The sequence below is a fragment of the Streptomyces amritsarensis genome (genome assembly GCF_001953875.1).
GTDB classification, from domain to species: domain Bacteria; phylum Actinomycetota; class Actinomycetes; order Streptomycetales; family Streptomycetaceae; genus Streptomyces; species Streptomyces amritsarensis.
In genome coordinates this window covers 1-57,011 of record NZ_MQUR01000042.1, presented here as the reverse complement: position 1 = coordinate 57,011, position 57,011 = coordinate 1, and the positions used below count along the sequence as shown (strand labels likewise).

49 protein-coding genes, 1 tRNA gene, 1 pseudogene and 1 riboswitch (1 of these 52 running past the window's edge) are annotated in these 57,011 nt (G+C 73.9%); of the genes and pseudogenes, 26 read left to right on the top strand and 25 right to left on the bottom strand.

The genetic code is table 11. The features are described 5' to 3' along the window. A protein-coding gene (locus AVW11_RS18890; protein WP_030855783.1) for a DUF5107 domain-containing protein crosses the window boundary here: on the top strand, positions 1-343 show its final stretch. 1,625 nt of this gene lie to the left of the window's left edge; the window shows 343 of its 1,968 coding nt (coding positions 1,626-1,968); its start codon lies off the left edge, out of view; its stop codon occupies positions 341-343. Between the two features lie 99 nt (positions 344-442). Here AVW11_RS18890 and AVW11_RS18885 read toward each other — a convergent pair whose 3' ends face one another. Then, entirely contained in the window at positions 443-1,273 is an 831-nt protein-coding gene (locus AVW11_RS18885; protein WP_076044847.1) for a methyltransferase domain-containing protein, read from the bottom strand. 190 nt (positions 1,274-1,463) lie between these two features. Here AVW11_RS18885 and AVW11_RS18880 point away from each other — a divergent pair, with 190 nt between their 5' ends. The 3 genes from AVW11_RS18880 (at position 1,464) to AVW11_RS18870 (ending at position 4,577) form a co-directional block, all read left to right on the top strand. After that, positions 1,464-2,036, top strand: a complete 573-nt coding sequence (locus tag AVW11_RS18880; RefSeq protein WP_060177736.1) for a TIGR03086 family metal-binding protein — start codon at positions 1,464-1,466, stop codon at positions 2,034-2,036. Positions 2,037-2,160: 124 nt separating this feature from the next. Continuing rightward, on the top strand, positions 2,161-3,381 hold the full coding sequence (locus AVW11_RS18875; RefSeq protein WP_076044845.1) for an aminotransferase class I/II-fold pyridoxal phosphate-dependent enzyme: 1,221 nt from the start codon (positions 2,161-2,163) through the stop codon (positions 3,379-3,381). Positions 3,382-3,473: 92 nt separating this feature from the next. After that, positions 3,474-4,577, top strand: a complete 1,104-nt coding sequence (locus tag AVW11_RS18870) for an MBL fold metallo-hydrolase (RefSeq protein WP_060177738.1) — start codon at positions 3,474-3,476, stop codon at positions 4,575-4,577. 144 nt (positions 4,578-4,721) lie between these two features. Here the strand turns inward: AVW11_RS18870 and AVW11_RS18865 are convergent, their stop codons facing one another. Both AVW11_RS18865 and AVW11_RS18860 read right to left on the bottom strand, forming a co-directional pair. Beyond that, positions 4,722-5,369, bottom strand: a complete 648-nt coding sequence (locus AVW11_RS18865) for a DedA family protein (RefSeq protein WP_076044843.1) — start codon at positions 5,367-5,369, stop codon at positions 4,722-4,724. Continuing rightward, positions 5,366-6,142 (bottom strand): MBL fold metallo-hydrolase, encoded by a 777-nt coding sequence (locus tag AVW11_RS18860; protein ID WP_060177739.1) that lies wholly within the window; start codon positions 6,140-6,142, stop codon positions 5,366-5,368. The genes AVW11_RS18865 and AVW11_RS18860 overlap by 4 nt, the downstream gene beginning before the upstream one ends. A 140-nt stretch (positions 6,143-6,282) precedes the next feature. On the opposite strand from AVW11_RS18860, the gene AVW11_RS18855 reads away from it, so the two are divergent. The 6 genes from AVW11_RS18855 to AVW11_RS18830 all read left to right on the top strand — a co-directional run bounded on the left by AVW11_RS18855 (position 6,283) and on the right by AVW11_RS18830 (position 14,103). After that, positions 6,283-6,687 carry a hypothetical protein gene (locus tag AVW11_RS18855; RefSeq protein WP_060177740.1) on the top strand — a complete coding sequence of 135 codons (405 nt, stop codon included), beginning with the start codon at positions 6,283-6,285 and terminating at the stop codon, positions 6,685-6,687. A gap of 214 nt (positions 6,688-6,901) precedes the next feature. Continuing rightward, positions 6,902-9,169, top strand: coding sequence for a phage holin family protein (locus AVW11_RS18850; protein WP_079250677.1), 2,268 nt, complete (start codon positions 6,902-6,904; stop codon positions 9,167-9,169). A 75-nt stretch (positions 9,170-9,244) separates the two neighbouring features. After that, complete coding sequence (locus tag AVW11_RS18845) at positions 9,245-10,636, top strand: amino acid permease (protein ID WP_060177741.1); 1,392 nt, start codon at positions 9,245-9,247, stop codon at positions 10,634-10,636. 54 nt (positions 10,637-10,690) lie between these two features. Continuing rightward, positions 10,691-11,125, top strand: a complete 435-nt coding sequence (locus AVW11_RS18840; RefSeq protein ID WP_060177742.1) for an SRPBCC family protein — start codon at positions 10,691-10,693, stop codon at positions 11,123-11,125. A 99-nt stretch (positions 11,126-11,224) separates the two neighbouring features. Beyond that, positions 11,225-12,286 (top strand): ATP-binding protein, encoded by a 1,062-nt coding sequence (locus AVW11_RS18835; protein ID WP_076044841.1) that lies wholly within the window; start codon positions 11,225-11,227, stop codon positions 12,284-12,286. Further along, positions 12,283-14,103, top strand: a complete 1,821-nt coding sequence (locus tag AVW11_RS18830) for a vWA domain-containing protein (RefSeq protein WP_076044839.1) — start codon at positions 12,283-12,285, stop codon at positions 14,101-14,103. The genes AVW11_RS18835 and AVW11_RS18830 overlap by 4 nt, the downstream gene beginning before the upstream one ends. Positions 14,104-14,168: 65 nt before the next feature. Here AVW11_RS18830 and AVW11_RS18825 read toward each other — a convergent pair whose 3' ends face one another. Both AVW11_RS18825 and AVW11_RS18820 read right to left on the bottom strand, forming a co-directional pair. Continuing rightward, positions 14,169-15,764, bottom strand: a complete 1,596-nt coding sequence (locus AVW11_RS18825) for an RNA polymerase sigma factor (protein WP_030847081.1) — start codon at positions 15,762-15,764, stop codon at positions 14,169-14,171. Positions 15,765-15,979: 215 nt separating this feature from the next. Next, entirely contained in the window at positions 15,980-16,741 is a 762-nt protein-coding gene (locus AVW11_RS18820) for a methyltransferase domain-containing protein (protein ID WP_060177744.1), read from the bottom strand. A 57-nt stretch (positions 16,742-16,798) separates the two neighbouring features. After that, positions 16,799-16,902: riboswitch (ZMP/ZTP riboswitch) on the top strand. Between the two features lie 89 nt (positions 16,903-16,991). Between AVW11_RS18820 and AVW11_RS18815 the strand changes: the two genes are divergently transcribed. Continuing rightward, on the top strand, positions 16,992-17,837 hold the full coding sequence (locus tag AVW11_RS18815) for a bifunctional 5,10-methylenetetrahydrofolate dehydrogenase/5,10-methenyltetrahydrofolate cyclohydrolase (RefSeq protein ID WP_030847085.1): 846 nt from the start codon (positions 16,992-16,994) through the stop codon (positions 17,835-17,837). Positions 17,838-17,950: 113 nt separating this feature from the next. Here the strand turns inward: AVW11_RS18815 and AVW11_RS18810 are convergent, their stop codons facing one another. From AVW11_RS18810 to AVW11_RS18800, 3 genes are read right to left on the bottom strand one after another with little or no spacing between them, the layout of a single operon-like run. Further along, entirely contained in the window at positions 17,951-19,462 is a 1,512-nt protein-coding gene (locus tag AVW11_RS18810; protein WP_107423296.1) for an NAD(P)/FAD-dependent oxidoreductase, read from the bottom strand. 16 nt (positions 19,463-19,478) lie between these two features. Beyond that, positions 19,479-19,844 (bottom strand): hypothetical protein, encoded by a 366-nt coding sequence (locus AVW11_RS18805; RefSeq protein ID WP_143568866.1) that lies wholly within the window; start codon positions 19,842-19,844, stop codon positions 19,479-19,481. Continuing rightward, a complete protein-coding gene (locus AVW11_RS18800) occupies positions 19,841-20,866 on the bottom strand; it encodes a hypothetical protein (protein WP_076044835.1) in 1,026 nt (341 codons plus the stop codon). The genes AVW11_RS18805 and AVW11_RS18800 overlap by 4 nt, the downstream gene beginning before the upstream one ends. Before the next feature lie 257 nt (positions 20,867-21,123). On the opposite strand from AVW11_RS18800, the gene AVW11_RS18795 reads away from it, so the two are divergent. Beyond that, positions 21,124-21,540: a hypothetical protein gene (locus tag AVW11_RS18795; protein WP_030847093.1), complete on the top strand. Its 417-nt coding sequence runs from the start codon at positions 21,124-21,126 to the stop codon at positions 21,538-21,540. Here AVW11_RS18795 and AVW11_RS18790 read toward each other — a convergent pair. Both AVW11_RS18790 and AVW11_RS18785 read right to left on the bottom strand, forming a co-directional pair. Then, positions 21,526-22,320 carry a helix-turn-helix domain-containing protein gene (locus tag AVW11_RS18790; protein WP_076044833.1) on the bottom strand — a complete coding sequence of 265 codons (795 nt, stop codon included), beginning with the start codon at positions 22,318-22,320 and terminating at the stop codon, positions 21,526-21,528. The two genes, AVW11_RS18795 and AVW11_RS18790, sit on opposite strands and share 15 nt — an antisense overlap. Before the next feature lie 45 nt (positions 22,321-22,365). Then, complete coding sequence (locus AVW11_RS18785) at positions 22,366-24,168, bottom strand: hydroxysqualene dehydroxylase (RefSeq protein WP_030847097.1); 1,803 nt, start codon at positions 24,166-24,168, stop codon at positions 22,366-22,368. A 175-nt stretch (positions 24,169-24,343) separates the two neighbouring features. Here AVW11_RS18785 and AVW11_RS18780 point away from each other — a divergent pair, with 175 nt between their 5' ends. Then, a complete protein-coding gene (locus AVW11_RS18780) occupies positions 24,344-24,649 on the top strand; it encodes a 4a-hydroxytetrahydrobiopterin dehydratase (protein ID WP_030847100.1) in 306 nt (101 codons plus the stop codon). 29 nt (positions 24,650-24,678) lie between these two features. Next, a complete protein-coding gene (locus AVW11_RS18775; RefSeq protein ID WP_030847102.1) occupies positions 24,679-25,413 on the top strand; it encodes a class I SAM-dependent methyltransferase in 735 nt (244 codons plus the stop codon). Positions 25,414-25,459: 46 nt separating this feature from the next. On the opposite strand, the gene AVW11_RS18770 is transcribed toward AVW11_RS18775, so the two are convergent. From AVW11_RS18770 to AVW11_RS18740, 7 genes are all read right to left on the bottom strand, one after another. Next, a complete protein-coding gene (locus AVW11_RS18770) occupies positions 25,460-25,885 on the bottom strand; it encodes an RICIN domain-containing protein (protein ID WP_076044831.1) in 426 nt (141 codons plus the stop codon). Between the two features lie 10 nt (positions 25,886-25,895). After that, on the bottom strand, positions 25,896-26,744 hold the full coding sequence (locus tag AVW11_RS18765) for an aldo/keto reductase (protein WP_173675285.1): 849 nt from the start codon (positions 26,742-26,744) through the stop codon (positions 25,896-25,898). Positions 26,745-26,853: 109 nt separating this feature from the next. Then, positions 26,854-27,624: an ABC transporter ATP-binding protein gene (locus AVW11_RS18760; RefSeq protein ID WP_030847112.1), complete on the bottom strand. Its 771-nt coding sequence runs from the start codon at positions 27,622-27,624 to the stop codon at positions 26,854-26,856. Then, positions 27,621-30,374 carry an ABC transporter permease subunit gene (locus AVW11_RS18755; RefSeq protein ID WP_076044829.1) on the bottom strand — a complete coding sequence of 918 codons (2,754 nt, stop codon included), beginning with the start codon at positions 30,372-30,374 and terminating at the stop codon, positions 27,621-27,623. Before AVW11_RS18755 ends, AVW11_RS18760 begins: the two co-directional genes overlap by 4 nt. Positions 30,375-30,383: 9 nt before the next feature. Continuing rightward, the gene (locus AVW11_RS18750) at positions 30,384-31,652 is read right to left on the bottom strand and encodes an ABC transporter substrate-binding protein (RefSeq protein ID WP_076044827.1); all 1,269 of its coding nucleotides are present in this window, start codon (positions 31,650-31,652) and stop codon (positions 30,384-30,386) included. A gap of 125 nt (positions 31,653-31,777) precedes the next feature. Beyond that, the gene (locus tag AVW11_RS18745) at positions 31,778-33,601 is read right to left on the bottom strand and encodes an AMP-dependent synthetase/ligase (protein ID WP_060177749.1); all 1,824 of its coding nucleotides are present in this window, start codon (positions 33,599-33,601) and stop codon (positions 31,778-31,780) included. A 989-nt stretch (positions 33,602-34,590) separates the two neighbouring features. Continuing rightward, positions 34,591-35,442, bottom strand: a complete 852-nt coding sequence (locus AVW11_RS18740; protein ID WP_030847122.1) for a LysR substrate-binding domain-containing protein — start codon at positions 35,440-35,442, stop codon at positions 34,591-34,593. A gap of 155 nt (positions 35,443-35,597) precedes the next feature. On the opposite strand from AVW11_RS18740, the gene AVW11_RS18735 reads away from it, so the two are divergent. Genes AVW11_RS18735 through AVW11_RS18725 form a run of 3 tightly spaced genes read left to right on the top strand, consistent with a single transcriptional unit; the run spans position 35,598 to position 37,525 of the window. Beyond that, positions 35,598-36,614, top strand: coding sequence for a bile acid:sodium symporter family protein (locus AVW11_RS18735; RefSeq protein ID WP_076044825.1), 1,017 nt, complete (start codon positions 35,598-35,600; stop codon positions 36,612-36,614). Between the two features lie 34 nt (positions 36,615-36,648). Beyond that, the gene (locus tag AVW11_RS18730; protein ID WP_107423297.1) at positions 36,649-37,080 is read left to right on the top strand and encodes a hypothetical protein; all 432 of its coding nucleotides are present in this window, start codon (positions 36,649-36,651) and stop codon (positions 37,078-37,080) included. Between the two features lies 1 nt (position 37,081). Beyond that, complete coding sequence (locus tag AVW11_RS18725) at positions 37,082-37,525, top strand: hypothetical protein (protein WP_076044823.1); 444 nt, start codon at positions 37,082-37,084, stop codon at positions 37,523-37,525. Here the strand turns inward: AVW11_RS18725 and fdhD are convergent. Further along, positions 37,515-38,342: a formate dehydrogenase accessory sulfurtransferase FdhD gene (gene fdhD / locus AVW11_RS18720; protein ID WP_076044821.1), complete on the bottom strand. Its 828-nt coding sequence runs from the start codon at positions 38,340-38,342 to the stop codon at positions 37,515-37,517. The genes AVW11_RS18725 and fdhD overlap by 11 nt on opposite strands. A gap of 206 nt (positions 38,343-38,548) precedes the next feature. Here fdhD and AVW11_RS18715 point away from each other — a divergent pair, with 206 nt between their 5' ends. Then, positions 38,549-39,490, top strand: coding sequence for a beta-ketoacyl-ACP synthase III (locus tag AVW11_RS18715; protein ID WP_076044819.1), 942 nt, complete (start codon positions 38,549-38,551; stop codon positions 39,488-39,490). Here the strand turns inward: AVW11_RS18715 and AVW11_RS18710 are convergent. Next, a complete protein-coding gene (locus AVW11_RS18710) occupies positions 39,477-40,658 on the bottom strand; it encodes a low temperature requirement protein A (protein ID WP_060177754.1) in 1,182 nt (393 codons plus the stop codon). The two genes, AVW11_RS18715 and AVW11_RS18710, sit on opposite strands and share 14 nt — an antisense overlap. Positions 40,659-40,925: 267 nt before the next feature. Here AVW11_RS18710 and AVW11_RS18705 point away from each other — a divergent pair. Next, positions 40,926-41,010 (top strand) — tRNA-Leu (locus AVW11_RS18705). 406 nt (positions 41,011-41,416) lie between these two features. On the opposite strand, the pseudogene AVW11_RS38470 reads toward AVW11_RS18705, so the two are convergent. Both AVW11_RS38470 and AVW11_RS18695 read right to left on the bottom strand, forming a co-directional pair. After that, positions 41,417-42,160 (bottom strand): annotated as a pseudogene (locus tag AVW11_RS38470) (IclR family transcriptional regulator domain-containing protein); the annotation flags it as partial. 797 nt (positions 42,161-42,957) lie between these two features. Continuing rightward, positions 42,958-43,596: a sigma factor-like helix-turn-helix DNA-binding protein gene (locus tag AVW11_RS18695; protein WP_225884980.1), complete on the bottom strand. Its 639-nt coding sequence runs from the start codon at positions 43,594-43,596 to the stop codon at positions 42,958-42,960. Between the two features lie 387 nt (positions 43,597-43,983). Between AVW11_RS18695 and metG the strand changes: the two genes are divergently transcribed. The 3 genes from metG (at position 43,984) to AVW11_RS18675 (ending at position 47,888) form a co-directional block, all read left to right on the top strand. Beyond that, on the top strand, positions 43,984-45,699 hold the full coding sequence (metG, locus tag AVW11_RS18690; protein ID WP_076044815.1) for a methionine--tRNA ligase: 1,716 nt from the start codon (positions 43,984-43,986) through the stop codon (positions 45,697-45,699). A 712-nt stretch (positions 45,700-46,411) separates the two neighbouring features. Further along, complete coding sequence (locus tag AVW11_RS38465) at positions 46,412-47,002, top strand: hypothetical protein (RefSeq protein WP_076044811.1); 591 nt, start codon at positions 46,412-46,414, stop codon at positions 47,000-47,002. Between the two features lie 109 nt (positions 47,003-47,111). After that, complete coding sequence (locus AVW11_RS18675; RefSeq protein WP_030847147.1) at positions 47,112-47,888, top strand: bestrophin-like domain; 777 nt, start codon at positions 47,112-47,114, stop codon at positions 47,886-47,888. 154 nt (positions 47,889-48,042) lie between these two features. On the opposite strand, the gene AVW11_RS18670 is transcribed toward AVW11_RS18675, so the two are convergent. From AVW11_RS18670 to AVW11_RS18660, 3 genes are all read right to left on the bottom strand, one after another. Further along, positions 48,043-49,212, bottom strand: a complete 1,170-nt coding sequence (locus AVW11_RS18670; protein ID WP_030847149.1) for an MAB_1171c family putative transporter — start codon at positions 49,210-49,212, stop codon at positions 48,043-48,045. Further along, on the bottom strand, positions 49,209-49,766 hold the full coding sequence (locus AVW11_RS18665; RefSeq protein ID WP_030847150.1) for a hypothetical protein: 558 nt from the start codon (positions 49,764-49,766) through the stop codon (positions 49,209-49,211). Before AVW11_RS18665 ends, AVW11_RS18670 begins: the two co-directional genes overlap by 4 nt. A gap of 64 nt (positions 49,767-49,830) precedes the next feature. After that, positions 49,831-50,499, bottom strand: a complete 669-nt coding sequence (locus tag AVW11_RS18660) for a helix-turn-helix domain-containing protein (RefSeq protein ID WP_030847152.1) — start codon at positions 50,497-50,499, stop codon at positions 49,831-49,833. Between the two features lie 216 nt (positions 50,500-50,715). Here AVW11_RS18660 and AVW11_RS18655 point away from each other — a divergent pair, with 216 nt between their 5' ends. From AVW11_RS18655 to AVW11_RS18640, 4 genes are all read left to right on the top strand, one after another. Beyond that, positions 50,716-51,705, top strand: a complete 990-nt coding sequence (locus AVW11_RS18655) for a helix-turn-helix domain-containing protein (protein WP_225884981.1) — start codon at positions 50,716-50,718, stop codon at positions 51,703-51,705. 189 nt (positions 51,706-51,894) lie between these two features. Then, a complete protein-coding gene (locus tag AVW11_RS18650) occupies positions 51,895-53,250 on the top strand; it encodes a 6-phospho-beta-glucosidase (RefSeq protein ID WP_060177757.1) in 1,356 nt (451 codons plus the stop codon). A gap of 72 nt (positions 53,251-53,322) precedes the next feature. Then, complete coding sequence (locus AVW11_RS18645; RefSeq protein ID WP_076044809.1) at positions 53,323-55,419, top strand: MDR family MFS transporter; 2,097 nt, start codon at positions 53,323-53,325, stop codon at positions 55,417-55,419. A 166-nt stretch (positions 55,420-55,585) separates the two neighbouring features. Beyond that, positions 55,586-56,251: a GOLPH3/VPS74 family protein gene (locus AVW11_RS18640; protein ID WP_076044849.1), complete on the top strand. Its 666-nt coding sequence runs from the start codon at positions 55,586-55,588 to the stop codon at positions 56,249-56,251. Positions 56,252-56,357: 106 nt separating this feature from the next. Here the strand turns inward: AVW11_RS18640 and AVW11_RS18635 are convergent. Continuing rightward, positions 56,358-57,011 (bottom strand): serine hydrolase domain-containing protein (locus AVW11_RS18635; RefSeq protein ID WP_143568865.1); only part of this gene is annotated, 654 nt, incomplete at its 5' end.

Sequence of the window (57,011 nt, the reverse complement as noted above, 5' to 3'; positions counted from 1 at the left end):
CCTGGCGGTGGAGAGCCCCGGGGGTGAGCCGTGGACGGCCGCGGAGTCGGCCCTCGGCCAGGAGGCGATGGCCGCGCTCCTCACTGCGGGCCGGCTGCCCGAGGCCCGGGCCGTCTGGGACCGGCTCCGGCCGGCCCTGCGCGAGCGTGGCCGCTTCCGGCTGCTGGCGGCCCGGCTGCTCGCGGCGGAGGGCCATGTGCGTGCGGCCCGCCGGGTCTTCGAGGACGGCTTCGAACTCCCCGACCTGCGGGAGGGCGAGGAGACCCTGTCCGAGGTGTGGGCCGCCCTCACCGACTGCCCGCTGCCCGCCCGCTACGACTTCCGGATGCGGCCGCCGGTCTGAACTCGCCCGCGTCCCCCGCCCGCGTCCCCCGCCTGCATCCCCCGCCCGCGTCCCCCGCCCGCGGGCGGCGGATCCGCCGCCGGCACGCTTACGCCGGGGTCAGGCCCGGCACAGGATCTCGGCGTTCAGGACCGAGAACCAGGCGTCCGGGTCGGTGCCCCAGGCGTGCCAGGCCTGCGCGGCCGCCTCCAGCTCGCCGGTCGTCGCGTGGCCGCCGCGGACGGCGATGCCCGCGTACGAGGAGGCCTCCGTCCGGTCGGCCCACAGGGCGGACCACCACGCCGTCTCCTCCGGGGTGGCGAAGCACCAGGCGGTGGCCGAGGAGGCCACGTCCGTGAAGCCGGCCTGCCGGGCCCAGGCCCGCAGCCGGCGGCCCGCGTCCGGTTCGCCGCCGTTGGCGCGGGCCACCCGCCGGTACAGGTCCAGCCACTCGTCCAGCCCCGGCGTCGCCGGGTACCACGTCATCGCCGCGTAGTCGGCGTCCCGCGCGGCGACCACCCCGCCCGGCCGGCACACCCGCCGCATCTCGCGCAGCGCCCGTACCGGATCCCCGACGTGCTGGAGCACCTGGTGGGCGTGGACCACGTCGAAGGAGCCGTCCGGGAAGTCCAGGGCGTGCACGTCCGCGACGGCGAAGGACACGGCGCCGTCCAGGCCGCGCTCCGCCACCTGGGCCCGGGCCTGCGACAGGACGTCCTCGGCCGCGTCGACGGCGGTGACCCGGCCGCCCGGTGCGACCAGCTCGGCCAGGTCCGCCGTGATGGTGCCCGGGCCGCAGCCGACGTCCAGCACCGACAGGCCCGGGCGCAGCTCGCCGATCAGGTAGGCGGCGGAGTTCTCGGCCGTGCGCCAGCGGTGCGAGCGCAGTACCGACTCGTGGTGGCCGTGCGTGTAGACGGCGGTCTCCTTGGCGGCGTTCGTGGCGTCCATGGCCGTACCCCTCCTCGTCGAAGCGTGGGCACCACCGTAGGCGATCAGTTCGACATCCGAGATATGTGTTTTGACATGTGGACACCATCCTTGTCCTGCAGGGGGTTTGGGCGGGCCGGTGGCAGGGCGGGGCGTCGGCGAGGAGAGTTGCACCAGGGGGCGTCACCCCCGGTGGAGGGCGGTGGGAGCCATGTCCGACACGCTGCTCGAACGGCACGCCGAAGCGCTGCGCCTGTTCGGCGAGCGGGTGCGCGCCGTGCGGGGCGACCAGTGGGGCGCACCCACCCCGTGCACGCAGTGGACGGTGCGGGACCTGGTCAACCACGTCACCGCGGAGCAGCTCTGGATCCCGCCGCTGATCACCGAGGGCCGCACCGTCGAGGAGCTCGGCGACGCGTTCTCCGGGGACGTGCTGGGCGACGACCCGGTCGCCGCGTGGGACAGGGCCTCGGACGCCGCGCGCGCCGCCTTCGCCGCGTCCGGTGCGCTGGAGCGGACCGTGCGGCTCTCGTACGGGCCCGCGCTCGGGTCGGCGTACTGCGCGGAGCTGACCGCCGACTGCGTCGTGCACACCTGGGACCTCTGCCGCGGCATCGGGGCCGACGACCGGCTGCCCGACACCCTCGTCGAGTTCTCGATCAAGGAGGTCATGCCGTACGCCGGCGCACTCGCGGCCGGCGGCATGTACGCGGAGCCGGTGGAGGTGCCCGCGGGTGCGGACGCGCAGACCCGGCTGCTCGCGATGGTGGGGCGGAAGGGCTGACGCCCGAGGGTCCGGGAGGGCGATGGCGTGCGACAACGGGCATATGCGGCTAAATAATCGTATAAAGGTCAGGGCTGGCGGAGCGCGGCGCGACGAACGCGGAAGGCGGACAGCGGTGGCGGGGATGCAGCGCACGACGACGGCGGAGGGCCGCGGCCCGGTCCGCTACGGCCCGCCCGCGCCGCAGCCCGGCCTGCCCGTCCTCGCCGAACTGGTCTCCGTACTCGGCGCGGCCGCCGGACGCTCCTCCCCGCAGCCCCCGGGCGGCGGGGCGTCGCTGCGCGAGGCGGCCTGCCGGTACTGGGGCCGGCGCGGGCTCGCCGCCTCACCGCAGGACGTGGCGGCGGGACCGGGCGCCCCCTCGCTGCTCCTGGCCCTCCTCGGGGCCTGCGGCGGCGACGTGATGCTGCCCCGGCCCTGCCCCGCCTGGTGGACCCCGCAGGTCAGGCTGCTCGGGAGGCGGGCCTACCATGTGCCGACCCCGGCCGAGTGCGGCGGCGTACCGGACCCCTACGCCCTGCTGGAGACCGTACGGCGGGTGCGTGCCGAGGGCGGCGACCCTCGGGTGCTGCTGCTGTCGGTGGCCGACGACCCGACCGCGACCGTCCCGCCGCCCGAGCTCGTACGGGAGGCGTGCGAGGCCGCCGAGTCCGCCGGGCTGTTCGTCGTCAGCGACGAGAGCTGGCGCGACACCGTCCACCGGCCCCACGACGACCTCGTCCTGAGCCCCGCCGAAATGCTGCCCGACCAGGCGGCGGTCCTCGTCGACCTGTCCGGCGCGCTGCTGCCGGCCGGCTGGCCCGCCGCCGTGGTCCGCTTCCCCGGCACCCCGCACGGGGCCCGGCTGCGCGCCGGCACCCTCGACGTCCTCACCGCCACCGGCGCCGTGGTCGCCGGCCCCGTCGCCGGAGCCGCCGCGCACGCCCTCGACGAACCCGACGCCGTCGCCGCCCGCGCGTTCGAGGCCGCCCGCCTGCACGGGCTGGTGGCCGCCGCCGCACACCGCGAGATCCGCGCGGCGGGAGCCCTGGCCAGGCCCCCGCAGGCCGGACGCCACCTCTACGCCGACCTCACCCCGCTGCGCGCCGGACTCGCCCGGCACGGCGTCGGCGACGCCATGGAACTGGAGGACTGGCTCGGCGGCCGACTCGGCGCGCCCACCCCCGGTGGGCAGCGGTTCGCGGACGAACTCGGCGCACTGCGCGTCAGGTTGTCCACCGGGCCGCTGCTCGGTGCCACGCCCGAGGAGCGGCTGGCCGTGCTCACCGCCCGCGACCCGCTCGAACTGCCGCACGTGCGCAGCTCCCTGGACCTGCTCGGAGCGGTCCTGGCCGAACTGGCCTGACCCCCCACCGGGCCACCCGGCCCGCCGCGACCCCGCGACCGCACCCGCGACCGCACCCCGTACCCGCGACCACGGTGAACGGAGACCTCCCGATGAGCGACCGGACGGACGCCGCCCCCGCACCCGCCCCGGCCGCCCCCTCCGCGGGGCCCGTCCGCCGGTCCGCCGGCCGGCCGGCCCCGCGCCCGTCCGCCCCCCGCCCCCTCGGCGAACACCGCCGCTGGCCCCGCTCGTTCGCCGACCGGCTGACCACCCCGCTGCCCGGTGTCCGCGCCTTCGCCCGGCTCGCCCGCGAGGGCGCCTTCCGGCCCGGGCCCGAAGGGTTGCGCGGCATCCCGGACCTGCCGTACGCGCCGGGTCCGCTGCCGGCCACGGCCCCCGGCGCGGTGTCCGTCACCTGGGCCGGGCACGCCAGCTGGGTGGTGCGGACCGGCGGGCTGACCGTACTGACCGACCCCGTCTGGTCCCGGCGGATCCTCGGCACCCCGTCCCGGCTGACGCCCGTCGGGGTGCGCTGGGAGGACCTGCCGCCGGTGGACGCGGTCGTGATCAGCCACAACCACTACGACCACCTCGACGCCCCCACCCTCAGGCGGCTGCCCCGGGACACCGCCCTCTTCGTCCCGGCGGGCCTCGCGGGCTGGTTCCGCCGCCGCGGCTTCACCCGGGTCACCGACCTCGACTGGTGGGAAGCGGCCGAACTGGGCGGCGTGCGTTTCGAGTTCGTCCCCGCCCACCACTGGTCGAAGCGGTCCCTGATCGACACCTGCCGGTCCCTGTGGGGCGGCTGGATCCTCACCGACACGCTGAGCCCGGTGCCGAGTAAGGTCTACTTCGCGGGGGACACGGGCTACGGCCGCTGGTTCCGCGAGATCGGCCGCCGCCACCCCGGCATCGACCTCGCCCTGCTGCCGGTCGGCGCGTACGCCCCGCGCTGGTGGCTCGGCGACGTCCACGCCGACCCGGAGGAGGCCGTCCAGGCCTGCCTCGACCTCGGCGCCCGCAGGATGGCCCCCATGCACTGGGCCGCCTTCGTGCTCTCCGCCGAGCCCGTCATGGAGCCCCTGCACCGCACCCTGGCCGCCTGGTCCCGCTCGGGACTGCCCCGCGAAGACCTCTGGGACCTCCCGGTCGGCGCCTCCCGCACCCTGCCGGACCCGGACCCCCCTCCGGGCCCGGGCCGGGACAGCCCTTAGCGGTACTTCGCCGGCCCGGTCCCGTTCCCGCAGCACCCGCCCCTGCCGCAGCCATCCGGGGCTCCCGGACGCTCTCCCGGTGGTGCCGGGGCCGGCGCGCCCGCCCCCGTCCGCCCGGCCGGGGCACGGCCGGCACGACGCCCCCTAAGGGCTCCGCCGCAGTCGGCGCCAGGCCGCCGGGCCCGCGCTGATCAGCAGGGCCAGGCCGACCGCCGCGGCCACGCCCTTCCACGGCTCCGAGAACAGCGAGCCGCCCACGATGCCGATCAGCCCGTACGTGGCCGCCCAGGCCAGGCACGCGGGGCCGTCGCCGCGGGCGAACCGGCGCAGCGGCAGCTCGGCCAGCAGGCAGGCCAGCATCACCGGGATCCGGCCCGCCGGGACCAGCCGGGACAGCACCAGCACCGTCACCCCGTGCTCGTCCAGCCGGGTCTGGGCCTGCTCCAGGCGCTCGGGCGTGGCCCGCCCGCGCAACGCCGCCAGCCACCGCGAGCCGTTGCGGGAGCGCACCCCGCGCTGCCCGAGCCAGTACAGCGCCAGGTCCCCGGTGAAGGCCGCCAGCGCCGACACCGCGAACACCAGCAGCACCCCGTACGGCGACTGGTGGTGGAACGCCACCACCGCCGCCGAACTCACCAGTGCCCCGGTGGGAATCACCGGCACGAGCGCCCCCAGCGCCACCAGCACGAACAGCGCCGGATAACCCACCGCCTGCTGGGTCGTCTCCGGCGGCACCTGGCCGGCGCCCGCGGCCGCCGCCGCTGCCGCCGCCGTGAGGTCGCGGAGCGTCACGGCAGCCGCACCCGCTCACCGTGCCCCGGTACCCGCACGCACACCTCGGGCGCCAACTGCCGGGCGCGCCGTTCGAACTCCCCGCCGGGCGCGTGGAACTCGTGCGGCCGCACCGCGTCCATCCCCACCGGCCAGTACGTCCCGTAGTGGACCGGCACCGCCGCCGCAGGCGCCAGCTGCGCCAGCGCGCGCGCCGCCCGCCCGGCGTCCAGGTGCCCCGGCCCCAGGTAGGGACCCCAGCCGCCCACCGGCAGCAGGGCCACGTCCACCGGTCCGACCTCCTCGGCCATCGTGTCGAATAGCCCCGTGTCCCCGGCGAAGTACGTCCGTGCGGAGCCCAGGACCACGTATCCGAGCGCCGGCGCCCGGTGCGGCCCGAAGGGCAGCCGCCGTCCGTCGTGCCGGGCGCTGACCGCCCGGACCACCACACCCCCGGCCACGCGGACCTCCTCACCCGGCGCGGTCTCCGTCAGCGTCAGCCCGCGCAGCCCGGCGAGCCGGGCCAGCCCGGGAACCGCCCGCGGCGCCCCCCGCGGCACCACGAGCCGGGTGCCGGGCGCGAGCCGCCCCAGCGACGGCAGGTGCAGGTGGTCCGCGTGCAGGTGCGACACCAGCACCACGTCCGCGACCGCCGCCTCGGGCGGCGGGAGCACCCCGCGCCGCCGCCGCAGGTGCGCGAGCCGCCGCGTGAACAACGGGTCCGTCAGCAGCCGCACCCCGGCATCCTCGACGGTGCACGTCGCATGGCCCCACCAGGTGATCTCCACCGGCACCAGGCCCTCCCTCCCTCGCCGTCCCGCCGGCCTCGGGGTGTCCTACCCATCATGCCGGGCCCGGGCTCCCCCCACCGCGTCGTAATCCGAACCCGGCAGCCCCTCCTCTCGGGCGGCGGATCGGAGTAGGGTCCGGCGGCATGGAAGAGTTGCGCGTGGCCGCGATCGCCAGCCTGGCCCCGCTCGAAGACCTGGACGCCGACCCCTTCGCCGTGGACACCCGCGGGCAGCACGCCGTATGCGCACGCTGGGCGGCCGACCGGGGCTACGTGGTGACCAAACAGCTGCTGGTCTACGGGATGCGTGCGGACCACTGCGGGTTCTGGTCCGAGATAGCCATCGGGCGGGTCGACCTCTTCGTCGCCGCCAACCAGCGCGTTCTGGCCCGCGCACTGCGCTGCGTCGAGGAGTTCACCGCCGAGTGCGCACGGCGCGGCGTACGGCTGGAGACCGCCGGGGACGAAGAGCCCCTGTACACCTCCGCGATGAAGGCCGAGGTGCACCGGCGGCTGTCCATGCCGACCGCAGGCTACGACGGCACCTGACCGCCGCCCGCCGCCCGGCCGCCCGCCGCCCGGCCGCCCGCCGGTCGCGCCCGCCCCGCCTGACCGCCACCCCGCCGCCCCGCCGGTCGCATCGGGCCGTCACGGCCCCGGTCCGGCCGCCCGCCGCGCACTCCCGTACGCCGTAGCCGCGCGCCCGGCCGTGCCGCCCCCGCTGTGCGAGCCTGGAAGCGGAGACGACCCAGGGGGTGGCACGATGCGGCGAGGACGCTGGCGGAGCACGGGCAACGCCCTGGTGCGGGTGGTCCTCGTCTGGGCGGTGTCCACCCTCACGATGCTCGCCCTGGCCGGGATCCTCCCGGACTTCCGGCTCCAGTCCGACGACGGTGACAGCATCACGCAGATCGGCCTCACCGCGGCCTGGGGCGCCGGCGCCTTCGGCCTGCTGAGCGCCCTCGTCTGGCCCTTGCTGGTGCGGGCCCTGCTGCTGGTGCCCGCCCTCGTGCTGGGGCTGCTCGTCTTCTTCCTGAACGGCTCGCTCCTGCTGATAGCGCTCAGGCTGATCCCCGACGGGCGCGGCGAGGCCGCCCCCGAGACCGCCGTCGTCGTCGCCGCCGTGATGTCCGCGGTGGCCTCGGCGACCTCCACCGCGCTGGCGGTGCGCGACGACGAGGCGTACCGGCGCCGGCTCTACCGGCTCGCCGACCGGCGCCGCCGCCGGCAGGGCCCCGGGGCCGCGCCCCGGGCCGGGGCGGCCGTGCCCGGGCTGTTGGTCCTCCAGCTCGACGGGGTCGGCCACGAGGTGCTGCGCGAGGCCTGCGACAGCGCGCTGATGCCGACCGTCGCGGGCTGGCTGGAGCGCGGCCACCGCGTCACGCCCTGGCGCACGGACTGGTCGAGCCAGACCGGCGCCAGCCAGCTCGGCATCCTGCACGGCTCCACCTTCGACGTGCCCGCCTTCCGCTGGTACGAGAAGGACACCCGCGAGGTGATGGTCTGCAACCGGCCCACCAGCGCCGCGGAACTGCAGCGGCGGGCCATCGAGCGCACCGGCGACGGCGGACTGCTCACGCTCGACGGGGCCAGCCGGGGCAACCTCTTCAGCGGCGGCGCGGACCAGTTGGCGCTCGTGCTCTCGGTCTCGGCGCGGCGCGGCCGGGCCAACCGGTCCCGCTCCGGCTACTTCGCGTACTTCTCCGATCCGGCCAACGCCGTCCGCACGGCCCTGTCCTTCGTCGCCGACGCGGTCCGCGAGGTCGTGCAGTCCCTGCGGGCCCGGATCCGCGGGGACCGGCCGCGGGTCTCACGCGGCGGGCTCTACCCGCTGATCCGGGCCTTCGCGACCGTGGTCGAGCGGGACGTGGTCGTGGCGGCGGTGATCGGCGACATGCTCGCCGGGCGCTCCGTCATCTACGCCGACCTCGTCGCCTACGACGAGGTCGCGCACCATTCGGGCCCGCGCGGCCGGGACACCGACCAGGTGCTGGAACGCCTCGACCGCAGTCTCGCGATGATCGCCCGGGTCGCCGAGCACGCACCGCGCCCCTACCGGATCGTGCTGCTGTCCGACCACGGCCAGAGCCCCGGGGAGACCTTCCTGGCGCGGTACGGGCTGACCCTGAAGGACCTGGTCCGGGCCGGCTGCGGACTGCCCGTCTCCCGCAAGGCGGGCCGTACGAGCAGCGGCGCCGAGGCCCGCGCGGCGGTCCTCGCCGCCCTGCACCGTCCGGTGGAGGAGGGCGAGGAGGCCCGGCCGGGGCCGGGTTCCGACCCGGTGGTGCTGGCATCCGGCAACCTCGCCCTGATCTCCTTCCCGGACGTCCCCGGCCGGGCCTCCCGGGCCTGCATCGAGCGCATGCACCCCGCGCTGCTGGCGACCCTGGCGAACCATCCCGGTGTCGGCTTCCTGCTGGTGGACGGGGTGGTGCTGGGCCCGGGCGGGGCCGAGGCCCGGCTGGACGCGCCCGGCGAGGCGGAGGAGCTGCTGGCCGCCTTCGGCCCGGGCGCGGCCGAGGCTGTCCGCCGGACCGACGCCTTCCCGCACGTGGCCGACATCATGGTGAATTCGGCGTACGACCCGGAAACGGGCGCGGTGCACGCCTTCGAGGAGCAGATCGGCTCGCACGGCGGCCTGGGCGGGGAGCAGGGACGCCCGTTCCTGATGTGGCCCGCGGAGCTGTCGGACCCGGGGGAGGAACCGGTCGGCGCGGAGGCCGTCCACCAGGTACTGCGGGGCTGGCTGGAGGAGGCGGACGGCCCGCAGGTGCCGGTGGCGGCGCCGGGGAAGAAGAGGTGGGCGGCCGGGGCCGTGTCCCGCGACGCAGGCCGGTACGCGGCCGCCCCGCCCGCGCAGGAGACCGAACAGGAGACCGCGCAGGTGAGCGCGGAGGAGATCGCGCAGGTGAGCGGGGAGGGGACCGGAGGGGAGACCTCCCGAGAGGGGCCGCAGAATTCCCCGCCGGAAGGCCCCATCGGCGGAATCCTTCCTTCCGGCGGCCTGTCCGCACGGGACGAAACCCGCTGATTTGGTACGTCCCGCACGGTGGCCGACCATGTGTCGACCCGCCCACCATGTGAGACGACCCGAGGCGCACCACCGATGACCAGCACCGCAGCCCTGCCCGCCGAGGCCACCGCACCCCCCGAGGCCACCGCATCCCCCGAGCAGGGCCGCGACCCCCATGCCCGACGCTTCGGCCTCCCCATCGCGACCTGCCTGGTCATGGGCAACATCATCGGCGGCGGCATCTTCCTGCTCCCCGCCTCCGTCGCGCCCTTCGGCACCATCAGCCTCGTCGCCTTCGCGGTGCTCACCCTCGGAGCGATCGCCCTCGCGCTCGTCTTCGGCCGCCTCGCCCACCGCCACCCGCAGACCGGCGGCCCGTACGTCTACGCCCGTGCCGCCTTCGGCGACTTCGCCGGCTTCCTCGCCGCCTGGAGCTACTGGATAACCTCCTGGGTGTCGAACGCGGCGCTCGCCGTCGCCTCCGTCGGCTACCTCTGCGTCCTCTTCCCGGCCATCGGCGAGCACAAGTGGTCCATGTGCCTCGCGGCCCTGGCCATGCAGTGGCTGCCGGCGCTCGCCAACCTGGCCGGCACCCGCTACGTCGGCGCAGTCCAACTCGTCGCCACCGTGCTGAAGTTCGCCCCGCTGCTGCTGGTGGCCGTGGGCGGCCTGTTCTTCTTCGACCCGGCCAACCTCGGCCCGTTCCAGGCCACCGGCCAGAGCCCGGCCGGCGCGCTCTCCGCCTCGGCGGCGATCCTCCTCTTCAGCTACCTCGGCGTGGAGTCGGCCGCCGTCAGCGCCGGAGAGGTCCGCGACCCCGCCCGCAACGTCGGCCGGGCCACGATCCTCGGCACCACTGGCGCGGCCGTCGTCTACCTGCTCGGCACCCTCTCCGTCTTCGGCCTCGTCGCCCACGAGAAGCTGGTCTCCTCCGAAGCCCCCTTCACCGACGCCGTCGACGCCATGTTCGGCGGCACCTGGGGCGGCACCCTCGTCGCCTGCGCCGCCGTCGTCTCGATGGCCGGAGCCCTCAACGGCTGGACCCTGCTCAGCGCCCAGACCCCGTACGCCGCAGCCAAGGACGGGCTGTTCCCGCGGGCCTTCGAGAAGAAGCGGCGCGGTGTCCCGGTCGTCGGCGTCGTCGTCACCACCTCTCTGGCCTCCGCCCTGACCGTGTACAACTACACGGCCGGCTCCGAGGGCGTCTTCGAGATCCTGGTCCTCGTCACCACCTTCACCGCGACCGTCCCCTACCTGCTCTCCACCGCCGCACAGATCTACTTCCTGCTCTCCGGCCAGGGCGACCGCGTCCGACGGGGGCGCCTGGTCCGCGACGGAGTCCTCGCCGTGCTGGCCTTCGGCTTCTCCCTGTGGCTGGTGGCCGGCTCCGGATACGCCGCCGTCTACCAGGGCGTGCTCTTCCTCTTCGCCGGCGTCGCCGTCTACGCCGCGATGGCCGGCCGCAGGCAGCGGACAGCCGCCTGACCTGCGCGGTAGCGTGGAAGGACAGCGCCTTTCAGGGGGCACGAAAGGTTCGCCATGTCCGCGATCAGAGAAAGCATCGAGATCGACCGCAGTCCCGAAGAGGTCTTCTCCTATGCCTCGGACGCCGCCCACCTGCCGGAGTGGCAGAAGAGCGCCGTGTCCGTCCGGGGCGCCGGGCACCCGGCCGTCGGCTCGCTCATCGCCGTGCGGCGCCGGATCGGCCGCCGCGAGTTCCCGACGACCATGGAGCTCACCGAGTACGACCCGCCCAGGAGCTGGCACCTGCACGGCATCGACGGCCCGGTCCGCGGCGACGTCCGGGGCACCGTCGAGCCGCTGGCCGACGGCACGCGCTCCCGGCTCACCCTGAGCCTCGACTTCGAGGGCCACGGCATCGGCAGGGTCCTCGTACCGCTCGTCGTGAAGCCGTACGCGCGCAAGGAGATGCCGCTGAACGAGGAGAAGCTCAAGCACCTCATGGAGACCTGAACCGGGGCGGGTGCCCGGAAAACCGGATGCCGGGCGGTGTGTGGTGCGGCCACACTGGCCGCACCACACACCGCCCCGCCCCGAAGGACGTCCCCGCCCGTGCAGGCTGCCGTCACCGTCACCCCCGCCCAGATCCCCGAACTGCTCCTGGGCCTCGCCACCGTGAGGCCCGTGTTCCTCTGGGGGGCGCCCGGCATCGGGAAGTCCTCGCTCGTACGGAAGTTCGCCGACTCCCTCGGTCTGGAGTGCGTCAGCCTCCTCGGCACGCAGCTCGCCCCCGAGGACCTGATCGGGGTACCGCAGATCCGCGACGGCCGCTCCGTCTTCTGCCCGCCCGCGGCCATCGCCCGCGACGAGCCGTACTGCCTCTTCCTCGACGAGCTCAACGCCGCGAGCCCGGACGTCCAGAAGGCCTTCTACTCGCTGATCCTCGACCGCCGGATCGGCTCCTACGACCTGCCCGCCGGCTCCATCGTCATCGGCGCCGGCAACCGCGCCACGGACAACGCACTGGCCCGCCCCATCGCCTCCGCGCTGGTCAACCGCCTCACCCACGTCCACCTCCAGGCGTCCGCACAGGACTGGCTGGTGTGGGCCGGCGAGCACAACATCCACCCGTGGGTCACCGACTACCTCACCGACCGCCCCGACCACCTCTGGTCGCAGCCGCCCAAGACCGAGGAGCCCTTCTCCACCCCCCGCTCCTGGCACATGCTCTCCGACGCCCTGCACTCCTTCGGCGCGGAGCTGGACGAGCAGACCCTCAAGGTGGTCGCCCACGGCACGCTCACCCCCGCGCACGCCGTCTCCTTCTGCGGCTACGCCAAGATCGTCCGCCACACCTTCGGCATCGAGGCCATCCTGAAGGGCGACGCCTCCTGGCCGACCCGGCTCCAGGACCGCGATCTGCTCTACTACCTCGCCGAGGCCTTCCGGGGCCGCCTGCTCAAGGAACTCCCGGCGCAGAAGGAACACGTCTCGCCCGCCCTGCGCCAGCACACCCACCGCTTCAAGTCGCTGCTGGTCCAGCTCGCCGAGATCTCCGTCGAGGTCGCCCAGACCGTCATCGCCGACGACGCCGACGGCCTGCCCGTACTGCCCGGATGGTTCCTGATCGAGGCCGCCCGGGACATGCCCCGGCTGGTCGAGGCCCGCCGGTGAGCCGCGGCGGGAAGGCCCGGGCGAAGACCGCCGCCAAGCCCGACCCGGCCACCCAGGCCTTCGCCGAGGGCCTCGCCCTGGTCAAGCAGAACCCGGCCCTCGGCGCCCTCGACGCCACGATCTGCCGCGAGGCCGACTGCCCGCAGTCCCCGGCCCAGGGCCTGGCCGCCGTCACCTCCAACGGCGTCGTCCACGTCCACCCCACCCGTCGGGCCGAACCCCGCACGTGGGCGTGGACCCTCGCCCACGCCCTCCTCCACCTCGGCTTCGGCCACGTCCCGGCCGCCCCGGACGACAACCGCACCCAGCCGGATCCCTACGACCTCGCCGCCCGCTGCGCGGTCGTCAACCGCTTCCTGCTGACCTTCCCGGTCGGCCGCGCCCCCGACGACCTGCCCGCCGAATATCCGGGCGGCGACGAGGACGAGCTCGCCGCCCGCTGGCGCCGCGACGGCATCCCGGCCGCCTACGAGCACTGCGGCACCGCCGGACACGGCCCCGACCAGCTCCTGACCACCTGGCGGGCCTGGCGCGGCACCGCCGTCCCCGACTGGCAGACCGTCTTCGCCGCGGCCCTGACCCGCAGCGTCTCCGCCGCCATGGACGTCGCCGGCGGCCGCCGCGACCGGACCACCGGCGAGCGGGTGGAGCAGCGCCCCTGGGACCGGGCCCTGAACTGGTTCGTGTCCTCGTACCCGCTGCTCGGCGGGCTCGGCGCCGGCCTGACCGTGGTCGCCGACGCCGAGCTGGCCCGTGCCCAGGACATCGCCGTCGCCGCGGTCAGCGCCACCGCCGGGGAGATCTACGTCAACCCGCTGCGCACCTTCGAGGACGACGAGTGGCGGTTCATCCTGGCCCACGAGATGCTGCACGCCGCCCTGCGCCACGGTGAGCGCCGCGGCGGCCGCGACCCGTACCTGCACAACGTCGCCGCGGACTACGTCGTCAACGACTGGCTGGTGCAGATGCGGATCGGCAGCATGCCCGAGGGGCTGCTGCACGACCCGGCGCTGCGCGGGCTCTCCGTCGAGGAGGTGTACGACCGGATCGCCACCGACCTGCGCCGGATGCGGCGCCTGGCCACCCTGCGCGGCAAGGGCAAGGGGGACATCCTGGGCGAGCCCCTCGCGCACGGCGCGGGGCGCCCGTACGCGGACCTCGACGACTTCTACCGGCGCGGCCTCGTCCAGGGCTTCGACCTGCACGTCCAGGGCGGGCGCGGGCTGCTGCCCGCCGGGCTCGTCCAGGAGATCCGGGCCCTCGCCCACCCGCCCGTGCCCTGGGACGCCCGGCTCGCCCGCTGGTTCGACGAGTACGTCCCGAGGCCGGAGGCCGTACGGTCCTACGCCCGCCCGGCGCGCCGCCAGGCCTCGACCCCGGACATCCCGCGCGCGGGCCGGTACCACCCGCCCGAGGAGACGGCCCGCTGCACCTTCGGCGTGGTCCTCGACACCTCCGGGTCGATGAACGCCGCCCTGCTCGGCAAGGCGCTGGGCGCGATCGCCTCGTACGCCGAGGCCCGCGACGTCCCGGCGGCGCGGGTGGTGTTCTGCGACGCGGCGCCGTACGACGCCGGCTACGTCCCGCCGACCGAGATCGCGGGCCGGGTCCGGGTCCGCGGCCGGGGCGGCACGGTGCTCCAGCCGGGCATCGACCTGCTCCAGCGGGCCGAGGACTTCCCGCCCGCGGCGCCGCTCCTGGTGATCACCGACGGCTGGTGCGACACCCTGCGCATCCGCCGCGACCACGCCTACCTGATCCCCCAGGGCGCCTGCCTGCCCTTCACCCCCAGGGGCCCGGTCTTCCGCCTGGCCTGACGGCCGTCACGACGAAGCCCCCGCACCGCCGGACGGCGGAGCGGGGGCTTCGTACGGGAGCCGGATCAGTCGAGGTAGTCGCGCAGCACCTGCGAACGCGACGGGTGGCGCAGCTTCGACATGGTCTTCGACTCGATCTGGCGGATGCGCTCACGGGTGACCCCGTACACGCGGCCGATCTCGTCGAGGGTCTTCGGCTGGCCGTCGTTGAGGCCGTAGCGCATGGAGACCACGCCCGCCTCGCGCTCCGAGAGGGTGCCCAGGATGGACTGGAGCTGCTCCTGCAGGAAGGTGAAGGAGACCGCGTCCGCGGGCACGACGGCCTCGGAGTCCTCGATGAGGTCACCGAACTCGCTGTCGCCCTCCTCACCCAGCGGGGTGTGCAGGGAGATCGGCTCGCGGCCGTACTTCTGGACCTCGATGACCTTCTCGGGGGTCATGTCGAGTTCCTTGCCCAGCTCCTCCGGGGTGGGCTCGCGGCCCAGGTCCTGGAGCATCTGGCGCTGCACACGGGCGAGCTTGTTGATGATCTCGACCATGTGCACGGGGATGCGGATGGTGCGCGACTGGTCGGCCATGGCACGCGTGATCGCCTGCCGGATCCACCAGGTCGCATACGTGGAGAACTTGAAGCCCTTGGTGTAGTCGAACTTCTCCACGGCGCGGATCAGGCCGACGTTGCCCTCCTGGATCAGGTCCAGGAAGAGCATGCCGCGGCCGGTGTAGCGCTTGGCGAGGGAGACCACGAGGCGGAGGTTGGCCTCCAGCAGGTGGTTCTTCGCGCGGCGGCCGTCCTCGACGAGGATCTCCAGCTCGCGCTTGAAGGCGGGCTTGTGGTCCTCCTCCTCCTCGAGCTTGTACTCGGAGAAGAGGCCGGCCTCGATGCGCTTGGCGAGCTCGACCTCCTGCTCGGCGTTGAGGAGCGGCACCTTGCCGATGAGCTTGAGGTAGTCCTTGACCGGGTCGGCGGTGGCACCGGCCACCATGACCGTCTGCGCCGGGGCGTCGTCCTCGTCCTCGTCGGACAGCACGAAGCCCTGGGCGCCGGCCTTGGGGGCCTCCTCCTCGGCCTCGTCGACGAGGTCCTCGGCCGCCCAGTCCTCGCCCTCGACGACCGGGGTGTCGCCCTCGTCGGCGTCCTTGGCGCTGGTCTTCTTCGCCGCGGCGGTCTTCTTCACCGCGGTCTTCTTGGCGGCGGTCTTCTTGACCGTGCGCTTCTTCGGCTCGGCGGCGGCCTCGGCCGGCGCCGCCTCCGCAGCCGCGGCGGCCGACGGAGCGGATATCGCCGAGGCCGTGGACGTGACCGCGGCGGCCGCGGCGGGGGCCGCGGTCTTGCGCGCACCGATGGGGCGGGGCGCGGCGGCGGCCTTCTTGGCCACGGTGCGGGCGGGGGCGGCGGCAGCCTTGCGGGGCTTCTTCGCGGCAGCCTTGGTGGCGGGGGCCGCGCTGACGTGAAGGGCGACACCCTCCTCGTCGAGGACCTGGTTCAGGCTGCGCAGGACCCGCTTCCACTGGTCCACCGGGATGCGGCCGGCCTCGAAGGCCTGGCGCACGTCGTCACCGTTGATGTGACCCTGCTCGCGGCCGCGCTCGACGAGCGCGACGAGGGCCTCGGATTCGGCGATCTCCGGAGGGAACGTACGGGACGGGCTGAGCGACACAAGGAGCCTCTCGTTGCGAGCAAATATGGGGTGGGCGGGACATCATCGCGCGAACTCGGGAAACAGACCCGAGGGGGGTCTGTATTCCGGGCCGCGCGAGGACACCTGTCGGTTCATCGCATGCCCGAGTCGATTCGTTACGCGCTGAATTGAGTGACCTGCGCCACGCTACGGCCGGGCAACCGGATCCGCCGCGGATCCGTCCGCCCTGCGCGTCAGCCCGTTTTGCGGGCTTCGATCAGGAAGCGGGCGGTGTGTGCGACGAACGGACCGTCGCGCTCGATCCGTTCGTGCAGCTCGCGCAAGCGGTCCCGATACTGCCCGACCGTGAAGCCGGGCACCATCCAGATCACCTTCCTCAGGAAGTAGATCACGGCTCCGATGTCGTGGAACTCGGTGCGCAGCCGCTCGGAGCGCAGGTCCACGACCTCCAGGCCCGCCTTCGAGGCGTCGGCGACCGCGTCGTCGGGGTGCCGGGCGCGCCGCACCTCCTCCGGCTGGGGCCCGAGAAAATATTCGACGAGTTCGAAGACGCTCGCCGGGCCGACCTGCTGCGAGAGGTACGTTCCGCCGGGTGTCAGCACCCGGGCGATCTCGTCCCACCAGATGGTCACCGGGTGCCGGCTGGTCACCAGCTCGAAGGCCTCGTCGCCGAAGGGCAGGGGCGGCTCGTCGGAGTCCGCCACCACCACCGCCCCCAGCGGGTGCAGCAGCCGGGTCGCCCGCTCGACGTTGGGCGGCCAGGACTCCGTGGCCACCGTCAGGGGAGGCAGGGGCCCGGACCCGGCGAGGACCTCGCCGCCACCGGTCTGGATGTCCAGGGCGGACCGGACCCGGGCCAGGCGCTCGGCCATCAGGCGCTGGTACCCCCAGGAAGGACGCTGCTCGGTGGCCCGCCCGTCGAGCCAGGAGAAGTCCCAGCCGTCCACGGACACGGACTCGGCCTCGGCGACAAGATGGTCGAAAGTACGCGTCATACACTGATCGTCGCAGGTCGGGCGCCGGGCGACCACCGATTCGGTCGACTACAGTGGTCGGCGGGCCGTGACTGGCGTTCGGGTGGATCACCACCGGGGAGCGGCCCGGCGTACCGGAGGACCTCCGGTGGCGTCGACTGCCGCGCGCCTGGGCGAACCGCGATCCGCGCACCGCGCACCGCAGCGACGTTCAGGAGACCCCGTGACGACTGCCCAGCAGACCGCCCCCGCCGCCGGCTCCGCCCGGCTGATGGACGGCACCGCCCTCGCCCGCCGTATCTCTGAGCGGACCGCCGCCCTCGCGGCGAAGATCACCGAGCGCACCGGCACCGCGCCCTGCCTCGCGACCGTACTCGTCGGCGAGGACCCCGCCTCCGTCACCTACGTCCGCATGAAGCAGAACCGCTGCGCGAAGGCCGGGATCACCTCCCGCCACGTGGAGCTGCCGGCCTCGACCACCACGCAGGAGCTGGTGGCGGCGATCACGGCCCTGTCCGAGGACCCGGAGATCAGCGGCATCCTGCTCCAGCACCCCGTCCCGCACCACATCGACGAGCGTGCCGCCTTCGAGGCCATCGCCCCCGGCAAGGACGTGGACGGGGTCACCATGCACTCCTTCGCGGCCATGGGCTTCGGCCTGCCGGGCTTCGTCTCCTGCACCCCGGGCGGCATCATGCGCCTGCTCGCCGCGTACGACGTGGACCTGACCGGCAAGCACGCCGTGGTCGTCGGCCGCAGCGCGATCCTGGGCAAGCCGGCCGGGATGCTGCTGCTGGAGCAGAACGCCACCGTCACCTACTGCCACTCCCGCACCCGGGACCTGTCCTCGATCGTGCGGCAGGCGGACGTGCTGGTCGCCGCCGTCGGCAAGGCCGAGTTCATCCGGGGCGAGGACATCAAGCCGGGCGCGGTCGTCCTGGACGCCGGCTACAACGAGGGCAACGTCGGCGACGTCCACTTCGAGTCGGCCGCGGCCCGGGCCTCGCTGATCACGCCCGTGCCGGGCGGTGTCGGCCCGATGACCATCGCCGTCCTGCTGGAGCAGACCGTGCAGGCCGCCGCGGCGCAGGCCGGGCTGGACCTCGCGGACCTCTGATCCACCCGGCCGGCGGACGAACGGCGCCCTGGACTCCGGTCCGGGGCGCCGTTCGTCTCCCGGCCCTCAGGCCGTCAGCGGGCCGGGCAGGAGGCGCAGGGCGGTCCCGCCGCTCACCGGGCCTGTCCGACGGGGTCGGCCGGGCCGACCGGACCGGTTGCCGGACGGGCGGGCTCAGCGCCGGCGGAGCCTCCGCCCGGATGTCCGGCGCCGGCGCCTGCGCCGGGCGCCGGATCGAGCCCGGCCACGGCCCGCTCGGCGGCGGTGAGCGGCGGCGCCTTCAGCGCGCCCCGGTCGGAGGCGCGCATCACGTGCCAGACCACCGCCGGGCGGAGCCAGTGCGTGGGCTCGATGCTCATCGTGAGGACGTTGAACAGGGCGGCGGTGAGCGCCTCGTCCGTGGTGGCTCCCGTCATCAGGCGGTTGACGTAGCCGTTGAGCACGTTGGTGCCGGCGCGCGGCTTCATCCCCGTGGCGCCCGGATAGAGGATGTCCTGCGACGTGGCGAGCTCCCAGGCGGTGCCGACCTGGGGGGCGATCACGCGCTGCGCCTCGCGGCCGATCCCGGGATGGGCCAGGCCCCTGGCCCGCAGCAGGGTGCGTACGGCCAGCAGTCCCTGGGCGGCGACGGTCATGCCCTGTCCGTACAGCGGGTTGAAGGTGGCGACGGAGTCGCCCACGGCGAAGAAGCCGTCGGGCAGCTCGGCCTTCTCGAAGTAGATCCGGCGGTTGGCGGTGCCCTGGGTGACGGCGACGTCCGTGAGGGGCTTGCGGTGCTCCAGCAGCTCGCCGACGATCGGGTCGCGGACGGCCTTGGCGAACGGGATGAACGCGTCGGGGTCGCCGGTCGGCTGGCCGCCGCGGGTGCCGGACAGGGTCGCCTGCCACTGGCCGTTCTCGATGGGCACGATCGTGGCGGTCTGCCCGGGCACGGGCACCCGCGGGTCGGACTGCACGTTGACGATGGGGAAGCCCATCTCGTGCGCGCCGGCGGGAGCCTCGAAGATCCGGGTCGCGTAGACGAGCCCGGAGTCGACCTCCGCCTGCCGGATGCCGCTCACGCCGAGCGCCTGGAGCCACGTCCGGGCCCGCGATCCGCGCCCGCTGGCGTCGACCACGAGGTCGGCCGTCACCAGCCGGTCCTGCTCCTCGGGGGTGTCGACCCGGACGCCGGTGACCCGGGCCGCCGTGCCCTCCAGGCCCCGGACCCGGCTCTGCTGGAGGGTGGACACCCCCGGGAGGCCGGTGACGCGGGCGCGGACCACGGAGTCGAGGAGGTCGCGGCTGCAGGAGATGTTGAACTGCTTCTCGCCGCAGCGCGGGATCCAGCCCTGCGCGGTCTTGGTGACCAGGTCGGTGGGCAGGCTGCGGCGGATCGCGCCGGCCTTCGTCCAGTCGTCGGTGATGCCGGGCAGGATCCGCTCGATGGCCCGGGCGCCGCCGGACCACAGCAGGTGGGTGTGCCGGGCCTGCGGGAGCCCGCGGCGCGGGGCCGGCCCCTCCGGCAGCGGGTCGGCGTCGATGACGGTGACCGTGGCGTGCTCGGCGAGGACAGCGGCCGCGAGGAGGCCGGCCAGACTGCCGCCTATGACGACGGCGTGGCGGGGCGGTGAGGACTGGTTCATCGTGGCGTGCTCTCTGTCAGGGCCGTGCTGAGGGCATCGGCGTGAGGGATGCGGCGACTGGCTGGTGCAGGTCACGGCGTGGCACGGGGCTTCCCCAGCCGAGTGAGGACGTGATGCGTTCGATCGCCTCGGGGCACTGCCGCTCCCGGGGCGACGGCAGGTAGGAGCGCAGGACGGTGCCCAGGTGCGGGCCGAAGGTCTCGGCCCGGATCCCGGCGGCATCCCCCTGGTCGGCGCGTGCGGCGGCCTGCCGGACCACCCCGTCCAATCCGGTGTCGCAGGCCGGCGGTCCGGCCGGCCGGCCGGGGCCTGGCCCTCCCGCCGGGCGTGCGGCCGCCGGCAGGCCGGAGCCCGGCTCGCGCATGGCCCGTGTGGTCCTCATGGTGTTTCTCCCTCGGCGGCGGCGCCCTCGGTCGGCGCCCCGCCCTTCGTGCCCGGAATCCCGAGCTGCCCCTCGCGTGCGAGGAGGTCGTCCAGGTGGTCGGCCAGGGACTTCCAGCCCTGCGGCGACAGGCGGCCCGCCCGCGTGACGATGCTGCGCACGTCATGGGCGCGCAGTACGGCCAACATCGGATTCTCCCGCTCCCGTTCCACGCACTCCAGTTCGCCCTCGATCAGCGCGAGCGCCGTGGCGAGCGCCTCGGTGTCGTCGGCGAGCAGGAAACCGCCGTCGACGCCGTAGAAGCGCTGGATCCCGGCGGCCGCGGCGAGGTTCGGCATGCCCTGGCCCTGGACGAGGCGGGTCAGCGACTGCCCCGACGCGTCGAAGGACTTGGCGATGGCCGCCAGCGAATGGGCCTGGCCGTCCTCCCGCGGCCGGGTGCGCCGCAGGTGCTCGAACCGCTGGTGCACCTGCTCCTTCAGGGGGAGCCGGGGCGGCCGGCCGTCGAGGGTCTGCCGGATGGCCCGGGGGGTCATACCGGTCAGGTACGAGAGGTGTTCCAGGTCTTCCCGGCCGTCCGAGACGGTGCCGGCGGACAGGGCGAGGGCCCGTTCCACCGCGCTCTTGCTGTCGGCCAGCAGGAAGCCGGCGTGGACGCCGAAGAACCGCTGCACGCCCGCCGCGTGACCCAGCCGCAGCAGTCCGGTGCCCGCGTTGAGCGGACCGAGGGAGGCACCGGGCGCGTCGAAGTCGTGGGCGATGGCGGCCAGCGGCCATTCCCGGCCGTGCTTGTCGCGCCGGGTCGCGCGCAGCAGCCGGAACCGCTGGTGCACGCGCCGCTCCAGCGGCACTTCGGCGGCCGTCCCCGCCAGCACGCAGGGAACGCGCCGGGGGTCGACCCCGGACAGATGGCTCAGCCGCCCCACCGCCAGCACCTCGCCGGGATCCCGGCCGCACCGCTCCGCGAGGGCCGCGACACGCCGCCAGATCGCGGGGAGGTCGGGTCGTGCGGTGGCTCGCACCGGCGGAATCTCCATATGTCGACAGGACGTTCGAGTGGATCGGCTGCGTGAAGCCTAGCCCCCCACCCCCGGCCGAACCACGGGAACCCCCAATGTTTCCTGCCGCCCATCTCAAAAACCGTTGGCATGACCTCGGAGGTAATCGACCCCCGCGCGGGGTCGCGGCACAGTGGGGGCGTCGGGTTCCGGGGCCGCGCACTCGGATCCGGAACCCGGCCCCCACCTGGCCGTTCGACCTCGACGGAGGCTGACTCCCCATGTCCGCGACCCTGCTCGCCGGTTTCGCCCGTACCTCCGTGCCGCAGCTCGCGCTGCGTCGCTTCCTCGCCCTCGACGCCGTCGTCACCACCGGCAACGGCCTCGCCTACGCCGCCTTCTCCGCGCCGCTGGGGCGGCTGCTCGGGGTCGGGCCGGAGCTGCTCCTGGCCCTGGGCGTCGCGCTCGTGCTGTACGGCGCCGCCGTCGGCCTGCTGGCCTCGCGCAGCCGGCCCCCGGCGCTCGCCGTGAAGGCGGTCGTCGAGACCAACTACGCCTGGGCCGCGCTGAGCCTGGTGGCCCTCGCCGTGTGGTTCTCGCCGACCGCCGCCGGGACCGTGTGGATCCCGGCGCAGGCCCTCACCGTCGCCGGCTTCGCCGTGCTCCAGCAGCTCGCCCTGCGCTCAGTCGCCGAGTGAGCGCAGGTACTTCACCGTCGCCGGGTCGGCCGGGAGCATCGTCTCGATGGCCAGCTCGGCGACGGTCACGTCCATCGGCGTGTTGAAGGTCGCGATGGACGACACGAAGGACAGCAGGCGGCCGTCGTGCTCGATGACCAGCGGCAGCGCGATGTACGGGACGGGCTCCTCCGGTTCGCCGCCGCCGGGGCGTTCGGCCACCGGATAGGAGGACACCTCCTCGTACAGCGTGCGCAGCGGCTCGGAGCGGGCCAAGGCGATCTGGCGCTCCATCTGGGCGAGCAGGTGCCCGCGCCACTCGGTGAGGTTGCGGATCCTCGGCGCCAGGCCCTCGGGGTGCAAGGTGATCCGCATCGCGTTCAGCGGCGGCGTCAGCAGGTGCTCCGGCAGGCCGTCCAGCAGCATCAGGATGCCCCGGTTGGCGGCGACCACGTTGTACACGGCGTCCACGACCAGCGCCGGATAGGGCTCGTATCCGGTCAGCAGCCGCTCGATGCCCTCGCGCAGGGTCGCCATCGACGGGTCGTCCAGTGCGGTCTGCGCGTAGCGCGGGGCGTAACCCGCGGCGAGGAGGAGGGAGTTGCGCTCGCGGACGGGCACGTCGAGGCGGTCGGCGAGCCTGAGCAGCAGCTCCTCGCCCGGCCGGGAGCGACCCGTCTCGATGAAGCTGATGTGCCGGGACGAGGAGCCGGCGCGGCCCGCCAGCTCCAGCTGGCTGATGCCGCGCCGCTCCCGCCATGTGCGGAGCAGTGCGCCGACCGTGGGCGTCGAGGTGGTCATGGCCCGACGGTAGCCGAGCCCGCCGGACCGGGGACCTGGCCGCGATCAGCCGACATCGAAGACGTTGCGCAGGCCGAGGCGGTAGCGCCACAGGTCGTGCCGCTTGGCGGCCTCCATCTCCGGCGCCCGGTACAGCGGCCTGACGGTGCACCGCGGCGCCGTCGAACCATCCCGGTCCAGCAGGCTGTTGACGGCCGCGCGGGCCGAGGCGTTGGCGCCCTCCATCGTCGCCAGGTCGATGTCGACGGCGACGTAGTCCCCGCTGAGGAAGAAGTTCGGTACGCGCGTGGCGGCGCTCGGACGGTGGTGGAGCGTGCCGACGGGGTGGATCAGCAGCTCGTCCTCGTTGGTGGGGTGGGGGGTGCCGAGCCCGTCCACCCCGGGATCCAGGAACCACGAGTGCAGCTTCGCGTCGGACAGCGGGGTCCTCCCGGTGTCGTTGAGGGAGGCCTTCAGCTGCGCCCACACCTCGCGCGCCACCTCGTCGCGGGTGCACTGCTTGGCCGTCTTCCCGTACAGGATCCCGGGCCTGTCCCACTCGGAGATGTCCACCGACAGGCAGTCGACCGCCGCGCCGTCGCCGTAGTCGGCGGGGAAGTCCCGCGCCGGCCAGTGCTCGGCCTGCTGGATCGCCGTCAGCGACCAGGGCGAGTCGATGCAGTTGAGGTGGCCGTGCACCAGCGGCGCCCGTTCGGTGAGGTAGAACTGGATGCCGGTCATCCAGTCGGTCCGCAGCCCGTCGCAGCGCCCCAGCATCGGATCGGCGGCCCGCAGCCCCGCGCTCCAGGTGCGCCGGGCATGCTCGACGGGCAGCGCGCTGACGTAGTGGTCGGCGGTCACCGTCTGCCGGGCGCCGTCCGGGCCCTCGACCGCCACCCCGCTGACCCGGCCGGCTCCGTACTGCACCTCCCGTACCGTCCATCCGACCTTGAACTCCACTCCCAGGGAGCGCAGATGGGCCTCCCACGGGTCGATCCAGGCCTCGTTGGTCGGCAGGTTGAGGATCCGGTCCGGTGGGCCGTCCGCCCCGCGGCCCAGCACGTTGAAGACGAAGGCCTCGCCGAGGGTGCCGACCGTGCGGGTGGACGCCTCCTCCGCCTTGGTCGCCACGATGTTGCGGGTGACCCCGACCGCCAGGATGCGCTGGTACTCGTTCGACATCCGCGCGGCCCGGGTGAACTCCCACCACGGCGTGTTCTCCCAGACCCCGGTCCGCCGCTCGTCGCAGCTGGTGAGGAAGACCAGCACGCGGTCGACGAAGTACGCCGTCTCGTGCGGCGGCAGCCGGACCATGGTCTGCAGGATGCCGGAGAGGGCGCGCCGTACCTCCTCGGGCGTGAGGGCGGCGGGGGAGTGGCCGGGCCAGGGGATGGGGGCGCGCAGGTCCTCGCGGCCCCCGGCGCGGGCGAACATCATCTCGGGCGGGGCCACCAGGTTGTCCCACACCCCGTTCGCGTTGCCCGCGAAAGGGATGCGCCGCATGGTGTCGGGCAGGTTGTGGTAGATGCCCGGGATGAAGCGGAAGCCGTGCTCCGCGGGCAGCGGTCTGCGGCCGCCGCGGGCGCTGTTCGGCACGTCCATGCTGCGGGCCTTCCCGCCGAGCGCCCGGCGCTCGTACACGGTGACGGCGTAGCCGCGCTCGGCGAGCTCGTGCGCCGCGGTCAGGCCGGCCACCCCGCCGCCGAGGACGGCGACGCGCCGGCCGCTCGGCGGGGGCGGTGCGGGCTGTGCCGGGGCGGTGGCGGCGGCCGCCGACGGCGCCGCCAGGGCCGCCGCGGCCTGGGCCGAGAGGGCGGCGGCGCCCGTGCCCGCGATGAACGTACGCCTGGAACTCCCGGTGCCGGCCATGGCGAATGCCCCTTCGTTACCGCTGGTAACAGCACGTCCGGCGCAGGAGCCTAGGGGCCGCGGCCCGCAGGCGGAAGGTGCAGAAGTACCCGAGCGCACTATGGCGCGAAAGGTTCGATCCGGCGTGCACTGTGGGAACCTTGACCACACGTCACGGGGAAAAGGAGCCGGGTGCATGCCGAGTGAACCGCTGTCGCAGAAGGAGATCGAGGACCGCCTGAGGGAACTCCCCGGCTGGGCCTTCGAGAACGACCGGATCATCCGTACCTACCGACTGGGCACGCACTTCGCGGCCAGCGCCCTCGTCGCCCACATCGCCTCCGTGCAGGAGGAGTTGAACCACCACTCCGACCTGACGCTCGGCTACAACACCGTGCGGCTCTCCGTGAACAGCCACGACGCCGGAGGCGTGGTGACCGACACCGACTTCGCCCTCGCCGAGCGCGTCGAGTCCCTCGCCCCTGCCCACGGCGCGAGCTGATGACCACGCACATACCGACCGCGCAACCCCTGCTCGACTACGACGCGGAGGCCGCCTGCTACGACGCCTCCCGCGGCGGCACCCCCCGCGCCGAGGCCGCCGCGGCGGCCGTCCTCAGCCTCCTCCCGGCGGACGTGGGCACCCTCCTCGACCTCGGCTGCGGCACGGGCATCGTCACCGCCCGGCTCACGCGCCCCGGACTGCGCGTCCTGGGCGCCGACGCCTCCCACGGCATGGCCGCCGCCGCCCGGCGCCGCGGCGTCCCCGTCGTCCTCGCCGACGCCGCCCGGCTGCCCCTGCGCCCGGGGTCGCTGGACGCGGTGAGCGCGGTGTGGCTGCTGCACCTGCTGCGGGAGCCCGGCCTGGTGCCCGCGGTGCTCGCCGAGGCGGCCCGGGTGCTGCGGCCCGGCGGGGTCCTGGTCGCCACCGTGGACAAGGACTCCGCGCACGACGTGGGCAGCGACATCGACGCCGTCTTCGCCGCGCACCTGACCCCGACCCCCTCGGACGCCTCCGGGGAGGTCGAGGCCCACGCCGCCCGGGCGGGCCTGCGCCCCGGCGGCGAGGCCCGCTTCACCGGACACGGCCAGGGCCGCACCCCGCGCGGCTCCGCCGAGGCGCTGCTCGCGGGACGCTACGCCTCACGCATCGTCCCGCGCGGCATCACCGCGCCCGAGCTGGCGGCCCGGCTGGAGCTGCTGCCCGACCAGGACACCCCGCGCGCGGAGCCGGTGTACCGCCTGCGGAGCTTCGTACGGAGGTGACGGCCCGCCCGAGGGCCGGTGCTCACGGCCGCCCGAGGGCCGGCGCTCACGCCGGCTCCAACCGCCACCACTGGGACGGGGAGTCGGTGTCCTCGCCCTGCCGGACGCGGCCCTCCGCGTCGGCCTCCAACGGCAGGCCGCTGATGCAGGCGATCAAGGACACCACGCCCGGAGCGTCGAGGTGTTCCTCGACGATCCACTCCTGCGCGCCGAAGGCGTTCGCCCGCCACACCTGCACCCGGGCGCCGCTCTCGGTGGAGGCGTTCGCCACGTCGAGGCGCCGTTCGTTGTCCTCGCTCACCACGTGGAAGATCCCGCCGCCGCTGTGGACCGGCGCGATCAGCCACCGGCGGGCGGCCGCCGGAGCGGGCGGACCGTCCGGGCCGACCCGCACCCGGGAGGCGCCCTCCAGCTGGAGCACCAGCCCGCTGTCCACGTTGCGGATCCGGTAGATCCCTTCGGAAAGGTTCACCCGGTCGCCCTCACACGTCGAATTCGGCCGGGTCCGGGCCGATCCGGCGGCCCGCGGCGCCCTCGCCCAGGGCGTCCAGCGCGGCCATCTCGGCCGCGTCCAGCTCGAAGCCGAAGACGTCCAGGTTCTCCCGGATGCGGGCCGGCGTCACCGACTTCGGGATCACGACGTTCCCGTGCTGGAGGTGCCAGCGCAGCACCACCTGCGCGGCGCTGCGGCCGTGTGCCTCGGCGATCGCGGTGACGGCCGGCAGCGTGAGGAGCTCCTTGCCCTGGCCCAGCGGGGACCAGGCCTCGGTGACGATCCCGCGCGCGGCGTGCTCGGCGCGCAGCGCGGCCTGCGGGTGCAGCGGATGCAGCTCGACCTGGTTCACGGCCGGCACCAGGGCGCTCACGGCGGCGATCCGGTCCAGGTCCTGCGGGCGGAAGTTCGACACGCCGACCGCCTTGGCGCGGCCGCTCGCGGCGATCTCCTCGAAGGTCTTCCAGATGGCGACGAAGTCGTCGCGCATCGGGCGCGGCCAGTGGATCAGGTACAGGTCGACGTGGTCGAGACCCAGCTTGGCGAGTGAGTCGTCGAACGCCCGCAGCACCGCGTCGCGGCCCCACGTCTGCTTCGGGCCGTTCCACAGCTTGGTGGTGACGAACAGTTCCTCGCGCGGCAGCCCGGAAGCGGCGACGGCCCTGCCCGTGCCCTTCTCGTTGCCGTAGACGGCGGCCGTGTCGATGCTGCGGTAACCGGCCTCCAGGGCGGTCCCCACGGCGCGCTCCGCCTCCGCGTCCGGCACCTGCCAGACGCCGAACCCGAGCTGGGGCATGAGCGTGCCGTTGTTGAGCTTGATGGCCGGGACCTGGTTCACGTCGGGTCGTTCCCTCACGTCGGCGCGTTGGTGCGCGGTGGTTCAGCGTCGTACGAGGGGCGACAACCCGACCCTCGCGCGACGTATTCCCGCCATCGGGGCCTGGCCCTCACGGGGTCCCGAGGTACGCCTCCCGCACCAGCGGGTCCGCCCGCACCTCGGCCGGCGTGCCCTCGGCCAGCACCGTCCCGAGGTCCAGGACGACGACCCGCGTGCAGAGGTCCATCACGAAGGCCACGTTGTGCTCGACCAGCAGCACCGCGCAGCCCTCCTCCGCCGCCAGCCGCCGCACCACCGCGGCGAGCCGTTCGCGCTCGGGCGCCGACATGCCGGACGCCGGTTCGTCCAGCAGCAGCACCCGCGGCGGATCGGCCACCGCGCGTGCCAGCTCGACCATCCGGCCCTGCCCGACGGGCAGCCCTCCCGCGTACGAGGTCCCCAGCGCGCCGATCCCGCAATCGGCCAGCACCCGCTCGCCGCGCACCCGCCGGTCCCGCTCGCGGGCGCGCCGGGCCGGGAGGGCGAGCAGGTCGGCGGCCGGCCCGCCCCCGCCGCCCCGCCACTCCTGCGCCACCAGCACGTTGTCGGCCACGCTGAGCTGCCCGAACAGCTGCTGGCGCTGGAACGTCCGGCGCATCCCGTGCCGGGCCCGCCAGACGGGGGAGCGGCGCGTGATGTCCGCACCGTCCAACAGGATCCGGCCCCGGTCGGGCCGGCGGATGCCCGACAGGACGTCGAACAGTGTGGTCTTCCCCGCCCCGTTGGGTCCGATCAGCCCGCACACCTCGCCCGCCCGGATCCCGAGGTCCACCCCGCTCAGCGCCCTGACGCCGCCGAAGCGCACGCCGACACCGCCCGCGTGGAGCACGTAGCCGCTCATGTCCCCCTCCCCAGATACGCCTCGGTGAGCCGGTCGGCCTCCACCTCGTCCCGCGGGCCGCACCAGGAGACCCGGCCCTGGGAGAGGTAGGCCACGGTGTCGGCGACGCCCAGGATCCCGGCGGCCTTCTCCTCCACCAGGAGCAGCGCGGTGCCGGCGTTGCGGAGTTCGGTGAGCAGCGCGTACACCTCCTGGGCGACGCGCGGCGCCAGCCCGAGCGAGGGTTCGTCGGCGATCAGCACCGCGGGCGGCCGCTGCAGCAGCGGAGCCAGGGCGAGCATCTGCTGCTCCCCTCCGGACAGGGCGCCGGCGCTCACCCCGCGGCGTTCGGCGAGCCGGGGGAAGCGCTCGTAGACGCAGGCCCGGGCATCGGCCTCCGGCAGGTGGAGGGCCAGGTTCTCCTCGATGGTCAGGGACGGGAAGATCCCCCGGCCCTCGGGAGCCAGCACCACACCGGCCCGCGACCGGCGCACGGCGCCTTCGCCCGTGGCGTCCCGCCCGGCCACGTACACCGCACCTGCGTCGGCCGGAAGGAGCCCGGCGGCCACCCGGCACGCGGTGCTCTTCCCGGCGCCGTTCGGTCCGAGCACGGCGAGGATCTCCCCGCGCCGTACGACGAGATCGATCCCGTGCAGCACGAGCCCGCCGTCGTACCCGGCCGTGACGCCGCGCAGTTCGAGCGCGGGCCCCGTGGGACTCTCCCCCGCCCCGCCCCTTCCCGGAACCGCGGGCTCCGCCCCCGGCCCCCCGTCCCGGGGCTCCACGCCGGAGTCCCGCGCTCCGGACGCCGGCGGAGGCGTCCCGCCCGGGCTGGGCGAAGGCCCGGGCCCCGCCGCGGCGCGTGCCCGCCGCCGCCGTGCCAGCCGTACCGGTACGGCCGCGCAGTACCCGTCGGGGTCGTTCGCCAGGGCCAGTCCGGCCAGGCCGAACAGGATCACCGGCAGGTGCGCGGACTCCGTCACGTAGTCGGACAGCAGCCGCGGGGCCACCGCGTACACCAGCCCGGCCACCACCGCGTACTGCGGCCGCCGCACGCCCGCCGCGACCACGACCGCCAGCCACACCAGGCCCGTCATCGCCGTGAAGTCGGTCGCCGTGATCCGGGTGTTGTACGACGCGTACAGCACGCCCCCGAACCCGGCCAGCCCGGCGGACAGGGTGAACAGCAGCAGTTTGGTGCGCAGCACCGACACCCCCGAGGCCGCCGCCGCGGCCGGGGCCGACCGTACGGCGAGCATCGCGCGCCCCGACGGGGAACCGCGCAGCGCGCTCAGCCCGGCGGCCACCAGCGCGACGAGCACCACCAGGGCGACCCCGAGCGCCCGGTCGTCGGACAGGTCCACCGGCCCGATGACGGGCCGCGGGATCGACCAGCCGGTATCGCCGTTGCGCAGCCACCGCAGCTGGAACAGCACCTGGTCGGCGAGGAACGCCAGGGCCAGCGTGGCCAGCGCCAGCGACCTGCCGCCGAGCCGCAGCGCCGGCAGCGCGACCAGCGCCCCCAGCAGCGCCGCCGCACACGTGCCCACCGCCAGCGCGGCCGCGAACGGCCAGCCCCGGCTCATGAGCAGCCCGGCCACCAGCGCCGCCCCCGTCACGAAGGTGCCCTGGGCGAGGGACACCATCGCCCCGAGCCCGGTCACCACGGTGAAGGACATGAACACCAGGGCCACGGCCAGCCCTTGCGCCAGCAGCCCGCTCCAGAAGGGGGTCGTCACGGTGTAGAACGCCACGCACAGCAGTCCCGCACCCGCCGCCCACACCCCCCACCGCCGCCCCCACGCCGCCCCGGCCAGGTGGTCCACCGGCGGGGCGTCCACGGCTGCGACCCCGGCCGTCCGCGCCCTGCGGGTCAGTACGAGCAGCCCGCCGAACAGGATCAGGAAGGGCACCGCCGTACGGAAGCCCGTGACGGACTCGGCGAAGGACGCGTAGCCCGCCACCAGGTTCTGCAGGACCCCCAGCCCCAGCCCGCCCGCGAAGGCGAGCGGCACGGACGCGAACCGCCCGATGACCGCGGCCGTGGCCGACACGAACAGGAACAGCGTGAAGTCGTGCGCGGACAGGCCCAGCAGCGGCGTCGCCAGCACGCCCGCCAGCCCGGCCAGCGCCGAGGCGATCATCCATGCCACCGACGACAGCCGGTCGGCGCTGATCCCGCGCAGTTCGGTCAGCGAGCGGTTGTCGACGGCGGCCCGCAGCAGCAGCCCGATCCGCGTGTGCCGCATCAGCACCCACAGGGCCACCGCCACCAGCGCGGTGACCACCCAGGTGATCAGCTGGTCGGAGTCGACGCCCACGCCCTCCGTGAGCTGCCAGGACTTCGCCGGGCTCGGCCCCACGCCCGGCAGCCCGAACTGGTTCTCCGCGGGTTTCACCGGGGCGCCCGCGTCCGCCAGCAGCTCGACCGCCCACAGTCCGGCGGCGGGCAGCGCCACCAGCAGCCCGATGGTCGCGACGATCTGCGCCGTCTCACCGACCCGTGCGAGCCGCCGGAACATCAGCCGGTCCAGCCCCCAGCCCAGGGCGGGCGCGAGGACGAACACCACCAGCAGCGCCGCCGGGACCGCCGGCCAGCCCAGCCCGGAGTGCAGTTCGTAGAAGGTGAGCGCGCATAGGTAGGCGGTGGCCCCGTGCGCGAAGTTGAACAGCCCGGACGCCGAGTACGAGAGCACCAGCCCGGTGGCGAGCAGCGCGTACAGGGCGCCGGAGACCAGACCGCTCAGGACGAAGACGAGCAGATCCCCCATGCCGCGCCCCTACTTGAAGGGGATGGGCTCGTAGCACTTGAACGGGACGGAGACCTCGTACGCGCCGTTCTTCAGCTGTACGAGCGCCCCGCAGCCGAAGCTGTCCTTCTGCCCCTTGGGCAGGGCGCGGTCGCCGACGAGCGTGCCGGTGTCGGAGAAGTTCTGCGCGGCGGCCTGGAAGGACTCGACGGTCAGGTCCTTGCCGGCCTTCTGCGCGATGGACACGAACAGGTCGGCCGACATGTACCCGGTCATCATGTGCATGTTGAGGGGGACGTCCTTGCCGCCCGCGGCCGCCTTGATGTCGGCCTTGAACTGCACCATCTTCGGGTCGTCCGACTCGAACGGCTGGAACTGCAGCAGCACGTGGATCCCGTCGAGGGCCTGCCGGGTGGCGTCCTGGGCCAGCAGCCCGGGGTCGTAGTCGGTGGGGTCGGAGAGCAGCCCCTTGTACCCGCTGCGCTTGAGCGCGGTGAAGAGGCCGATGTTGTTGGGGGTCTGCATGACGGAGACCACGGCATCGGGGGCCTTGCCGTCGTTGCTGGAGAGGATCTCCTTCACGTACGCGGACCAGTCGCTGGGGACGGCGGTGCCCGGCACGGAGGCCTTGGCGTAGGAGACCTTGAATCCGGCGCTGGTGAAGCCCTGCTGGAAGGTCCGGATGCCGAACTTCCCGGCGTCGCTGTCGTTGGCGATGACCGCGACCGATCTGCCCTGGGCGCCGCCGAGGATCCGGCCGATGCCCTCGGGCCAGGTCTGGTTCAGGGTGCCGCCGGGGGTGGGGACCAGGCAGCCGTTGAAGCCGTAGATGTACTTGGGCCCGCAGAAGGAGGGCAGGGTGCCCCAGCCGAAGGTGGGCACCTTCTCCTGCTCCAGGAAATCGGCGCCGGAGAAGGTCACGGAGCTCATGGGGGACACCGCGAAGACCTTGTCCTGCTGGACGAGCTTGCGGGCGGCCGCCATGTTCTTCGCGGGGTCCTGGCCGTCGTCCTCCGCGCCCAGGTACTCGATCGTGCGGCCGTTGACTCCGCCCTCGGCGTTGGCTCTGAGGTAGCGGGCCCTGGCGCCGAGGTCGGTGTCCTTCTTGCTGTAGCCGCTGGCGGTGGTCATGGAGACGATGCCGCCGACCTTGATCGAGTCGGCGCTCACCCCGCGCGTGTTGCCGGGCCCGCCGCCGGGCCCGCCCGCGGAGGTGCCACCGGTGGAGGCGGAGTTGCAGGCGGAGACGAGCGCGATGGCCGCCGCGGCGGCGGCCAGGGTGCGGATCGGTCGCAACATGTCGGGGATCCCCTCCGGTCGGAATCCCCGCATTCTGTGCGTGACCTGACGGATCGTCAATATCCGTGCACGCAGTGAAGTGACGGGCCGTCAGATCGAGGGGTTCCCGCCCCGGAGCCGGTGCTTCACCTCCGGTAGAGCGCGGCGACCTCCTTCTCGTACGCCTTCTCGATCGCCCGGCGCTTGAGTTTCAGCGAGGGGGTCAGCAGCCCCCGCTCCTCCGTGAACTGCTCGCCCAGCACGCGGAAGGTGCGGATCGCCTCCGCCTGCGAGACCAGGGTGTTGGCGGCCACCACCGCCCGGCGGACCTCCGCCGTCAGCTCCGGGTCGCTCACCAGGTCCGCGGCCGGCATCTGGGGTCTGCCGCGCATCGACAGCCAGTGCGCTATCCCCTCGGTGTCCAGGGTGATCAGCGCCGCGATGTACGGCCGGTCGTTGCCCACCAGCACGCACTGCGCCACCAGCGGATGGGAGCGCACCCGCTCCTCCAGGGCCGCCGGGGCGACGCTCTTGCCGTTGGACGTCACCAGGATGTCCTTCTTGCGCCCCGTGATGGTCAGGTAGCCGTCCTCGTCCAGCCGCCCCAGGTCCCCGGTCGCCAGCCAACCGCCGTGCAGCACCGCCTCCGTGGCACGCGGGTCGCCCAGGTACCCGGAGAAGATGTGCCCGCCGTGCAGCCAGACCTCCCCGTCGTCCGCGATGTGCACCGTGCTGCCCGGGATCGGCCGGCCCACCGTCCCGTACTTCGTCGCCTCCGGGGGGTTCGCCGTCGCCGCCGCGCAGGACTCCGTCAGCCCGTACCCCTCGAACACCGTGATCCCGGCGCCGTCGAAGAACAGCCCGAGGCGGCGCGACATCGCCGACCCGCCCGACATGGCGTACCGCACCCGCCCGCCCATCGCCTCCCGGACCTTCCCGTAGACGAGCCTGTCGAAGAGCTGGTGCTCCATCCGCAGCGCCGCCGACGGGCCCGGCCCGGTGCCGAAGGCCTTCTGCTCGCGGGCCTGCGCGTACCGCACGGCCGTCTCCACGGCACGGTCGAAGGGCCCCGTGCGCCCCTCCGCCTCCGCCTTGCGGCGGGCGGCCGCGAAGACCTTCTCGAAGACGTGGGGGACGCCGAGCACGAAGGTCGGCCGGAACGCCGCCAGGTCGGGCATCAGCTCGGCCGCCGCCAGCACCGGCTGGTGCCCGAGCTTGACCCGCGCCCGGACGGCAGCCACCTCCACCATCCGCCCGAAGACATGGGCCAGCGGCAGGAACAGCAGGGTCGACGGGCGGTCGCCCTGCCTGCCCTGGAACACCGACTCCCAGCGGGCCACCAGGGTGTCGGTCTCGTACATGAAGTTCGCGTGCGTGAGCACGCACCCCTTGGGGCGGCCGGTGGTCCCCGACGTGTAGATCACGGTCGCCGTCGCGTCGGGCGTCACGGCGCCGCGGTGGCGGTGCACGACGTCCTCGGCGACCGAGCGGCCGTCGGCGACGATCGCGTCCACCGCCCCCGCGTCCAGCTGCCACAGCCGTCTCAGGTGGGGGAGCCGGTCGATGACCGAGCCCACGGTCATGGCCTGGTCCTCGTTCTCCACGACGCAGGCCGTGCAGTCGGTGTCGTAGAGGATCCAGTGCACCTGCTCGGTGGAGGACGTCGGGTAGACGGGGACGGGCTGGGCGCCGACCGCCCACAGCGCGAAGTCGAAGAGCGTGAACTCGTAACGGGTGCGGGACATGACGGCCACCCGGTCCCCGAAGCGCACGCCCTGGGCCAGCAGCCCCTTGGCGAGCGCCAGCACCTCGGCCGCCAGCTCGCCCGACGTCACGTCCCGCCACACCCCGTCGGCCTTCCGGCCGAGGACCACCCGGTCCGGCTCCTCCCTGGCGTGCTGGAAGACGACGTCTGCCAACCCGCCGACGGGCGCGCCCGTAACGATGGGTGGGACGGTGATCTCGCGCAAGGCCCCGCTCCTCTCCGCGCGCCGCGGTGAACGTACCTCAGCGCCAAAGGGGGTTGATCGGCGTTCGGATACCTCCACAAGACCTCCCCAGTGATCACGCCGTTCACGCCGCTGACGTGCGGGGCAGAGGTCACGGGCGGACCGCCGCCCCAGGCGGCGCCGCGGGCGGCCCGCCAGGGCGCCGGCGGCGAGCGGCTGCGGGGTCCGCCGGTCCGCCGTCCGCCGGCCGCCCGTCCGCCGGTCCGCCCGCCTGCCGGTGCGCCGGTCCGCCGGGCCCAGGCCGTCCCAGCGCCTGGCCGCCGGTGCGCCAGGCCAGCAGGCCGCCGGTCCGCCGGTGCGTGCGCCAGGCCGCCGGTCCGCCAGCCGCCGGTGCCCCGGCCGGTCCGCCCGTGCGCCCGCCCGCCGGTGCGCCGGTCCGCCAGGCCCAGGCCGTCCCAGCGCCAGGCAGCCGGCGCGCCAGCCCGCCGGTCCGCCCGCCTGCCGGCGCCGGTCCGCCGGGCCCAGGCCGTCCCAGCGCCTGGCCGCCGGTGCGCCAGGCCAGCAGGCCGCCGGTCCGCCAGCCGCCGGTGCCCCGGCCGGTCCGCCCGTGCGCCCGCCCGCCGGTGCGCCGGTCCGCCAGGCCCCAGGCCGTCCCAGCGCCAGGCAGCCGGCGCGCCAGCCCGCCGGTGCGCCAGGCCGCCAGGCCCCACGCCGTCCCAGCGCCAGGCCGCCGGTGCGCCAGCCGCCGGTGCCCCGGCCGGTCCGCTCGCCCGCCGGTGCGCCGGTCCTCCAGGCCCCAGGGCTGCTGGTCTGCCGGGTGCGCCAGGCCGCCGGTCCACCGGTGCACCCGCCGGTCCGCCAGGCCGCCCCTGCGGCAGGTCAGCAGGCTGCCGGTGCGCCAGCCCGCCGGTCCTCCCGGCCGCGGTCCGCCCGGCTGCCGGTCCACCGGTGCGCCGTGCGCCAGGCCGCCGGGCCGGGGCCCTGGGGCGGCGCGGCGGGTGGCGGGGCGGTCAGCCGGTACGGGTGAGCCGGTCCGCTCCGGAGAGGACCGCCGCCGCCAGCGCCTCGGCCGCGGGCGACGCCCGCGGCCCGCGCACCAGCGCGAACTCCACCGGCCCCAGCTCCGGCAGCCCGCCCACCCGCACCAGACCCGGCGGGATCAGCCCCCGCGTGTGCGCCATCACCCCGAGCCCGGCCCGGGCCGCCGCCACCAGACCGCTCAGGCTGCCGCTCGTACACGCGATCCGCCACGCCCGGCCGTCCCGTTCGAGCACCTCCAGGGCGCGCGCCCGGGTGATGCCCGGCGGCGGGAACACGATCAGCGGAACCGGCCGCTCGGGATCCACCCGCAGCCCCTCCGCACCGATCCACACCATCCGGTCCCGCCAGACCAGCCGGCCCCGTTCGTCCCCCGGCCCCCGCCGCTTCGCCAGCACCAAATCGAGGCGCCCCGCGTCCAGCCGCTCGTGCAGCGTGCCCGACAGCTCCACCGACAGCTCCAGGTCCACCTCGGGGTGCTCGTGCCGGAAGCCCTCCAGGATCTCCGGCAGCCGCGACAGCACGAAGTCCTCCGAGGCCCCGAACCGCAGCCGCCCCCGCAGCCGCGTCCCCGTGAAGAAGGCCGCCGCCCGCTGTTGCGCCTCCAGGATCGTCCGCGCGAAGCCGAGCATCGCTTCGCCGTCCTCCGTCAGCTCCACACGGTGGGTGTCCCGCAGGAACAGCGGCCGCCCGGTCGCCTCCTCCAGCCGCCGCACGTGCTGGCTGACCGTGGACTGCCGGACGCCCAGACGCCCCGCGGCCTGCGTGAAGCTCAGCGTCTGGGCCACCGTGAGGAACGTCCGCAACTGCACCGGGTCGTACATCCCCCCATCCTAGGGCCGCTCATCGCGAACCGTGATGGCAGTAAGAGCGGTGTACGGGTTTCCCGATCACCGGCCGGGCCCGACCATGAAAGGACACCGCGAAGGGACGAAGAGCACCCGGTCCCACCCGCCCCGACAGCAAGTGAGCACCGCACATGCGCCGCCCGCACCTCCCCGCCCGGCTCCCCCTGGACCCGTACATCCTGGCCCTGCTCGCCACCGTCGGCCTCGCCGCCCTGCTCCCGGCCCGCGGCGCGGCCGCCACGGCCGCCGGCGCCGCCTCCACCGCGGCCGTGGCCCTCCTCTTCTTCCTCTACGGCGCCCGGCTCTCCACCCGCGAGGCACTCGACGGCCTGCGCCACTGGCGGCTGCACCTCACCGTGCTCGCCTGCACCTTCCTGCTCTTCCCGGTCCTCGGCCTGACCCTGCGCGCCCTCGCCCCCGGCCTGCTGCCGCCCGCCCTCCAGAGCGGCCTGCTCTTCCTCTGCCTGGTCCCCTCGACCGTCCAGTCCTCCATCGCCTTCACCTCGATCGCCCGTGGCAACGTCCCCGCCGCGATCTGCGCCGGCTCCTTCTCCAGCCTGGCCGGCATCATCCTCACCCCCCTGCTCGCGGCGGTCCTGCTCGGCGGCCGCACCGGCGGCCTCTCCCTCGACTCCCTCCTCAGGATCACCCTCCAGCTCCTGCTGCCCTTCCTCCTGGGCCAGGCCCTGCGCCGCTGGGTCGGCGGCGTCCTCACCCGCCACAAGAAGACCCTCGGACACGTCGACCGCGGCTCGATCCTGCTCGTCGTCTACGCGGCCTTCAGCGCGGGCATGGTCGCGGGCATCTGGCAGCAGATCAGCCCCCTGCGCCTGGGAGCCCTGATGCTCCTGGAAGCCCTCCTCCTCACCGTCATGCTGCTCGTCACCTGGTACGGCGCGGCCCGCCTCGGCTTCGGCCGCGAGGACCGCATCGCCATCCAGTTCGCCGGATCGAAGAAGAGCCTGGCCGCCGGACTCCCCATGGCCAGCGTCCTGTTCGGGGCGCAGGCCGGCCTCGCCGTGCTCCCGCTGATGCTCTTCCACCAGATGCAGCTGATGGTCGGCGCGGCCCTCGCCCGGCGCCGTGCCCAGGACCCGCGGCCCGAACTCCCCGCCGACCATGTGGCGGAGGTCTCCCGTGCGGGCTGATCGGCAAGATCCCCGGGCCCGGTAACGTGCGGTGGTGACCTGGATACGCCCGCTCGGTGCCCACGCCGAACGCCCCTGCACCCTGGTGGTCTGCCGCGGCTGCTGCTGCGGAGACCCCCGCAAGAACCCCGGCTCCGACCACGCCGGCCAGCTCGCCCGGCTGCGCGAGGCCGCGGCCGCCTCCCAGGGCCGCCTGGCCGTCCGTACGAGCGACTGCCTCGGCCCGTGCGCCCAGGCCAACGTCATCGTGGTCCAGCCGACCAGCGAGGCCCGCCGGCGCGGCGCCCGCGCGGTGTGGTTCGGCTGGGCCCTCGACGACACCGCCACCGACGAGATCATCGCCTGGGCCGAATCCGGCGGCCCGGGCGCCACCCCGCTCCCGGCCACCCTGGACCTCCACCGCATCGACCCGCCGGCCCCGAAGCCGCCGGCCGACTCCGGCCGCCGCGCCCGCCGGCGGCGCTGAGGTGCAAAACCTCGCCCGCGCGGTGCTCGTGCTGTTCGGTCTGCTGGTCCTCGCCGTCGCCTGCATCGCCGTCTCCATCGAAGGCAGCGAACCTTCCGTACCCCTGACGGAAGAGGACGTCATCGGGACCTGGCAGGGCGACCGGGGAGCCCGGCTCGAAGTGACGGCCGACGGCCGGGCCCGTCTCTCGGACGCTTCCGGCTGGAGGTGCTTCAAGGACGGGCAGGCGGGCGTGTTCACCGGCGAGGGCAGCTGGATCATGGCCCAGCACTCCGACGAGGGCCCCGGGATCCTGGTCAAGTTCACCGTCGACGGAGCGCCCGCGACGCAGTGCAGCGACCATTTCGCGATCCACCGCGCCGACACGCGAGACGGTGGTGATGTGTGGGCCAGGTGGCTCGGAACCGGCAGCAAGGAGCCGTACCGGCGTACCCCTACAGGGTGATCCGCTCCTCGCCCGCGTAGATGTTCATGTCCGGGCCCCGCAGGAAGCCGACCAGGGTCATGCCCGACTCCAGCGCCAGGTCCACCGCCAGCGAGGACGGCGCGGAGACCGCCGCCAGCACCGGAATGCCCGCCATCACGGCCTTCTGTGCGAGCTCGAAGGACGCCCGGCCCGACACCAGCAGGACCGTGCCCCCCAGCGGGAGCCGTCCCGCCTGGAGCGCCCGGCCGACGATCTTGTCCACGGCGTTGTGCCGGCCCACGTCCTCGCGCAGGTCCAGCAGTTCGCCCTCGGCCGTGAACAGCCCCGCCGCGTGCAGGCCGCCCGTACGGTCGAAGACCTTCTGGGCCGCCCGCAGCCGGTCCGGGAGCCCGGTCAGGACCTCCGCGGGCACCCGTACCGGATCGGCGGCGACACCGGGGAAGCGGCTCGCCGTCCGGACCGCCTCCAGACTGGCCTTCCCGCACAGACCGCAGGACGAGGTGGTGTAGACGTTCCGCTCCAGCGTGATGTCCGGGACCGGGACCCCGGCGGCCAGCTGGACGTTGACCACGTTGTAGGTGTTGGAGCCGTCCGCCGTCGCCCCCTCGCAGTACGTGACCGCCTGCACGTCCGAGGCGCCGGCGAGCACCCCCTCGCTCACCAGGAAGCCCACCGCCAGGGCGAAGTCGTCACCCGGCGTCCGCATCGTGATCGCCAGCGGCCTGCCGTTCAGCCGTATCTCCAGCGGCTCCTCGGCCACCAGTGTGTCCGGGCGGACACCCGCCGCGCCGTTCCGGATCCGGACGACGCGACGGCGCTCGGTGACCCGTCCCATGGTGATCAGCCCACCCCTTCTGTTTCTCGCCGATGCCCGACGTACTCATTCTCGCGGTTCCGCATCCGACCTGGTCCCGGGCAGGGAGCTCCTCGGGAAGCTCCAAAATCCGGGGCCGGAATCCTGTCGGGTCACACGCACACGTACCCACCAGTAGCAGGCAAAGCTGGGTGATCCTGACTTGCCTACGAGGGGGGACCCCGCCCATGACCGGTTCACGCGTGGTGGCGCTAGGGCACTACCAGCCCGCGAAAGTGCTCACCAACGAGGACCTCGCGGCCATGGTCGACACCACCGACGAGTGGATCCGCTCCCGTGTCGGCATCCGCACCCGCCACATGGCCGGTCCGGACGAGCCGGTCGACGAGCTGGCCTACCACGCGGCCGGAAAGGCGCTCGCCGGAGCGGGCCTGACCCCCGACGACATCGACCTCGTCCTGGTCGCCACCTCCACCGCGATCGACCGTTCGCCCAACATGGCCGCGCGCGTCGCCGCCAAGCTGGGCATGGGCGCCAGCCCCGCCGTCATGGACATCAACGTCGTCTGCTCGGGCTTCACCCACGCCCTCGCCACGGCCGACCACGCCATCCGGGCCGGCTCCGCCACCCGCGCGCTGGTCATCGGCGCCGACAAGATGACGGAGATCACCGACTGGGCCGACCGCACCACCTGCGTGCTCACCGGCGACGGCGCGGGCGCGGCCGTCGTCGAGGCCTGCGAGGAGCCGGGCATCGGCCCGGTCCTGTGGGGCTCCGTCCCGCAGATGGGCAACGCGGTCCGCATCGAGGGCTCGCCGCCGGTCTTCGCCCAGGAGGGCCAGTCCGTCTACCGCTGGACCACCAGCCAGCTCCCGCCGCTCGCCCGCAAGGTGTGCGAGAAGGCCGGCGTCGCCCCCGAGGAGCTGGCCGCGGTCGTCCTCCACCAGGCGAACCTGCGCATCATCGAACCGCTCGCCGCAAAGATCGGCGCGGTCAACGCCGTCGTCGCCCGCGACGTCGTCGACTCCGGCAACACCTCGGCGGCCAGCATCCCCATGGCCCTGTCGAAGCTGGTCCAGCGCGGCGAGATCCCCACCGGCGCCCCCGTCCTCCTCTTCGGCTTCGGCGGCAACCTCTCCTACGCCGGTCAGGTCATCAGCTGCCCGTGACGGCTTCCGCGGCCGTTCCCCGCGTCTGCGCGGCGGGGGAGCGGCCGCCCTCGGCGACCACCGCGCCGACCAGGACGACCGCCAGGGCCACCAGCTGGCCGGCTCCCGTCCAGCCGGTCCCGACCGGCACCGTGGCGAGCGCGAGCACCAGCGCCGTCGCCCGGTAACGGGCCGGCCCGAGGCCCAGCACCGCACGGAAGACCAGGTTCCCCGCCAGGTAGAGCGCGACCCCGCCGGCCAGGGCGAGCGCCGGGCCGGTGTGCAGGTGCTCCCCGAGGTGCCCGATCGTCTTCTTCACCCCGGCCGCGAAGACGGCGATGCCGAGCAGCACGGGCAGGAAGGCGTAGTAGTACGCGACCATCGCCAGCTTGAAACGCCGGTCCGGCGGCGTCTGCGCGAAGACCTCCTCGGCCCGGCCCTCGTCGCGCACGAAGTACATCCACCACATTGCGGACGCGATCGTGAGCGCCAGGAAGGCGCCGCCCGCGATGCCGGCGGACAGGGGCAGCGACCCCACCCCGATGCCGATCGCGATCACGGACTCGCCGAAGACGATGATCAGCAGCAGGCCGTGCCGCTCCACCAGGTGCGCCGCGTTCATCCCGCCGAGCCGGTCGCCGACCGTCTCCTCGACTGCCTCCGGCTCCGCCGCGGCCCCGCCCGCCGCGACCCGCTGCACCACCATCGGCGTCACGAACTGGAGCAGCAGCGCCAGCAGCCACAGCCCCCAGGCCGGCAGCCCGTCGAAGAACCCGGCGGCCGTCACCGCCAGCGCGCACAACACGTTGGGCAGCGCGAACCACAGCACCCCGCGGCCGTGCGCCTGCGTGAACAGCGCACCGTGCACCAGCACGACCAGCAGGTAGCCCAGGCCGAAGGCCACACCGCCCGCCCCGAAGGCGGTGGGCACGGCCAGCGCGCACACCATGAACGCACCCATGGCCAGCATGAGCAGCACGCGCCGCACGGTCCGGTCCGGCGGCACCTGATTGGTCAGGTGCGCGTAGCCCCCGTACATCCAGAACAGCACGGTGAAGATCAGCACCACCTGCCCCGCTCCCCGCGGGGTCAGGTCGTCCGCCAACAGCACCGTCAACTGCGTGATGGTGAAGACGAAGACGAGGTCGAAGAACAGCTCCAGCGTGCTGACGCGGTGCTCGGTTTCCATGCGCGGCTCCCCCCGGATGTGTGCGCAGCCATCCGACCGCCCGGCGCCGCCCGCTGTCCACCCCGTTGTCCACATCCGGAAGCCGAGGACGGCCGCCCGCCCCGGGCCGCCCGTATCCGAGACGTTCCGTCCCGCCACCCCCTCCGAGGCATGCCCGCAGGTCAGACCGGCGAGGCGGACCGCCGCCGCCCGGATAAGTGGTCGGAGACCCGCCGATCCTTTGCTATTGTTGTCCATGTCGCCGCGGGAAACCGGGGCCGACCACCGGTCCGGGTGGCGGAATGGCAGACGCGCTAGCTTGAGGTGCTAGTGCCCTTTATCGGGCGTGGGGGTTCAAGTCCCCCCTCGGACACAAGCAAGAGCCCCACACATCGTGTGGGGCTCTTCTGTTTCTCCGCCCGGAGGCCTGGCCCCGGCGCCTGCCGGGTCGGTCACGTGCCCAGGACCACCAGACCCGTCGGGCGGGTCAGAGCACCCGGGGTCACCGACGTGAAGGTGTGGGGGAGGGACAGGCGGGGGGCCGCGCCGTCCGGGGCGGCTTCGAAGAGGTAGGCCTCGGCGGTCGTGGTGTCGCTGACCAGGTGCGGGCCCTGCGCCGCCGCGGCGGCCTCGGCGAGCGGGGTGCGGAACAGCAGCCGGAGGTGGCGCAGGGTCTCCGGGGTGAGCGGGGCCCGCACCGGCCCGGTCTCGGGCCGGCCGGGCGCGGCGGCGGGTTCGACGGCGGGCGGGGCCGCGGCGTCCGGGGGGATCGCGCCGGTCAGGAGCAGCGCGAGCAGGACCGGTACGGCCTTGCGGCGCAGCGCCTCCGTGGCCGGGCGCAGCCGGTGGGCGTGGGCCGCGGGCAGCGACAGCGCGAGGCTCCCCGCGGCTCCCGCCGCGGCGATGGGAACGGCCGAGCAGACGACCCCCGGGGAGTATTCGAGCAGGTCGAAGACCGGAGCGCCCGGAGCGACCGCGTCGAGCGCCGTGAACAGGGCCCGGCTGTCGGTGATGGTCTGCGGGGTGAGCCGGGCGGGCCGGTGGCGGGCCACGTGGTCGGCGCGGCCGTCGTGGTCGAGCTGCGTCAGCAGGCACTTGCCGACCGCGCTGGCGTGCGCGGCGTCCCGGAAGTCGACCCACTCCCGTACCGGAGGGGTCGCCGGCCCGGCCGCCATCTGCGTGATGTGGACCTCGCCGCCCGCGTACCGGCTGAGGTACACCGCGGCTCCCGCGCTGTCCCGGGCCAGCGCCAGGGTGCGCTGGAGCTGCCCGGCCAGGCCGTGGCCGCCGGGGGCGGCGAGCCGGTCCAGGGCCGGGCCGCGACCGTACACCCCCGCCCCCGGCCGGTACGCGTACTCCTCCTCGCACAGCATCGCCAGCAGCGGACGCAGCTCCGCCTCCGCGAGGCCGGACTCCCGTGCGAGCTGGTCGGCCCGCACCCCCAGCGGATGCCGCTCCAGAACGCGTACGACGGCCAGCGCGCGGCGGGCCTCCGCCAGTGCCTCGCCCGTCCCGCCCTGCACGACGGTCCTGCGGGCCGCGGCCGCCAGCGCGGGGTGCCGCAGCGGCCCGGCGGCCGGCCGGGCGGCCGCGGCACCCCGCGCCGGCGCGACGAGTGGGACGGGCGCGATGGGCGGGACGGGTGGCGGGAGGAACGCGCTCAGTGCACCCGACAGTCCGGGCCTGGGCAACGGCACCGGCCCCAGGTCGGGATCGTCGATCTGGTCGACGTAGCGCAGGACGGCGGCCTGCGCACACAGCCGGATCTCCCGCAGGTCCCGCCGGCCGCTCGGCCGGAATCCGCGGCGGCCCAGCTCCCGCGCCCAGTGCCGGGCGTCGTGGTGTTCGCCGCGCCGGGAGTGGTCGAGGAAGAGGCAGTAGGCGGCCGCGGCGGCCCGTGCGCTGCCGGAGGCCGCGGCGAACTGCCACCAGAACCGGGCGCCTTCGCGCATCCCGGCCAGGTGCAGGAGACAGCCGAACACGACGGCGCCGGCCAGATCGGTGCGTACACCGGCGAAGGAGTCCAGGTGCGCCGCCGCGTCAGGGGCGCACACGCAGTCCAGGCAGATCGCCTTCAGGTCGCGCCGGGCCCGCTCGGCGTCGAGCGGGCGGTCCCGGACCGGGTCGCTCCAGCCGTGCGCCGTCCGGCGCCGGGCCCGGTGCGGGACGTGCAGGTGCGGTGTCGCGCGCAGCAGCCGGGCCTCCGCCGCGCCGAGGTCGTAGTGGCGGTAGCGGTCGCGGACGCCCGCCCGGGCGAGGAACTCGGCCAGTGAGCGGGGCGCCGGGTCGCCGTCCGGCCGCTCCAGCCGGTCGAGGCGCCTCATGAGCCGGCTGGTTCGGCTGGTTCGGCCGGTTCCGCCGGATCGGCGGACGTGTCGAGCAGCCGGGCGAGGCGCCGGTGGGCCTGGCCGAGATAGGAGCGGACCGTGGCCTCGTCGACGCCCATCACGGAGGCGGCCTCACCGGGGGTGCACTGGAGCCCGTACCGCAGGAGCACGGCGTCGCGCTGGCGCTCGGCGAGGCGGGAGACGGCGGAATAGAAGCGGATGGTGTCGGTCAGCACCTCGTACTGGTCGGTGTGCGCATCCTTGAGGGCCGCCTCGAAGGCGCTGATGTCCATCGGCTCGGGCTCCTGCTCCCAGGGGTGGAGCCGGTGCTGCCGGTCGACGAGGCAGTGCTTGAGCACGGTCCACGCGTAGGCGTCCAGCCGGTCCATGTGGAGCATCCGCAGCCAGTCGCCCATGATCGAGTCGAAGGTGGCGTCCACCGCGGCCTCGGCCGCCGCGTCCGAGCCCAGCTGCAGGTACGCGAAGCGCATGTACGTGGGGCGCCGGTTGGCGTGGAAGGCCCAGTACGACAGGCGTGCCGCCGGGTCCCACTGGCTCATGGGAGTCGGCCGCCGACGCCGGCTCGGCAGTCCCACGGCCCCACCGGACTCCTCCGGTCCGACATCGCTCACCGCTCCACCTCATCCCCTGGTGCGCAGAACAGGAAAGCAGCGCGGGCGCACTCGGGGGGCGCGGAGAAGAAACCTGGGAAGCATTGCGTCGCAGATGATCGAATCGTGATCGGTGTCGATCGCGCGAGGCTCCAGCCAGCACGTATGCATATGCCGACTGCCGGTGCCGCCGTATCACCGGTCGGTCCTCCGGTTCGGCACGCCACCGGCCCGCTGTACCATGGGCCCGATCGCGAGGGCCGTGACGCAAGAGGTCACTGTCCTCGCTTTTGCTTTACGTCCACCCGAAAAACGCGGCGCGTGGCGTTTCGGCGGTTCGATACGATGACCGCACTCACAGTCCGTGACGTCACCTTGCACCGCACATAGGAAATGGAGCATCCGAGGATGGCTCGACACCTGATCACCAGCGCGCTTCCCTACATCAACGGGATCAAGCACCTGGGCAACATGGTCGGGTCGATGCTTCCGGCGGATGTGTACTCCCGGTACCTCCGCCAGCGCGGCCACGACGTCCTCTACATCTGCGCCACCGACGAGCACGGCACCCCCGCCGAGCTCGCCGCCAAGGAGAACGGCGTCCCCGTCGCCGAGTTCTGCGCGCAGGCCCACGACGCCCAGAAGGCGGTCTACGACGGCTTCGAGCTGTCCTTCGACTACTTCGGCCGCAGCTCCTCGCCGCAGAATGCCGAGATCACCCAGCACTTCGCGCGCAAGCTCCAGGAAAACGGCTTCATCGAGGAGCGCGCGATCCGGCAGGTCTACTCGCCGGCCGACGGCCGCTTCCTGCCGGACCGCTACGTCGAGGGCACCTGCCCGCACTGCGGCTACGACAAGGCCCGCGGCGACCAGTGCGAGAACTGCACCCGCGTCCTGGACCCCACGGACCTGATCGAGCCGCGCTCGGCCATCTCCGGCTCCACCGACCTCGAGGTCCGCGAGACCAAGCACCTCTTCCTGCTGCAGTCCAAGCTCCAGCACGAGGTGGAGGCCTGGGTCGCCGAGCACGAGGAGGAGTGGCCGCAGCTGGCCTCCTCCATCGCCCGCAAGTGGCTGACCGAGGGCCTGCACGACCGCGCCATCACCCGCGACCTCGACTGGGGCGTCCCGGTCCCGGCCGACACCTGGCCCGACCTGGCGGCCGAGGGCAAGGTCTTCTACGTCTGGTTCGACGCCCCGATCGAGTACATCGCCTCCACCAAGGAGTGGGCGGACGCCGACCCGGCGAACCGCGACTACAAGGCCTGGTGGTACGAGGCCGACGACGTCCGCTACACCCAGTTCATGGCCAAGGACAACGTCCCGTTCCACACGGTCATGTTCCCCGCCACCGAGCTGGGCACCCGCGAGCCGTGGAAGAAGGTCGACTACGTCAAGGCCTTCAACTGGCTGACGTACTACGGCGGCAAGTTCTCCACCTCGCAGAAGCGCGGCGTCTTCACCGACCAGGCGCTGGAGATCCTCCCGGCCGACTTCTGGCGCTACTTCCTGATCGCCAACGCCCCCGAGTCCGACGACTCGTCCTTCACGTGGGAGCACTTCGCCGCCACGGTCAACAAGGACCTCGGCGGAACCCTCGGCAACTTCGTCAACCGCGTCCTGACCTTCTCCCGCAAGAAGTTCGGCGACGAGGTCCCGGCCGGCAGCCCCGCGGGCGAGGCCGAGGCGAAGCTCGGCGAGCAGATCGCCGAGCTGCTGGCCGAGTACGAGGGCCACATGGAGACCCTCCAGTACCGCAAGGCCGCCGCCGCGCTGCGCGCCCTGTGGTCCGCCGGCAACGCCTACCTCGACGAGAAGGCCCCCTGGCTGGAGGTCAAGACCGACCTCGACGCCGCGGCGCTCACCCTGCGCACCGCGATGAACCTCATCCACCTCTACTCGGTGGTCTCCGAGCCGTTCATCCCCGCCTCGGCACGCGCCATGCGCTCGGCGTTCGCCCTCGCCGACGACACCGCGACCTGGGTGGCCCCGGAGCAGGCCAAGGCCCTGGACTCGGTCCCGGCCGGCACCCCGTTCACCGTTCCGCCGGTGCTCTTCGCCCGGGTCACCGAGGAGGACCTCGAGTCCTACCGCGAGCGTTTCGGCGGCACCGAGGCGGGCTGACACCCCCCGACCGCACGACCGGAGGGGCGCGACCGCGGGTCGCGCCCCTCCGGCGTACCCGCGCGGGCACGCCGGAGGGGCCCAGCCCCCGGCGCGGGCCTGCCCGGCTCGATGTCGCGGTGCAGCCCCCGGCCGCGCGTGCCGTCCGCAGCCGCCCGGCCGCCTATGCCGTCCGCACAGCGCCGAGCAGCGCGAACGGGGATCTCGGCGGCCTCGGCGGGGTCCACCGGCCCGGTCCCGGCGAGCCGCTCGGCCGGCGAGCCGCCCCCGACCAACTCCACGACGCCGCACGGGCGTTCGCCGTCCTCGATGACCTCCGCACCGCGATGAGGTGCGGGTGCCCGCCCTGCGCGGCCGTGCGCGCCTCTTGCAGTGTGCGCTGACGCCGGAGCCGGGCCCCGTCCGGGGACAGCGCCGGGTCGAGCACCGTCTCCCTGACGGCGACGCGGCGGCCCGGCAGCCGGTGCGTGGCGCGCCGCACGACGCCCGAGCCGCCGCGCCCGAGCTCGGCGTCCAGTCGACAACGCCCGGCGATCAGAAGGCGTTCCACCCTCGGCCGGGCATGGCGTGATCATGTCGGAACGCCACCCGGCCCGTGCGCCCGATTCCGTACCGTTTCGATCTTCCCCGGCCCGCCGCGTGTCGAAGCCGGGACGTGATCGTTTCTTCAGACGTAACCCTCATGTCTGCTGCGGAATCGAAAGGACGCGCGGTGACCGCTTGGCAGTACCTCGCCGGGGCGGGACTGGTGGCGGCGCTCTGCCCGCTCCACGGCCATGTGGCGGTCGCGGGCGACGGCGGCCACGGCCGGGGGGCGCGCGTCGACCTGTGCGTGCCCGCCGGCCATCCCAAGCGGCCCGTCGTGCGGCCTTCCGGCCGGCCGTCGGTGCGGGTGGCCGTGCCGGGCGCCGACGCCGGGCTGACGGTGCGCCACCCCGGATGGACCCGCGGGCCCGGACGGCCCGCTGCGCCGCTGCCCGGGCCGGCGGAGCCGTCGGCGCCGGCCGTTCCGGCGGAGCCTTCCGCGCGGGCGGAGGCGGTGGCCGCGCCTGCGGAGCCGCCGCCGCCCGCGCCGGGGCCCGGGGAGGCCGCCGGGCCGGCCCTGGCCGAAGCGTCCGCCCCGCCCCGGCCCAGGGCCGCCGCCGCGCAGGTGAGCGCCTTCCACGTGCGTCCGTACCGTTCGGTCGCCTTGCAGCGGCGCGGCCCCGGCGGGATGTCCACCGTCATGCTCATGGTCGTCGTCACCACCCCGGCCGTACTCGCCGCCGCCGCCCTGCGCCCGCGCTCCAAGGGCCGCGGCTGACCGCCGCGCCCGCGCCCACGTCCGCGCGCGTCCGTCCGCCGCCGCCGTCCGCCGTTCCGCTGTACGCCGTTCCGCTGTCCGCCCACCGATCCACACCGGGAGAATCCACGTGTCCGAATGGCTGGTCCTGGCCATTGCCATGGCGCTCGTCTGCGCCCTCGTCCTCGCCATGACGGCGATCCGGCACCGCCGGGCCGCCGCCGACGAGGACACCAGCGAAACCCCCGACGTCATCGAGTACATGACGATGATGGTGGGCGTGGTCTACGCGATCGTGCTCGGCCTGGCCATCGCGGGCGTATGGGAGGCGCGCGGCGCCGCCGAGGACAGCGTGCGCCGCGAGGCCCAGGCGCTGTACGAGGTCACCCAGCGCGCGGATGTCTATCCGGCCGCGGTCCGCGACCGGATCCGGGGCGAGGTGGACGCGTACGTCTCCCACACCGTGGCCGTGGACTGGCCGCGGCTGACCTCCGGCGAGGGCGCGTCGGCCGAGGGCGGCGAGCTGCTCGGCAAGCTCCGCACCTCCGTCACCCACCAGAGCCCGGCCACGGAGCTCCAGGCGCAGGCCTACCAGCCGCTGCTGGACCACATCGCGGCCGCCGACGAGGCCCGCCACTCGCGGACCCAGAGCTCGGAGTCGACGCTGCCGGGTGTGGTGTGGTTCGGACTGCTGGTCGGCGGGGTGGTCACGGTCGGGCTGATCTTCACGCTGCAGATCCGGCGCTCGGGGCGGGAGCTGCTGCTCGCCGGGCTCTTCAGCGCGCTGATCGTGTTCCTGCTGTTCATGGTGTGGAGCTTCGACGCGCCGTACGGGCGGGAGGGGATCGACTCCGCCGGCCCGTTCCAGGAGCTGTTCCCGAAGACGGCGGTGGCCGCGGCCCGCTGAGCGGGCAGTGGCAGCGGCAGTGGCAGTCGGCCGGCGCCCTGACGGGGCACCGGCCGGCTGCCGCGTACGGCCGGCCGTGCGGTCGCAGGGCCGTCCGGTCACAGGGCCGCGCGGCTCGGCGGCCGGACGCCGTGGGGCCGGACGGCCGTCGCGGTCAGACGGTCACCTGCCGCCGGACCGCCTGCACCACCGGCGAGCGCCGCAGGGCGTCGGATATCCGCAGCAGGTCGCGCGGCCCCTCGGAGGTGTCCGGCAGGGTCTCCTCGTCCTCGCCGATGGCCTGCCCGTCGGGGTCCGCGGAGCGGGCCCGTACGGCGGCCGCGACCATGGCGGCGTCGCCGACCGCGCGGGCAGTCTCCTCGTCGGCGCCCTCGGCGAGGGCGTTGTCGTAGGCGTCGTCGCGCAGGCCCTTGTCGAAGTAGGGGCCGAGGTGCAGGAACCCGTCGTGGATGTCGGACTCACGCTGGATCACGCGCAGTTCCGCCGCCGACCACCAGGCCATCTGCACGGAGGGCGTACCGGCGGGCGCGGAGATCTGCACCTCCTGCCACAGCGCGCCGAGACGGCGGTAGGTGGCCCAGGTCTGCCAGTGGTCCGACAGCCGCTGGCAGACGAGCGGGACCACGAAGCCCATCGCGCTGATCAGCGCTCCCAGCGAGGCGAGCGGCGGGGCCACGTAGGTGCTCAGGCCGTCGAGGTCGTTGCCGAGCCAGCGGGCGACCACGGCCGTCATCTTCGTGGCGTCGTAGCCGAGGTTGAAGAGGTAGCCGGCCACGATGATCATCAGCCCGACGCGCAGCCAGCCGCGCACCTGGAGCGACCAGCGCCAGCACAGGACCACCATCACCACCGCCGCCACGTGGTGGGCCAGCAGGTAGAGGGCGATCATGTGGCCGACGTACGGCGTGTTCGCGTAGAAGGTGTCGAAGTCCCGCAGGCGTTCCTCGGGGGTCTCACCGAGCGCGAACAGGACGACCAGGGCCACGATCACGATGCTGTAGCCGAGGATCCAGCGGCGCGAGACGCGCCTGGTCTGCTCGGGCGGCCCGCCCCGCCAGTTGACCATCAGGACCAGGCAGGAGGCGCTGAAGGCGGTGATCAGGCAGTAGACCAGCGGCGCGGAGAAGTTGGCGATGCCGGTCCAGCGGTTGACCGCGGCGATGGTCGGCGGAGCGGCGAAGGCGAACACGGCCCCCGCCAGGGCCAGCAGGGCGACCACCGAACGCAGGAGCGGGTCGCGCCAGTTGTGCCGCAGGGCCGGCAGCTTGAAGGCGAGTGAGACCGCCATCGCTGCTGCCGGTATGTAGTAGTCCTCACCGGTCAACGGTCGTTCCTCAGTCCCCGGTAGCCCAGTGACGCCTCGATGCGGCCGGCGAGGTCGTTGCGCTGGACGGGCGTCCGGTGGCCCGCCGATCCGGCCAGCCAGTTCCTGCAGCGGCTGCCCAGCAGTAAGCCGAAGGTCTCGGCCTCGGTCTCCTCCTGGACGTCGGCGCGCGTGCGCGCGGCGACACGGCGGACCGTCTCGCCGATGTCGGCCTCGTCGGACAGCAGCCGCGCGGCGACGGCGGCGCCGTCGACGTGGTGGCTGCAGTGGCCGGCCTTCATGTGCCACAGCTCGTGGCCCAGGATGACCAGTTGGTGGTCGGGGGCGGTGCGTTCCTCGATGACCACGAGATCGCGGTCCGCCATGTCGAGCCACAGGCCGCTGGCCGTCCGGGGCGGGAACGACGCCATCCGGAAGTCGACCCGGCGGCCGCGGTGTCTGCTCATGCCCTCACAGAGGGCAGCGTAGAGGTCCACGGGCTCCACGGGGGCGGTCAGCCGGATGCCGGCCACCAGCTCCCCGCACAACCGCCGCTGCTCTCTGCCTATGCTCACCGTTCTCCCCGTCGGCGCGGATCCGGATCAGGACTCAAGGATCAGACCCAGACTTTCGACTGGGTCAGGATTCGTTCGGTTTTACGCTTTCGAGGAGCATGTCCAGCCATTCGGTCACCTTGTCCCGGTGCTTGTCGCTGGGCAATTGGGCGGCGCGCCAGGCGATGCCCCGTACACCGTGGTTCTGCAGGAGTCTTGCCAGCGGATCGCCCGCCGATGCGGCCGAGGCCGGTACGGTTTCCCGCGCGCGTCCCGCGTAGTCCTGGAGGAGCTGTTGCTCGGTCCGCTGGAGCGCGTCGGTGAGGGCGTCGGCGTCGTGGGCCGTGAGGAACCCGGCGTGCACCCCGAAGAAGCGCTGGATCGCGTCGCAATGCTCCATCGTGGGGCGGCGGTCGCCGTTGATCAGGGCTCCCGCCTGCTGCCTCGACATGCCGGCGCCGTCGGCGATCTCCTGCTGCGTGTACCGGCGTCCGTTCGGCTTGACGCGGGTACGCCGCAGCAGGTCCAGACGCTGCAGGAAGCGGGCCTGGAGGTCGGGTTCGCCGGCCGGCCTGCCGTCGAGCAGGGTCTTGACCACATCCGTGGGCACGCCCGAAGCCTCCGAGAGGCGTCGCAGGTCGAAGACCTGGCTGAGGTCGCGGCCCATCTTGCCCGCGAGTTCGGCGACGCGGGTGATGGTCGCTGCCAGGGGTGCGTCGGCCACCGCGACGGGAGCCGGGAAGCCGTCTGTCACCAGTGGTTCTCCTAGATCGCGCGAAGTCGGTACGGCACATGGTCGGCTTCTGGAATCTAGCCGCTCTCGCCCGGAAGGGCTAGAACGTGCCACAGCTGTGGCGGGAATGAGCTGTCAAGAGGCTGGAATTGCCACAATAGTTGACACTCGAATGAAGTCGGTAGCAGGATCGCCACACGGAAATGAAGATCCAGACCGGAGGAGGGGGAGCTCTCAGTGCCACATCTCGCAGCGGTGGGCCCGTCCGATGGCCTCGCCCGAGCCGGTGAAGAACGCCTGGCGGGCGAGGAGTCCGCGCGCGGTGCCGTGCGGTCGGAGCGACGCAAGGAGATTTTGCGCCAGCGCCGCGAGGAGCTGGGGCTGAGCCAGGAGGACCTCGCCACCCGGCTCCGCATCAGCGTGCGCGCGTACGGAAACTGGGAACGCGGCCTGGTCAAGGAGTGGACGGACCGCAAGCTCCTCGCCCTGGCCGAAGCCCTGGAGATGAGCGAGCGCCAGTGCTTCTGGCTCTTCCGCGTCATGGTCGACCGCGACCCGCCGCCCACGTGGCGGGCCTCCGACGAGAACCGGCTCCCCGAGGACCCGGCGCAGCGCGACTACCTGTGCGACTACGCGGCCCTGATGGAAGCCTTGCCCTACCCGAGCTTCCTGGTGGACCACCGGTGGGACGTCGCCCTCACCAATTCGGCCTTCGACCAGCTCTTCCAGTCCGTACGGCCGCACCCGACGGCCCTGCCGGACGACAACTTCCTGCGCTTCGTGCTGTTCCACCCGGACGCCGCGGCCGTGCTGGAGGACCACGAACCGGGCTGGTGCGTGCCGCTGCTCGCGCAGTTCGCGACGGCGCTCGCGCAGGCCCCCGAGGACGAGGGGCTGTGCAGCATCCGCCAGGAGGTGGCCCGCGACCCGTTCATGGAGGCGGCCTACCGGTACGGCGTCCCCCACTGGCTGAGCAAGCGGGGGCCGGAGGCCGCCGAGCAGGACGGGGCGGTGCGCACCGTGCGCCACCCCGACCCGCGATGGGGCCTCGTGCGCTGCCGGATGGTGGCCGAGACCAGCCGCATGCTCGACGAGATGGGGCTCACCCGGATCACCCTGATCCTGTCCGGCCCGCAGGGCGTGCCGACGGGTCCGCCCCGGGGCCTCACGGCCATTCCCCTCCAGCCGGGAGCCCGGCTGCGCGCCGTGCCGTCGCTGGGAGAGTGACCGACCGGGGCAGACTGGTGCGGCGGACGCCCGCCGGAGGTGCTGTGCCGTCGAGGCGTGTCATCGATCGTGGCATCGGGATCGGCGCCGGGATCGGCATCGGGATCGGGATCGGCGTCGGCACCGGGCGGGCATCCGTCCGGGCGGGCATCCGGACCGGCATCTGCACTGGCGAAGGGCGGTAGGGGCGTGCGGCTGACGATCCTCGGCGGAGGCGGCTTCCGGGTACCGCTCGTGTACGGAGCACTGCTCGGGGACCACGCCGAGGGGCGGGTGTCCCACGTGACGCTCTACGACGAGGACCCCGCGCGGCTCGCCGCCATGACCCGCGTCCTCCAGGACCTCGCCGCGGCCGCCGCGGTGCCCGACGCCCCGGCCGTCACGGCCACCCGGGACCTCGACGAGGCCCTGCGCGGGGCCGACTTCGTCTTCTCCGCCATCCGCGTCGGCGGCCTCGAAGGGCGCGCCGCGGACGAGCGCGTCGCCCTGGCCGAAGGCGTCCTGGGCCAGGAGACGGTGGGCGCGGGCGGGATCGCGTACGGACTGCGGACCGTCCCCGTGGCCCGCGGCATCGCCCGCAGGATCGCCCGTGCGGCCCCCGAGGCCTGGGTCATCAACTTCACCAACCCGGCCGGCCTGGTCACCGAGGCCATGGCCGAGGAACTCGGCGACCGCGTGATCGGCATCTGCGACTCGCCCGTGGGCCTCGGCCGGCGCATCGCCCGGCTGCTGGGCGCCCGGCCGCAGGACGCCTGGATCGACTACGTGGGCCTCAACCACCTGGGGTGGGTCCGCGGCCTGCGCATCGGCGGGCGCGACGAGCTGCCACGGCTGCTGGCCGACACCGAGGCGCTGGAGTCCTTCGAGGAGGGCCGCCTCTTCGGCGCCGAGTGGCTGCGCTCCCTCGGCGCCATCCCCAACGAGTACCTGCACTACTACTACTTCAACCGTGACACCGTACGGGCGTACCAGGAGGCCGGACAGACCCGCGGGGCCTTCCTGCGCGACCAGCAGCGCGGCTTCTACGCCGAGGCCGGACGGCCCGGGCTGCCGGCCGGGGCGGCCCTGGCCGCCTGGGACCGGACCCGCGCCGAGCGCGAGGCCACGTACATGGCCGAGAACCGCGAGGCAGCCGGCGCCGGCGAGCGCGACGAGAGCGACCTGGAGTCAGGCGGCTACGAGAAGGTCGCCCTCGCGCTGATGCGGGCCATCGCCCGGGACGAGCGGGCCACGCTGATCCTGAACGTCCGCAACGGCTCGACGCTGTCCGTCCTGGACGCCGCAGCGGTCATCGAGGTGCCCTGCCTGGTGGACGCCAACGGCGCCCACCCCATGGGCGTCGAGCAGCTGCCGCTGCACGCGGTGGGGCTGGTGACCTCCGTCAAGGCCGTGGAGCGGGAGATCCTCGCGGCGGCCGCGAGCGGTGCGCGGGCCGACGCCGTGAAGGCCTTCGCGCTCCACCCGCTGGTCGACTCCGTGGCCGTGGCCCGGCGGCTGCTGGACGGCTACGCGACAGCCCATCCGGGCCTGGCCCACCTGCGCTGACCGGTCTGTCCCGGCCCCGGGCCGGGCCGCGCGCGGGGCCGTCCGGGGGTCCCTCCGACGGCCCAGCGCCGCATGCGGCGCGGCGGGCGTGCTGTGAGAGTGCGAGATGTGACCACTGCCCCCGCCGCGGCCGCCGCGCCCCCCGTGCTCGACCGGCGGCGGCGCAACGTCGTCTTCGGCACGATCATGCTGGGTGTACTGCTGGCGGCCCTCGACCAGACGATCGTCGGAACCGCCCTGCCCACGATCGTGGGGGACCTGGGCGGCGGGGACCACATGTCGTGGGTGGTGACTTCCTACCTGCTCGCCGAGACCGTGGCGACGGTCCTGGTGGGCAAGTTCGGCGACCTCTTCGGCCGAAAACTGATCTTCCAGATCTCCGCCGTCGTCTTCATCAGCGGCTCCTTCCTGTGCGGCCTGTCCGCCAACATGACGTTCCTGATCGTGTGGCGCGGCGTCCAGGGCGTCGGTGCCGGCGGCCTGATGGTCACCGCGATGGCGCTGATCGCCGACGTCGTGCCCCTGCGCGAACGCGGCAAGTACCAGGGCGCGATCGGCGCGGTCTTCGGCGTCGCCACCGTGATCGGGCCGCTGCTCGGAGGCTTCTTCACCGACCAGCTGACCTGGCGGTGGTGCTTCTACGTCAACGTCCCGATCGCCATCCTGGTGGTCATCGCGGCCGCCAGGACGATCCCTGCGGTACGCGCCTCGGGCAAGCCGGTCATCGACTACCTCGGCATCGCCCTGGTGGCGGTCGGATCGAGCGCCCTGATCCTGGCCACCAGCTGGGGCGGCAACGAGTACGCCTGGACCTCACCCGTGATCATCGGCCTGTTCGCGGGCGGCGCGGTCGCGCTGGCGCTGTTCTGCCTGGCCGAGACGCGCGCCGTGGAGCCGATGATCCCGATGCGGCTCTTCCGCAATCCGGTCTTCGCCGTGTGCTCCGTGCTGAGCTTCGTCGTCGGGTTCGCGATGCTCGGCGCGCTGACGTTCCTGCCGACGTACCTGCAGTACGTCGACGGGGACTCGGCCACGATCTCGGGCGTGCGGACCCTGCCCATGGTCTTCGGTCTGCTGCTCGCCTCCGTCTTCAGCGGCAACGTCGTCAGCAAGACCGGCCGGTACCGGATCTTCCCGATCGTCGGCAACGCGGTCATGGGCATCGGCCTGTACCTGCTGTCGAGGATGGAGCCCGGCACCGACAGCCTGCTGGAATCGCTCTACATGTTCGTGCTCGGCGTCGGCATCGGCCTGTCCATGCAGGTGCTGACGATCGCCGTGCAGAACACCGTCGACTACGCGGACCTCGGCACGGCCACCTCGGGTGTCACCTTCTTCCGTACGCTCGGCAGCGCCTTCGGGACGGCGGTCTTCGGAACGATCTACGCCAACCACCTGGGGCCGTCGCTGGAGGAGGCGGTCGCGGAAGCGGCACGCGCCACCGGGGAGGACCCGGCGGAGCTGGCCAGGGCCGCCTCGACCCCGCAGGGCGTGCACGAGCTCGATCCGGCCGCCGCCACACCGGTCGTCGACGCCTACGCAGACGCCCTCCAGACGGTGTTCCTGTGGACCGTGCCGGTGGCGGCGTTCGGGTTCGTCGTGGCGCTCTTCCTCAAGCAGGTCAAGCTGCGCGACACCGCGCGCGCCGGGTCCACGGACATGGGCGACGGCTTCGGCTCGCCGGCCACGGCCTCGGGCGACTCGGCCAAGCTGCTGGAGCTGGCGGTCGGCAAACTCGTGCGGAACATGGGGGCGGACACGGCGCGGGGGATCGTCGAATCCTCCGACACCCGGCTGGACATCGCGGGCGCCTGGACGGTGATGCAGGTGGAACTGATGACCAGGACGATCGGCCACTCCAGCATCGGCCTGGTCGCCGGACGGCGTTCGCTGCCGCCGGAGGTACTGCTGCCGGTGTTCGACCGGATGGTGGAGGAGGGCTTCCTCACCCGCGACGGCACCTTCTTCAGCCTCACGCCCGCCGGGCAGCGGGAGGCCGACGTCATCTCGGCGGCGTGGGGCAAGTGGCTGGGCGACCAGCTGGAGAAGGACCGCGGCCGGCCGCGCAGCGCCGAACTGAGGGTCGCGGCGGACGCGATCGCGAAGCGGCTGCTGGCCGAGGACCTCGGCGAGGGGAGCTTCGCGCCGAAGGTGGTCGTGCGGCACTAAGGACTGTCCCGCTGTCGTCGTGCGCCCGCCGGGGATCACGGGACAGCCCTTGGGATGCGGACAGGCCCCGCGGAGGTCTTGTCGATCATGTCGGCCGGTGTGGAACTCCGGGTGGTCTCCGGTCGTCCTTCCCTACGAGAAGCACGAAGACCTGGGGGCGACGCACATGGGGAACACGATCACGCTGGCCGAGGAGATCATGCTCCTGTCCCTGGACGACGAGTCCGGGGCGGTGCGGCAGCGGCAGTCGGTGGCACCGGCCCTGGCCGGAGCGATCCTGCTCGAACTGGTCCTGGCGGAACGGGTGTCGATCTCCGGGAAGCACATGGAGCTCAGGAGCACCGAGCCGACCGGGGAGCCGCTGCTCGACGGCCGCATCCGGCTGATCGAGACCTGGATGCGCGGCCTCGGCCGGCGGCGGCTGGCCGACTGGCTGACGAAGGACCACATGAAGGCGACCGGCCCCGTGCTGGAACGGCTCGGCGAGCGCGGGCTGGTGGCGGAGCAGGTGGACAAGGTGCTGGGGGTGTTCCCCCGGCGGCGCTACCCCGAGGTCGACGGCACCGTCGAGCGCGCCCTGCGGCAACGGCTGGACGCGGCCGTCCTCGGGGACGCCCCGCCCGACGATCGGACGGCGGGTCTCATCGCCCTGCTCCACGGAGCGAAACTGCACCGGCTGGCCTTCCCGGGCCACAGCCCGGCCGCGGTGAAGCCGAGGATGGCGCAGATAGCCGCCGGCCAGTGGGCTGCCGACGGCGTCCAAGCGGCCATCCGCGACATGCAGGCCGCCATGCTGGTGGTGATGGCGGCCACGGCCGCCGCGGTCAGCTGAGCCGCGCCCGCCCGCCGGGGGGGGCCGGTCCGGGCCGCGGACCACGGTGACACGGCTGCCCGGCGGCAGCGCATCCGCAGCTCGCCCGGTCCGGGCGCGGGGCGGGTCAGTAGCCGCCGGGGAGGGCCGGGCCCGCGTAGACCTGGTTGAGGATGGTCGGCAGCATGCTGTTGGCCGTCGTCCTGCCGTCGGGTGACACGGTCAGGTTCGTCCAGACGACGAGCGTGACGTCGTTGTCCGGGTCATGGCCGATGAAGGAGTTGAAGCCCGGCAGTTCGCCGCCGTGGTAGTACATCGCAGCCTTCGGGCCGAAGCGCTGGTAGGCGATGCCGTACCCGTACTTCTGCCCCTGCGGCGCGTCCGGGTCCTCGGCCTGCGGGCTGTCCAGCCACTGCTTCTGGAAGGTGGGGTTCAGCACCTTTCCCGCCGTCAGGGACCGGATCCAGATGGCCAGTTCCTCGGCGGTGGAGACGGCGCCGCCCGCGGCGTGGGCGTAGGACGGGTTCTGGTGGGTGTAGTCCAGCGGCTTCAGCTTCCCCGACTCGGCCGCCTTGCGCACGTCGTCGGGATACGGCTTGTCGGTCAGCGCGTACGCCGTACCGCCGTACATGTAGCCGTGCGCGTAGGGGGCGGGGAGGGTGGTGTCGTGGATGCCGGGCAGGAACGTGCCGTGCAGGGCCAGCGGGCCGATCAGCCGCTCCTGGAACTGCCGTTCCAGCGGCTGCCCGCCGGCCTTCTCCGCCACGAGCCCCAGCAGCGC

What these genes read in the sequence shown, in the direction of transcription:
- AVW11_RS18790 (WP_076044833.1), bottom strand. Translation starts at nt 22,320, where the DNA reads ATGACCACCTCGACGCCCACGGTCGGCGCACTGCTCCGCACATGGCGG.
- AVW11_RS18750 (WP_076044827.1), bottom strand. Translation starts at nt 31,652, where the DNA reads ATGTTGCGACCGATCCGCACCCTGGCCGCCGCCGCGGCGGCCATCGCG.
- AVW11_RS18785 (WP_030847097.1), bottom strand. Translation starts at nt 24,168, where the DNA reads ATGGCCGGCACCGGGAGTTCCAGGCGTACGTTCATCGCGGGCACGGGC.
- AVW11_RS18850 (WP_079250677.1), top strand. Translation starts at nt 6,902, where the DNA reads ATGCGGCGAGGACGCTGGCGGAGCACGGGCAACGCCCTGGTGCGGGTG.
- AVW11_RS18715 (WP_076044819.1), top strand. Translation starts at nt 38,549, where the DNA reads ATGACCGGTTCACGCGTGGTGGCGCTAGGGCACTACCAGCCCGCGAAA.
- AVW11_RS18815 (WP_030847085.1), top strand. Translation starts at nt 16,992, where the DNA reads ATGGACGGCACCGCCCTCGCCCGCCGTATCTCTGAGCGGACCGCCGCC.
- AVW11_RS18875 (WP_076044845.1), top strand. Translation starts at nt 2,161, where the DNA reads ATGCAGCGCACGACGACGGCGGAGGGCCGCGGCCCGGTCCGCTACGGC.
- AVW11_RS18710 (WP_060177754.1), bottom strand. Translation starts at nt 40,658, where the DNA reads ATGGAAACCGAGCACCGCGTCAGCACGCTGGAGCTGTTCTTCGACCTC.
- metG (WP_076044815.1), top strand. Translation starts at nt 43,984, where the DNA reads ATGGCTCGACACCTGATCACCAGCGCGCTTCCCTACATCAACGGGATC.
- AVW11_RS18870 (WP_060177738.1), top strand. Translation starts at nt 3,474, where the DNA reads ATGAGCGACCGGACGGACGCCGCCCCCGCACCCGCCCCGGCCGCCCCC.
- fdhD (WP_076044821.1), bottom strand. Translation starts at nt 38,342, where the DNA reads ATGGGACGGGTCACCGAGCGCCGTCGCGTCGTCCGGATCCGGAACGGC.
- AVW11_RS18780 (WP_030847100.1), top strand. Translation starts at nt 24,344, where the DNA reads ATGCCGAGTGAACCGCTGTCGCAGAAGGAGATCGAGGACCGCCTGAGG.
- AVW11_RS18885 (WP_076044847.1), bottom strand. Translation starts at nt 1,273, where the DNA reads ATGGACGCCACGAACGCCGCCAAGGAGACCGCCGTCTACACGCACGGC.
- AVW11_RS18880 (WP_060177736.1), top strand. Translation starts at nt 1,464, where the DNA reads ATGTCCGACACGCTGCTCGAACGGCACGCCGAAGCGCTGCGCCTGTTC.
- AVW11_RS18645 (WP_076044809.1), top strand. Translation starts at nt 53,323, where the DNA reads ATGCGGCGCGGCGGGCGTGCTGTGAGAGTGCGAGATGTGACCACTGCC.
- AVW11_RS18820 (WP_060177744.1), bottom strand. Translation starts at nt 16,741, where the DNA reads ATGACGCGTACTTTCGACCATCTTGTCGCCGAGGCCGAGTCCGTGTCC.
- AVW11_RS18795 (WP_030847093.1), top strand. Translation starts at nt 21,124, where the DNA reads ATGTCCGCGACCCTGCTCGCCGGTTTCGCCCGTACCTCCGTGCCGCAG.
- AVW11_RS18755 (WP_076044829.1), bottom strand. Translation starts at nt 30,374, where the DNA reads ATGGGGGATCTGCTCGTCTTCGTCCTGAGCGGTCTGGTCTCCGGCGCC.
- AVW11_RS18760 (WP_030847112.1), bottom strand. Translation starts at nt 27,624, where the DNA reads ATGAGCGGCTACGTGCTCCACGCGGGCGGTGTCGGCGTGCGCTTCGGC.
- AVW11_RS18735 (WP_076044825.1), top strand. Translation starts at nt 35,598, where the DNA reads ATGCGCCGCCCGCACCTCCCCGCCCGGCTCCCCCTGGACCCGTACATC.
- AVW11_RS18805 (WP_143568866.1), bottom strand. Translation starts at nt 19,844, where the DNA reads ATGAGGACCACACGGGCCATGCGCGAGCCGGGCTCCGGCCTGCCGGCG.
- AVW11_RS18845 (WP_060177741.1), top strand. Translation starts at nt 9,245, where the DNA reads ATGACCAGCACCGCAGCCCTGCCCGCCGAGGCCACCGCACCCCCCGAG.
- AVW11_RS18810 (WP_107423296.1), bottom strand. Translation starts at nt 19,462, where the DNA reads ATGAACCAGTCCTCACCGCCCCGCCACGCCGTCGTCATAGGCGGCAGT.
- AVW11_RS18740 (WP_030847122.1), bottom strand. Translation starts at nt 35,442, where the DNA reads ATGTACGACCCGGTGCAGTTGCGGACGTTCCTCACGGTGGCCCAGACG.
- AVW11_RS18855 (WP_060177740.1), top strand. Translation starts at nt 6,283, where the DNA reads ATGGAAGAGTTGCGCGTGGCCGCGATCGCCAGCCTGGCCCCGCTCGAA.
- AVW11_RS18640 (WP_076044849.1), top strand. Translation starts at nt 55,586, where the DNA reads ATGGGGAACACGATCACGCTGGCCGAGGAGATCATGCTCCTGTCCCTG.
- AVW11_RS18840 (WP_060177742.1), top strand. Translation starts at nt 10,691, where the DNA reads ATGTCCGCGATCAGAGAAAGCATCGAGATCGACCGCAGTCCCGAAGAG.